The sequence below is a fragment of the Streptomyces sp. SID12488 genome, from assembly GCF_010548275.1.
GTDB lineage: Bacteria > Actinomycetota > Actinomycetes > Streptomycetales > Streptomycetaceae > Streptomyces.
Genome location: NZ_JAAGLT010000002.1, coordinates 171,175 through 227,553, shown reverse-complemented (window position 1 = coordinate 227,553; position 56,379 = coordinate 171,175). Strand labels below are relative to the sequence as shown.

The following is a 56,379-nucleotide window of genomic DNA, read 5'->3' as shown; positions in this document are numbered from 1 at the left end:
CGTGCCGTCGTCCTCGCGCTTCCACCCGATCTCGCCGCCGGGCTGCTGCAACCGGAGGACGAACTCGACGGCCGCGAAGACCGTCGGCCACATCCGGTCGAGGAAGGCGTCGTCGCCGGTGGAGAGGTAGTGGTGCCAGACGCCGACGGCTATGTAGGCGACGAAGTTGGTCTCCCGGCCCCGGTCGGTGACGGCGGCGGCGTCCCCGTCGGCGTACGCGGCGTACCAGGAGCCGTCCTGGACCTGGTGGGCTGCCAGCCACAGGTACGCCCGCTCGGCGGCCTCGTGCTCGCCTGCCGCGTCCAGGGCCATCGCGGACTCGGTGTGGTCCCACGGGTCGAGATGGTGCCCCCGGAACCACGGAATGGCCCCGTCCTCCCGCTGCTCCAGGAGGATCCCCTGGACGGTGACGGCGGCCTGCTCGGCGGTGAGGACCCCGGGCAGGACGAGGTGTTCTGTCCGGGGGGTCGTCACTTCGCGGCCACCTCGGCTTCGGACTCGGCATCGGACTTCGAAAGGCTCGGGAGGTGCGGCTTGGTCGCGTACGCCACGAAGCTCTTTCCGATCAGCGGGTTCAGCGCCTGCTCGGCGACCCGGGTGACCAGCGGCTTCTTCATGATGTCCCAGACCAGCAGCTGGTGGTAGGCGCGCACCGGCAGCACCTTGTCGTTGTCCACGCCGAACGCGCACTTAAGCCACCAGTACGGGGAGTGCAGGGCGTGGGCGTGGTGCGTGCCGTAGGGCTTCAGTCCCGCTTCCCTGATCTTCGCGAGGAGCTCGTCCGCCTTGTAGATGCGGATGTGGCCGCCCTCGACCTCGTGGTAGGCGTCGGAGAGGGACCAGCAGACCTTCTCGGGCCCGTAGCGCGGCACGGTGATCGCGATCCGGCCGCCGGGCTTCAACACCCGCACCATCTCCGCGAGTACGCCCTTGTCGTCCGGGATGTGCTCCATGACCTCGGAGATGATCACGACGTCGAAGGACTCGTCGGGGAACGGCAGCGCCAGGGCGTTGCCCTCCATGGCCGTCGCGGTCGCCCCCGCGGGTGCCTCGCCCGCCTCCTTCATCGCCGCGAACCACTTGGCGACCTCGCGGATCTCCTCACCGTTCTGGTCGAGCGCCACGACCTGGGCGCCGCGCCGGTAGCACTCGAACGCGTGCCGGCCGGCTCCGCAGCCGAGGTCCAGGACGCGGTCGCCCGGGGCGAGCGGGAACCGGGTGAAGTCGACGGTCAGCACGAAGTCCTGCTTTCGCGGTCGGGGGTCACGTTGGGGGCGGGCATCGACTTGGGCGCGGGTTTGGACTTGGGTGCGGAGCGGGCGATCGCCTCGCGGTAGTGGGCCGCCGTGCCCTGAGCGGCTCGGGCCCAGGTGAAGCGGTTCAGTACGCGGTCGCGGCCCGCCCGGCCGAGGCGAGCCCTCAGCTCCGGGTCGGCGAGGAGCGCGGCCAGGGCGGTGGCCAGGGCTCCCGGGTCGCCCGGCGGTACCGCCAGACAGGTCTCGCCGTCGGGGCCGGCCACCTCGGGGATCGCTCCGCCGGTGGTGGCGACCAGTGGCGTACCGGTGGCCATCGCCTCCGCCGCCGGGAGGGAGAAGCCCTCGTACAGGGACGGTACGCAGGCGATCTCCGCCGAGCGCACCAGATCGACGAGTTCCGCGTCCGAGATGCCCTTCACGAACTCGACGGCACCTTCGAGGCCGTACCGCTCGATGGCCTGGGCGACGGGCCCGTCCTCGGCACGCCTGCCGACGACCACGAGGTGGGCGGCGGGATGTTCCGTACGTACCTTCGCCAGCGCCTCGACGAGGAACACCAGCCCCTTGAGGGGAACGTCCGCGCTGGACGTGGTCACGATGCGGCCCGGTACCTGGCGGACCGCCGGGTCGGGTGAGAAGAGGTCGGTGTCCGCGCCGATGTGCACGACGTGGATGCGCTCGTCCCGTACGCCGAGATGGTCGACGATCTCCTGGCGCGACGTGCCCGAGACCGTGAGCACCGACGGCAGGCGGCGTGCCACCCGCTTCTGCATGCGCGTGAAGCCGTACCAGCGCCGTACGGACATCCGGCGGCGCGCGCCTTCGGCCGCGTCCAGTTCCAACTGCCGGTCCACGGTGATGGGGTGGTGGATGGTGGTGACGAGCGGGGCGCCGATGTCGCCCAACAGGCCGTACCCGAGGGTCTGATTGTCGTGCACGACGTCGAACTCGCCGCTCCTTGCTCGCAGTTGACGGCGGGCGCGGAGAGAGAAGGTGAGCGGTTCGGGGAAGCCGCCGGTCCACATGGTGGCGACTTCGAGCGCGTCGATCCAGTCGCGGTACTCGTCACGCGCCGGAGTACGGAAGGGGTCCGGGTGGCGGTACAGGTCGAGGCTGGGCAGCTCGGTGAGGAAGGGGTCGGGGCCAGAACCGGCTTCGGACCCGTCGCGGCCGTCGAGCACGTCCAGCACGGGGTACGGCTGGGAGCCGATGACCTCGACGCGGTGACCGAGCCGGGCGAGTTCGCGCGACAGATGGCGTACGTAGACGCCCTGGCCGCCGCAGAACGGGTTCCCCTTATAGGTCAGAAGTGCGATGTTGAGCGGTCGCTCGCCGTCCGCTGCAGGTTCCCCCGGAGGGCCTGCCTCGCTGGCCTCGGCCGTCACTCCTGGCCCCCTTCTCCCCACGGTTTCCCGCGAGACTACGACGGGACGCTAATCTAGAACAAGTTTCAGACTTGATCGTTCAGGAGGCTCCGAATCTACCGGCAGGTACCTCGGCTGTGAGCGGTGGATCAGGTGATTCGCGCCACGGCAGCCGCGCGACACCGACGTGCCATGCTGACTGTTCGCTGACATATGACTGCCAGATCGCTGACTGATCGCCACTCGATCGCCGCCCGATCGTCACACGATCACCGACTGTCACGGAACGGGACCCATGCCTGCCGACGCGAAGGTGGAAGCACATACGGCGCGACCGAGTTCGCCGTCCGGCTCGGCGTCCCGTCCGGCGTCCGGTTCACTGCCGTCCGCGTTGCCGCCGTCCGCTCCGCTCACCGAGCGGCAGCAGGCCCGGCGGCGCCGGATCCTGCACGCGAGCGCCCAGTTGGCGAGCCGGGGCGGTTTCGACGCGGTACAGATGCGGGAGGTCGCGGAGTCCTCGCAGGTCGCGCTCGGCACGCTCTACCGGTACTTCCCGTCCAAGGTCCATCTGCTGGTCGCCACCATGCAGGACCAGCTGGAACACATGCACGGCACGCTGCGCAAGAAGCCGCCGACGGGTGAGACGGCCGCGGAGCGGGTGGCGGAGACCCTGATGCGCGCCTTCCGTGCGCTCCAGCGAGAGCCGCATCTGGCGGACGCGATGGTGCGGGCGCTGACGTTCGCGGACCGCAGCGTTTCACCCGAGGTCGACCAGGTGTCCCGTCAGACGACGGCGATCATCCTGGACTCGATGGGGCTGGGTGACCCGGGCCAGGGACACCCGACGCCCGAGCAGCTCTCGGCGGTCCGCGTCATCGAGCACACCTGGCACTCGGCGCTGGTCACCTGGCTGTCGGGCCGGGCCTCGATCGCCCAGGTGAAGATCGACATCGAGACGGTGTGCCGGTTGATCGACCTGACGGATCCCTCCGGGGAGGACCGGTAGGTTTCCCGCCCCCGGCGCCCCTACCCGTCCCGTCCCTGGGGGCTGCGCCCCCAGACCCCGCTTTCGGCCCTGAAGGGGCCTCGTCCTCAAACGCCGGACGGGCTGGAGAGGCGGGCCGGAGCGGGAAGGGTCCGGGGCCGCGCGGGAGGGCCCCCGACGGTGCTGGAGGGGTGCCGGACGGCATCGAGTAGTTCAACGGCGCCCGGTAATCATGCCGAGACGGGCGGGTGGGTGGGAAACACGGCCTGGGCCGCACCCACCCCACCCGCACTACTCCTCCGGCGGAAACACCGCCTCCCCACCCCCCAGCAGCGTGATCATGATCGCCTCCACCGGGCAGTTCTCCGCCGCCGCCAACACCTTCTCGTTCGCGTCCGTGTCCGGTTCGACCGGGTGGGACTGCATCCCGGTGTCGAGGCGGAAACCGTCCGGTGCCCGGTGGACGCACTGGGCCGAGCCGATGCACAGCGAGCGGTCGACCTCCACGTGCCAGCGGTCGCCCATGGCCCCTACCCCTCCCAGCCGGCCGGGAGGTGGATCATCTTGTGCTCCAGGTACTCGCTGAACCCCTCGGGCCCGAACTCCCGGCCCAGCCCCGAGCTCTTGTAGCCGCCGAACGGGCCGAGCATGTCGAGGCTGAAGGTGTTCACCGAGTACGTGCCGGTACGGACCTGCCGGGCGACCTCGATGCCGCGCGCGACGTCGGCCGTCCACACGCTGCCGGAGAGCCCGTAGTCGGAGTCGTTCGCGATCTTCACCGCCTCGGACTCGTCGCCGTACGGGATCAGGCAGATGACCGGGCCGAAGATCTCCTCACGGGCGATGCGCATCGAGTTGTCGACGTCGCCGAAGAGGGTCGGTTCGACGTACCAGCCACGGTCGAGTCCCGGGGGGCGTCCGCCGCCGGTGAGGATCTTCGCGCCCTCCTCCTGGCCGATGCGGATGTAGTCGAGGTTGCGCTGCTGCTGCCGTTTGGCGACCAGCGGGCCGACCTGGGTCGCCGGGTCGAGCGGGTCGCCGACCACCAGCGCGCTCGCGGCCTGGGTGAAGGCGTCCGCGAACTCGTCGTAGCGGGAGCGCGGGAGGAGGATGCGGGTCTGGGCCACGCACGCCTGGCCGTTGTTCATCCAGGCGGCGGAGACGATGCCGGGCACGGCGGTGTCGAGGTCGGCGTCGGGCAGGACGACGGCCGCCGACTTCCCGCCCAACTCCAGTGTCACGCGGGTGAGGTGGCGGGACGCCACCTCCATCACGCGCTTGCCCGCGGCGACCGAGCCGGTGAAGGACACCTTGTCGATGCCGGGGTGTCCGACGAGGTACTCGCTGACCTCGCGGTCGGCCGGGAGGATGGAGAGAACGCCGGGCGGCAGTCCGGCCTCCTTCGCTATCTCCCCGAGGATGTACGAGTCGAGGGGCGACTCGGGCGACGGCTTCAGGACCACCGTGCAGCCGGCGAGCAGCGCGGGCGCGAGCTTGGCCGCCGCGACGAACTGCGGGACGTTCCAGGGGGCCACGGCGGCGACGACGCCCACCGGTTCGCGCCGGACGAGGATGCGGCCGAGGACTCCGTCGCGTGACTCCTCGTACGTGAAGCCGCGGGCGACCGTGATCGCCGCGTCCCACACCATCATCGCGCCGAGGGCCTGGGCGAGGACGCTCCAGGAGTACGGGGAGCCGTTCTCCGAGGAGATGACGCGGCCGATCTCCTCGTACCGTGCCGCGATCCCGTCCTTGATGCGGGTGACGACGGCGATCCGCTCGTCGAGGGTCAGCCGCGGCCAGGGCCCCTCGTCGAAGGCCGTGCGCGCGACGGCGACGGCCCGGTCGACGTCGGCCGTCGAGGCGTGCGGCACGCGGCCGATGACCTCTTCGGTGTGCGGGGAGATGACCTCGATGACGTCCTTGCCGAGGGGGTCGGTCAACTCCCCGCCGATGAACAGCTGTCCGTGTTCCACGAGCTCGGTCATGGCCGACTGCCTCTCGCCGACTGCCTTTCCGGGTACCGTCTCTGACGGATCGTCAGATAGATACGGAGACAGTTACCAGTTCCCCACCGAGGAGTCCACAGCTCGCGCACCACCAGGAGGTAAGTGACTTGGGCTCCCATTGGAACCAGTTCTAGTTATAGTTGCTGGCAGCCCAGCCGCAGGGGAGCCCATGACACAGGTGTCGACGCAGGTGACCGATCATGGCGGGGGCGTACGGTCCCTCCGGGTCCCCATTCCGAACAACCCCCTCGGATACACACTGGTGTATGTCGTGGACACCGACAGCGGGCCGGTGCTCATCGACACGGGTTGGGACGACCCGCTGTCCTGGGACGCGCTCACCGAGGGCCTGTTGGCGTGCGGCACGTCGGCCGGCGAGATCCACGGCATGGTGATCACCCACCACCACCCGGACCACCACGGCCTGTCGGGCCAGGTCCGTGAGGTGTCCGGGGCGTGGATCGCGATGCACGAGGCGGACATCTCCCTGGTACGGCGGACGCGCGACAACCGTGCCGACCGCTGGTTCACCTACATGACGGCGAAGCTGGCTGCGGCCGGCGCACCCGCCGACCACGTGGCGACCCTGAGCAGGATCCCCCTCGGTACCCTGCCCGGCTTCTCTCCGGCGCTCCCCGACCGCGAGATCGTCCCCGGCGAACTCCTCGATCTCCCCGGCCGCCGCCTGCGCGCGATCTGGACGCCGGGCCACACCCCGGGCCACGTCTGCCTCCACCTGGAGGAGGCCCACCCGGCCCAACTTCCGGGCAACGGCCGCCTGTTCTCGGGCGACCACCTGCTCCCGGGGATCACCCCGCACATCGGCCTGTACGAGGACCCGGACGACACGACGGTCGCCGACCCCCTCGGCGACTATCTCGACTCCCTGGAGCGCATCGGCCGCCTGACCCCGGCGGAGGTCCTCCCGGCCCACCGCCACGCCTTCCCCGATGCGACCGTCCGCGTACAGGAACTCCTCGACCACCACGACGACCGCCTCACCGGCCTCCGCACCCTCCTCACCACCCCCCTCACCGCCTGGCAACTGGCGGAACGCATGGAGTGGAACCGCCCCTGGTCCGAAATCCCCCCGGGCTCACGGAACATCGCGGTCTCGGAGGCGGAGGCCCACGTACGCCGCCTGGTCAAACTCGGCCAGGCGGAAGCGGTGACGGGAAGCGATCCGGTGACGTACGTGGCGGTGTGACGCGCGGCCCGGATCGTCCCGCCGAGCGGGCTTCACGGCAGCAGCGTACGGATCAATTCCTCTGCTGCTCCCAACAGTTCGACCTCACTCCGACTCATCGTCGGGTTCGCCGCCCGCCGCCTGCGCGCCTCCGGCAGCCCCTCCGCCGTCCGGCCCGCCTCCGGCACGGCGGACGGCGCTGTCAGCAGAGCGGTCAGCATCGCGCGGGCCGGTTCGGCCAAGGGGTCGGCGGATACCGCGACTTGGGCCAGGATCACGGCGGACATGGCCCGGTCCAGGCCCGGCGGCCCCTCCTCCGCGTTGGCCCAGTCGATGACCCGGGGGCCGTCGGGAGTGAGCATTACGTTCTCCGGATGCAGGTCGAGGTGGAGAACGCGGGTCCCGGGTTCGGTGGCCGGGTCCCGGGGCGGGACGGCGTGCAGGCCGTGCAGGAGCGCCGACAGCATTTCGCCGCTCGCTCGCGCATCCAGCAGCCCCGCCGCGAACGCCTCCAGCATCGTCGGTCCGGACAGCCGCTCCAGGACCAGGTCGGTCCGGGTCGCCGCGCGCACCTCGGGCACGGGGTATCCGTGACCTCGTACGTGCTCCATGACGGCCGCCTCCGCCGCCGCATCCCCGTATCCGTCCCGGTAGCGGCGCAGCACCCACGCCGGCTCGTCGAGTTCGTACACGTCAGCCGTGCGCCCTGAGCCGAGCACTCTTCCCGTCAACATGCGGTGAACCTATCTCCGTCCACAGGGGCCCCTCAGCCGTTCGCCGCCGGGCCGCCTTCGAGAGCCAGGTCACTTTCGACGCGCCCGGCGCGTGAAGCGGCCCACAGGACGCAGATCACCTACGAGGCGGATTAGTAGACCGAAGTGCATGTCATGCCCACATAGAAACCGCCTCTGACCTGCACATTGAGAGCCACGTCACAAAGTGCGCTGAACACCCATATACGAACACAACTAGCAAAAGGGGTGATTGCAGACGGCCGCCGGATTTGTTTCTGTGGAGCAGTCGCACGGCGCCGACGAACCCTCACGGGTCGCGGCGCCGCCGCATGTCACCGCCACACACGCAACAGACGCAGTACGTGGCACCGGCCTGCCCGCGACGGCCCTGACCCCGAGGAAAAGGTTCTCCGTGTTCGTCTCCCGTATCGCCCGCACCATCGCCTCCCCCAAGAAGGCCCTCACCACCGCCGCCGTGGCCGCCGCCACCGCCGGTATGGTGCTGGCCGCGGCTCCCGCCCAGGCGGCGACCACCGCCTCCGCGTCCGACGCCAAGGCGATCGCGCAGAAGCTGATCCCGAACGACGCGCAGTACAACGCCTTCAGCAAGATCGTCGAGCACGAGAGCGGCTGGGACGTCGACGCCACCAACGCCTCCTCCGGCGCGTACGGCCTGGTCCAGGCCCTCCCCGGCTCGAAGATGTCCTCCGCCGGCTCCGACTGGAAGACCAGCGCGGCCACCCAGATCAAGTGGGGCCTGGACTACATGAACGACCGCTACGGCAGCCCGGTCGGTGCCTGGAACTTCTGGCAGGCCCACCACTGGTACTGAGCCGACCCAGCAGGACACGGGTAGTACCAAGGCGCCGGCCCCCGATCACTTCGGGGGCCGGCGCCTTCGTGGTCCCGCAGCGTCCCGCCCTGTCCCTCCGTATTTCCCCGTGGTGGACTGATCCGATGAGCACAGAGGCAACCGAGCCGGCCAAGCCGTCGCCGTCATCGCCGTCGCCGTCGCACGATCCCGAGTCGCGCGGTCTGCGGCTGGTGGCCGTGCTGCTGGTGCTGACGGTGGTCAGCGGGCTGATCGACGCCGTCAGCTATCTCGGGCTCGGCCATGTGTTCACCGCCAACATGACCGGAAACGTCGTCGTGCTGGGCTTCGCCGCCGCCGGGGCGCCCGGGTTCTCCGTACCGCACACTCTGGTGTCGCTGAGTTCGTTCCTGGTGGGCGCTGTGGCCGGCGGGCGCGTCGCGGGGCGGCTGGGCGGCGGCTCGCGCCGGCGGTGGGCCCGCATCACCCTCGCCGTCGAGGCGGTGTTCCTGGGCGCGTCCGCGGCGGTCGCCTTCGCGGCACCGGACGCGACGGCCACCGTCTACACCCTGATCGCGGTCACGGCCTTCGCGATGGGCCTGCGCAACGCCACCGTACGCAGGCTGGGCGTCCCCGATCTGACGACCACCGTCCTGACGATGACCCTCACCGGTCTCGCCGCCGACTCCCGCGCGGCCGGCGGTACGGGCAGGCACTCTCCGCGCCGCTCGGCGTCGGTGGCGGCGATGGCGGTGGGCGCGCTGCTCGGCGCGTGGCTGGTGATCCATCACGGCCTGGGAATTCCGCTCCTCGTCGCGGCCGTCGTGGTGGCCGTGTTGGCGTTGAGTACGTCGGGGCGGGAGTGATCGGGGCTCGCGGCATGCCGTTCGAGGTGGCGAAAGTGGCTACCGATTCATAACTCTTCGCGATCATGCTGTGCACGGCCAGGCCGTCCCACGGGCCTCCGAAGGGGCTCGCATCGGCCCTCCATACCCCGCGTGACCTGCACGATCCATGTCGGCGAGCGGGCCTTCCCCCGTCCCCGCGCGCGTATACGCGGACCGGGCGCGAGTGTGGCCCGCGAGAGTCGGGGGTACCCACCGGGCCCACGACGGGCCCGCGCGGAGCATACTGGAGTCAATGACAAAGACAGCGGTAACGCGGGCCCATCTGGCCACCAGCCCCTTCAAAGCCCCTGTGGCACCTCCTACCAAGCTGTTCGCGGTAGGCGACCGAGTCACTCACGACGTCTTCGGCCTCGGCCGAGTGACCACTGTTGAGGACGGCATCGCAGTACTCGTCGACTTCGGCGGGCGTCAGGAACGGATCATCAGTCCCTACGCCAAGCTGACTGTTCTCTGAGTTCCGCACTGCCGTCTCGAGGATCAGGAGACCTTCCATCGAGCTGACTTCTCTGTTCTCCGCGCCGGAACCGACAAAGTTCCACGCGAGGACCGATTCGCCGACCCCGGATATCGACCCCTTCCAGGCGCCGGCCTTCCGGGAGGGCACTCCCGGCGCCTCCGCCACCCTGGCCGAGGACCCCGGCGGCTGGGAGCAGCTCTGAGCCGCCCCACCACGTCCGTGTGACCGCCGACCGAATCGCCCAGTAACGGGTCGCGGGCTCCCGGGTGCCTTCAGGACCGAGGCATCGGAAGCGCGTACACCTTGTCGAAGTGCTGGGCGATCAGCGGATGATCCGTGCCGCCGTCGGCGTCACAGGACAGCTGCCAGTCGTTGATGCCCGTGTCCCGGCCGTCGGTGAAGTTCCACAGCAGCTCGCCCCGCCGGGCGTCGATCGCGTAGAAGCCGTCCTTGTTGGCCTCGGCCGTGACGAACACCGCGTCGCCGCCCGCGACGAGCGGGTTCCGCAGGTCCAGCCGGGGGGTTTCGCAGAACCAGCGCCGGGAGCCGTCGGTGGCGTCGAACGCCTCGACGCCGTGCGGGTTGCTCGTCGTGCAGTAGACCGTGCTGTCCGCCACCGCGACGGAGGCGAAGCCGCCCTTCTCCTCCCGCACCCGCCAGCGCAGCTTCCCGGTCTCCAGGTCCACGGCCACGAGTTCGCTGTCCACGGCGAACACGGTCCCGTCCAGCACCACCGGGGCCGACCGGGCCTCCGAGTCGGACTCCATGGGCTGGCTCCACAGCACACTGCCCCGCGCGTCGCCGCCCCGGGCCGTGAGACGGTGCAGCCCGTCCAGGTAGACGAAGCGGTCGGAATCGATGAACGGTTTCAGCTCGAGGCCGATGTCCTCCGGGCTGATGGGGATGACCTGGGCCACGCGCGCCCGCAGATCCGTACCGAGGACGACGTTCGTCGAGGTGGCCGACCCCCGTGACCCGTCCGCGTTGTCCTGGCGGTCGAAGCGGAGTCCGACGATGGTGACCGCGCCGGCGGCCCCACCGAGCAGCGTGTCGAACCGGAAGTCCTCCCCGAAGTCCAGCGAGTAGCGCTCCGCGCCCGTGACCGGGTCGACGCCGATCACGGTCGCGCCGGTGCCGAGGGCGACGACGACGTCCGCGACGATCAGGGGCGGGGTCGGCGACTGGCTGATGCCCCGGTAGGTCCACCGGGGGCTGGCGCCGTCGGCGAGGCCGAGGCAGAACAGGGTGCCGGACTGGGTCTTCAGCAGGGTCGTGCCGCTGTAGAAGACCGCCGGGGCCTGGACGAGCGGGTCGCTGCGGTACGTCCACAGCGGTTCCGGCGCCGGACCGGCCGGCTTGGCCGCACCGCTCGACACGTCATCCTTCGATCCGTGGAGCAGCGCGGTGACGCCGGTACCCAGGGCGAGCGCGGCAACCGCGAGGATCCCCCGGCGGGAGGGGCCGGACGGACGCGCCGAGCGCGGGGCACGGTGGGTGCCCCGGTCGGGAGACGGCTCGGGCGGCGGCTGCTGCGGGGACCGCTCACGCGTCGGGCCGGGCTCCGGCCGGTCGGGCAGTGCGTCGGGCCCGTGGAGTCCACCGGATTCATCGGATTCGTCGGATTCGGGGCGTTCCGGGAAGACGACGCGGCGGGGGCTGCTCGGGCGTCCCGTGATCAGTCGTCGAGTGGCTGCCAGGCGCGGGTCGACCCGCAGGCCGCCGGAGCCGGGGGCGGCTGCCACAGCGGCAGGGGCGGACCCCCGCCGGAGGGCGTTCGCCTTCGCCTTCACGTCGAGGCCGAGGTCCAGATCCATGAGGTCCGCGGCCTGGCGTCTTATCGCGGAGAGAACGGCTTCGGGCAGCCAGCCGTCCCAGTCCAGCGCGTCGGCGCCCCCGGGCGCGCACGCCGCCGACACCCGGTCCGGGCTGGGCCGGGCCGCCGGGAACTTCTCGAGACACAACCGCATGATCGTGTCCAGCGGTTCCTGGACGCCGGTCAGGTCCGGCGTGCCGTGCACCACCTGGTACAGCAGGGTGGCCGCCGACGCGCCGTCGAAGGGCGCCTTCCCGGTGGCCGCGTAGGCCAGGACCGAGCCGAGGCAGAACACGTCGCCCGCCGGGCCCATCGGGTCCCCGGTGGCGTGCTCCGGGCACATGTACCGCGGGGAGCCCAACAGCACGCCGGACAGGGTGAGTTCGTAGCCGTCGGTGGCGCGGACGATGCCGAAGTCGATGACGCGCGGGCCCTCGGCGGAGAGCAGCACGTTGGAGGGTTTGAGGTCGCGGTGCACCAGCCCCGCGGAGTGCACGGCGATCAGCGCCTCGGCGAGTCCGGCGCCGAGGGCCAGTACGGATCTCGGCGGCAGCGGCCCGTACGTCTCGATCGCGTCGGCGAGCGTCGGACCGATGATGTGCGTGGTGGCCAGCCAGGGGACGGGACCGTCCGGGTCGGCGTCCACGACGGACGCCGTGTAGGTGCCGCTCACCGCCCTCGCCGCGTCCACCTCACGACGGAACCGGTCGCGGAACGCCTTGCCCGAGGCGAGCTCGGGACGGATGACCTTGACGGCCACGGTCCGTTGCAGGTCGTCCTTGGCGAGGAAGACCTCGCCCATCCCTCCGGCTCCGAGTCGCGCGACAGGACGGTACGGCCCCAGCCGGTCCGGATCCGTGGGACGAAGTGGCTCCATGGTCCTCAGCTCGCCTGTTCTCCGTCTGTCCCCCGTCGAATGGTTTTGGAGGGAGATTAGGTGCTGGAGGGACGGGTGGCGCACACAATCGAGCAACTTGTGGCCAATACTTGAGACTTCACGCAGGGATGGTCCGGACGTTACTCGTGACGGCAGGGCGAACCGGACACGTTTACAACCCTCAGCTCGTTGTCGCGTACACGATGAGGTTGTCGACCGGGTGCCCCTGCGCGTCGAAGTCGCCGTCGCACGTGATGAGCCGTAGAGCACGTTCCTGGGTCGGCCCGTAGACCTTCTCCGTCGGGAAGGCGTTCTTGCTGACGCTCTCCGTGGCCTTGACGGTGAAGTGGAGGGCTTTTCCCGTCGCGTCGGTGACGGTTATGTCCGCACCCACCTTGATCTTCTTCAGGTCGTGGAAGACGGCCCTGCCGAGGTGGGTGTCGTTGTGGCCGATGATGACGGCCGCGCCGACCGCACCTGGCACGGCGCCGCCCGTGTACCAGCCCGCGGTCATCCCCTTCTCGGCCGGCGGGACCTCGACCGTCCCGTCCGTGTTGAGGCCCAGCTCCATCAGCGAACTGGTGATCCCCACGGAGGGGACGGCGACCTCGGCCGGGGCAGCCGGAGCCGCCGGAGCGTCAGGAGCCGCGGGCTGCTCGGACTTCGCAGCGCCGGGTGCGGAGGCGGAGGCGGTGGGGGCGACCCGCACTGTCGGGTCGGGGCCGGCCGAGCAGCCGGTGAGCACGCTGACGAGGGTCAGCAGGGTGAGGGTCGCGAGGCGGGCCCGGGACAGGGCCGGACGGTGTGCAGAGGGCAACGCGGGCTCCAGAACAGGGTGCGGGGATTCACCGGAACGCGCGGTGGCGCCGCCTGGTGAAGGGCGGCGCCACCGTTTCGTACGAGAGGTAGTTACGAGAGGCAGTGCTGCCGGGTCAGCCTTCGCGGCGGGCCGTGGTGCGGCGGCGCAGTACGTAGGTGCCGGCGCCCGCGAGCAGCAGCGCGCCCGTGGCCGAGCCGATGAGCGTGCCGGTGTTGTCGTCCTTGGCGGGGGCCTCGCCCGCGGCGACACCGCCACGCGGGTAGCCTCCGCGCTTCTGGGCTTCCATGGCCTTCCGGGCCTCGGCCTCCTTGAGCGTCCTGGCGTCCTCGGCCTTCTTCTTCGCCAGGGCCTCCTTGTCGGCCGAGGTCGAGTCGGTCGCGCCCGGCGTCGGAGTCGGGTCGGTGGCGAAGGCCGCGGTGGCCGGGACGAGCAGCGCGCCGGCCGCGACGCCGGTCAGGACGGCGATGCGAAGAGTGCTCAGCGGGCGCAGGGTGAGACGGCGGGACATGTAAGGGCTCCAGTTCCAGCCCGGCTTGGTCGTTCCTGGTTGCCGATCCGCACCAGGTTCCGGGCATGACCCCACCCTGACGGCCACTTGTGAGGAAACTGTCAGAGCGCTGTCGTCATCCCATCAGGGCCGGTGGCGGACCCCACCGGCAACCGCAGGGTGAAGGTTGCCCCCTCACCCTCCGTGCTCGCCACGTCCACCGTGCCGCCGTGGGCCTCGGCGAGCTTGAGGACGATCGCCAGGCCGAGGCCGCTGCCGCCGGTGCTGCGGTTGCGGGACTTCTCCGCCCGCCAGAAACGGTCGAACACATACGGGAGATCGCCCGCCGGGATGCCGCAGCCCGTGTCGGACACCTCGACGGCGAGCTCGTCCCCCGCGTCGGTGACGTACCGGCGCAGGGTCACCGTGCCGCCGGCCGGTGTGTGCCGTACAGCGTTGGAGAGCAGGTTGCTGACGGTCTGGCGCAGCCGTACGGGGTCGGCGTCGAGGAGCGGTGGGCGAGGGGTGCCGGGCGGGGCCGGCAGGAGGGTGAGGGTGACGCCCGCCGGCTCGGCCAACCCCTGGTGCGCGGAGGCGACCTGGCCGAGCAGCTCGTCGATCCGTACCGGCTTGCGGTGCAGCCGGAGGGCGCCCGCGTCGGCCGCGCCGAGGTCCTGGAGGTCGTTGATGAGGTGCTGGAGCTGCACCGCCTCCTCCAGGAGCGAGGAGACGAACGCCGGGTCCGGCACGGCCAGTCCGTCGTGGGCCGCCTCCAGCCAGCCCCGGATGTTGCTCAGCGGCGTCCGCAGTTCATGGGCGACATCGCTGACCATCACCTTGCGCTGCTCCTCCAGGCGGGCCCGGTGCGCGGCCATGTCGTTGAAGGCCGCCGTCAGCCGCCCGATCTCGTTGTCCGAGACGACGGGCACGGGCACCGGAGTCGCGTCCAGGCCCTCCCGCATCCGCTGGGCGGCGCCGGTGAGCGCGTGCAGCGGGCGTACGAGCCTGGCTCCCGCGAGTACCGAGGCACCGACAGTGAGGGCGAGGACCAGGGCGGTGACACCGGCGATGCGTGCGGTGTTGGCCCGGGAGAGGTCGAAGCCGGGCACGCCGGCGGCTCCTGGGCCGTCGATGAACAGCAGTGCGGGATCGGCGACATAGCCCGTGAGCTGTTCCCGGCGGGCGCTGTCGACACAGTCGGCCACGGCCCGGTCGTACGCGCTGTCGCGGATCTCGCCGGGGGCGTAGTCGAGTGCGCCGCCGGATGCCGCCTCGCGTTGGGCCGTCGCGGCGTCCTCCGCCTTCTTGGCGGCCAGGGCCTTCGCCTCCCGATCGCTGAGGCCGTCCTCGGCGACGGGGGCCGCGTCGTCCCGTCCGTACCCGTAACTCCGGTCCCAGGACAGGTCCAGGTTCAGTTTCACGGCGGTGCGGCCCTGTCGTTTCAGGCAGGCGTCGGCCAGTTGGTTGAGGGCGCTCAGGGCCTTCCGCTCGGTCGCGGTGGGACCGACCGGGTAGGACGACAGACACTTCGCTGCCATGTCACGGTCGGTCACGCTGTCGGTCCCGCCCTCGGTCTCGTCGCTCACGAACTGGACGCGGGGCCGTCCGCCCGGGTTCTCGACGACGTCGGCGGCGATACCCATCTGGCTGAGGCACTCCACCCTCCGGACGGAGGCCTTCCGCAGTGCGTCGCGTTCCTTCGCGGGCAGCCGGAAGGGCCCCACGGCCCGTGGATCGACGCGGTTGGCGCCGGCCCCGGCGGCGTCGGGCACGAGCACGGGGTCGACGGCGCGGGGGTCCACGACCGCCGAGGGCTGCGATGCGAGCGGAGCCGAGGTGGAACTGCCGCCAGCAGAGCGCGAGTCGGCCGAGACCGCCGAGTCCACGAACGGGCGTCGGTTCTCCGCGGTCAGCACGATCCGGCGCCCGGACTCACCGGCCAGCTCTCGCACGGTGGTGTCGACGCCCCTCCAGTCGGGGTGGGTGGCCGCGTAGCCGAGGAGGGTGTTGTAGATCTTCGCGTCGGACTTGAGGGTCTGCCCCTGCTCCTGGCGGATCGCGACGGAGGTCGTCTGCACGGCCAGCCAGGCGGTCCCGGCGACCGAGCACGAGGCCACCAGCGCCGACACGGTCAACAGCCGCCCCGCCAGGCTCTTGCGGAGCGGCAGCCGGGCAGCCCCCGCCGCACCTCCCTTGTCAGGACGACGCATGGCGCACGTTCTTCGCGGGGTCCGTCAGTTTGTAGCCGACGCCGAAGACGGTGACGAGGCGGGCCGGCCGCCGTGGGGCGCGCTCGATCTTCTTGCGCAGGTTCATGACGTGCACGTCGACGGTCCGGCCGCTGATGTACTTGTCGAAGCCGTGCAGTTCGTCCAGGAGCCGCGCCCTGGTGAAGACCCGGCCGGGCTCGGCCGCCATCGCCGCGAGGATACGGAACTCACCGGGCGTGCACTCGACGGTCGTGCCGGATACCGACACCTCGTGCCGCACGGGATCGACCCTGAGCGCGCCGACCGCCAACACCTTCTCGTCCGAGGTCGCTTCGGGCTCCGGGGCGGGAGCGGGGCCGGGGCCGGGGACAGGGACGGGCAGGGATCCGGTCGCGGGAGCCGGGTCGGTGCCGCGCCGGTTGCGGCGCAGCAACGTCCTTACCCGGGCCGTCAGTTCGCGTGGGCTGAACGGCTTGGTCATGTAGTCGTCGGCGCCGAGGTCGAGGCCGAGCAGCAGGTCGTCCTCGGTGCTGCGGGCCGTCAGCATCAGCACCGGCACCTCCCGGCCTTCGGCGCGCAGGATCCGTACGACGTCGAGGCCGTCGGCTCTCGGCATCATCACGTCGAGGACGACCAGGTCGGGTTCCTGGTACCGGACCGTCTCCAGAGCCGCCCGGCCGTCCACGACGACCGTGACGGTGTGACCCTCGTGCTCCAGATAGCGGCGCACCAGTTCGGCCTGTTTCGCGTCGTCTTCGGCGACCACAATGTTTGCGCACACGCCGCAGATCGTAGCGACCGCCGCCGCCGGGAGAGCTGAAGTGTCCTTATCGTGAGGGCCGTTCGGTGGTGGACAGGCTCGGGTGCAGGCGCGCCGTCGAGCGTCCCGTGAGGTCGAGGAGCAGCTCGGCGAAGAGTGCGTCGCCCCAGCCGAACCAGGGGCGCGTGAAGTTCGCGGGGTCGTCGACGTGGAAGCTCTCGTGCACGGACCCGGTGCCCCCGTCGGTGCGCAGCAGCAGCTCGGCGAGACGGACCCGCTCGGACTCGTCGTCGCTGGTCAGCGCCTGCATGGTGAGGGAGAGCGGCCAGACGTGGTCGGGCGGGGTGTGCGGGCTGCCGATTCCGGCGGCCGAACCGCCCGCGTAGTAGAAGGGGTTGGCGTCGCTGAGGACGAACTCGCGGGTGCGCAGGTAGAGCTGGTCGCCCGGGTCGCACCAGCCCAGGTAGGGCAGCGAGAGCAGGCTCGGGATGTTGGCGTCGTCCATCAGCGACTGCCCGCCGAGACCGTCGACCTCGTACGCGTACACCCGAGGGTCTGCCCCTGCGGTCACCCCGTGGGTACGTACGCCGGTGGCGATCTCGCCGGACAGCGCGGTGGCGTCGGCGACCAGTTCGGTGTCGCCGATCGCCGCCGCCAGTTCGGCGAGGCCGGCGAGGGCGACGGCCGCCATGGCGTTGGCCGGGACGAGATAGCCGTACTCGCAGCGGTCGTCGCTGGGGCGGAAGCCGGACCAGGTCATGCCGGTGGGCGCGGTCGGTCCGCCCCGGCCGCCGCGCGGCAGCGTGTCGTACTCGTAGTCGCCGAGGCGCCGGAACTCGTACGGCGAGCGGTTCTCGTGGTCCTGCTCGACCCGCCACAGGGCGATGATCCGGTGGGCGGCGCGGACGAAGCGGTCGTCGGAGGTGAGGTGGCTGAGGCTGCCGGTGGCCCGCCAGATGCCGTAGGCGAGCTGGAGCGGGGCGCAGAGCGAGTCGACCTCGTACTTCTGCTCCCAGACCAGCGGGTCGGGCGTCGGCTCGTCGATGTGGCCGGCTCCGGAGCCGTCGGGCGCGGCATTGAAGGCGTTGGCGTACGGGTCGGCGAGGACGTATCGCAGCTGGCGGCGCAGGACGCCGGTGAGCGCGGCGGCGACGGCGGGGTCGTCGGCGGCGAGAAGGTACGGGCGGACCTGGGCGGTGCTGTCGCGCAGCCACATCGCGGGGATGTCGCCGGTGAGGACGAAGACCTCGCCGTCGGGGAGCGGGCGCATCGCCCCGCCCCAGGTGCCGGTCAGCAGCCGGGTGAAGCGGTCGGCGGCGCGCGGGTCGAGGGAGCGCAGCTCGCGGTGCACGTCGGCGCGCAGGGCGCGGAGGCCTTCCGGCAGCCCGTCCTCCGGGTCACTGACAGCCAGCATGATCGTCCTCTCGCACACTTCTCACAGCACTTCTCATCCACTGAGACAACGTTGTTTTGAAACAACGTTGTCAGACCATACAAACCGGGCCCCGCAATCCGCAAGGCATGCAAAATCCCTGTTCCAATCCATTGACAACGTTGTTTCACGGAGGTTTGCTGTGCGGCACACAGCGACACCCAAGTGACCCTTTTCGGAGTGATGCCGGACATGCGAACGCCCACCATGCGGGAGGTCGCCGCCCTTGCCGGGGTGTCGATCAAGACCGTCTCCCGGTTCGTCAACGGTGACGAGACGGTCTCCCCCGCGATCGCGGAGCGGGTGCGCGCTGCCATAGACGAGACCGGCTACCGCCGTAACGACCTCGCCCGGAGCCTGCGCCCCGGCCAGCGCAGCACCACGCTCGCGCTGCTGGTCGGCGACCTGACCAACCCCTTCTACGGCTCGATCGCCAACGGCGTCATGGGCGTGGCCCGCGCCCACGGCCACAACGTGGTGCTGGCCAGCTCCGACGAGGACCCCGAGGCCGAGCGCCGGGGCATCGACGACCTGCTCGGGCAGCGCGTCGCCGGGCTGCTGATCGTGCCGGGGGCGATGGACTACGGCTATCTCGGCCGCGAGGTCGCCCAGGGCACCCCGGTGGTCTTCCTGGACCGGCCCGCGCTGGGCCTGGACGCGGACACCGTGCTGCTGGACAACCACGGGGGCGCCCGCAAGGCCACCGAGCATCTGATCGCCGCCGGTCACCGGCGGATCGGCGTCCTGGTAGCGGCCAGCTACTACACCACGGGCCGCCGTCTCGACGGCTACCTGGACGCCGTACGCGGCGCCTTCGGCGAGGTCGACGAGGCTCTGGTCGCGAGGCTCGAGCACGGCACCCGGGCCGAGGCCGAGCAGGCCGCCGCCGAACTGCTGGCGCTGCCCCCGGACCGGCGTCCCACGGCGCTGTTCACCACCACCAACTTCCTGACCCACGGCGCCCTGCGCGCCATGGGCCCGGAGCAGGGCCTGGCCCTGGTCGGCTTCGACGACTTCCCGTTCGCCGACCTGCTGCCGACCCCCGTGACGGTCGTGTCCGGGGACGCCTACGAGATGGGCCGCGAGGCCGCCCGACTGCTGCTGGCCCGGATCGCGGGCGAGAGCGGACCACCCCGCCGGGTCGAGCTCGGCACCGTCCTGACCCCCCGTGGAAGCGGAGAGCAGAAGCCATGAGCACCCCCACTCCGGCCACCCCGACCCCGGGGTACGCCGGCCCGACACCGCACGGGGCCACCGCCGCCGCCACGCCGGTCCTCGAACTGTCCGGCATCGTCAAGAGCTACGGCCAGGTCCAGGCGCTGCGCGGTGCCGCGCTCACCGTCTACCCGGGCGAGGTGGTCGCGCTGGTCGGCGACAACGGCGCCGGCAAGAGCACCACGATCAAGGTCATCTCCGGGGTGATCCAGCCCGACGCGGGTGAGATCAGGGTCGACGGCAAGCCGGTGAGCATCCCGGACCCGATCGCCGCCCGCCGCCTGGGCATCGAGACCGTCTACCAGGACCTGGCCCTCGCGCCCGACCTGGACCCCGCCGAGAACCTGTTCCTGGGCCGCGAGATCATGCGCCCCGGTCTGCTCGGCAAGCTCGGCTTCCTGGACCGGAAGGCCATGCGGACCAAGGCCGACGAGGCGTTCGGCTCACTCGGGGTCGGCATCCAGGACACCGCCGCGCAGGTCGTCACGATGTCCGGCGGTCAGCGCCAGGGCATCGCGGTCGGCCGGGCGGTGAACTGGGCGGACCGGGTGCTGCTGATGGACGAACCGACGGCGGCACTGGGCGTCGTACAGACGGAACGGGTCGGACAGCTGATCCAGCGGGTCCGGGCGTCGGGCGTGGCGGTGGTCCTGATCAGCCACAACCTGCCGTTCGTCTTCGAGTACGCGGACCGTATCGAGGTGCTGCGGCTCGGCCAGCGGGTGGCCCGGTTGTCGGGCGCGACGGCCACCAGCGAGAACGTCCTCGGCGCCATGACGGGCGCGCTCGCCTTCGAGGACGCCTCGGATCCCGCCTTCGGCCCCGCCCTCGATCCGGCAGACAGCGAGGACCAGTCATGACTCCCACAACCGAGGTGAAGTCCGCCGCCGGACCGGACAAGGAGACCCCCCGCTCCCTGCGCTCGGCGGCCCTCGCCGCCGCCTGGCGCAACATGAAGGGCACCCGGAGCCTGGCCCTGGTCGTCCTGCTGGTGCTGCTGGCGGTGTTCGGCACGGCCTACCCCGACAACTTCCTCACCGCGTACAACCTGCGCAGTGTCGCCATCGAGGCCGCCTCCTACTGTGTGCTGGCCATCGGGATGACGTTCGTGATGACCACCGGGGGCATCGACCTGTCGGTCGGCTCGGTGCTGATCTTCTCCGGGGTCGTGGGCGTGAAGGTGATGTCGGCAGTGGGCGGCGAAGGCCCGCTGACCCTGCTGGCCGGCCTGGTGACAACGATGGCGACGGGCCTCGCCTGGGGCGTCCTGAACGGCCTCCTGGTCACGAAGGCGAAACTCCCGCCGCTGATCGCCACGCTGGCCACCCTCTCGGCGGCGGGTGGCGGCGCCCTGGTCCTCACCAACGGCCTGGACCTGCGCGGAGTCCCCGACTCCCTGGTCAGCGGCCTCGGCTTCGGCCGCTTCCTGGGCATCCCGTACACGGTCTGGCTGGCCATCGGCCTGACCATCGGCGGCGCGATCGTGCTCGGCCTGACCCGCTTCGGCACCTACACCCGCACGATCGGCTCCAACGTCGAGGCCGCCCGCCGCGCCGGAGTCGCCGTCGACCGCCACCTCATCAAGGTGTACGCGCTCTGCGGGCTCCTCGCCGGAATCGCCGCGTACGTCAACCTGGCCCGCTTCTCCACCACCACCGTCGGCGGCCACACCGGGGACAACCTCCAGGCGATCGTCGCCACCGTGCTCGGCGGCACCAGCCTCTTCGGCGGTGTGGGCAGCGTCCTGGGCACCGCCTTCGGCTCCCTCATCCCGGCCGTGCTGAGCAACGGCCTCGTCATCATCGGCCTCCAGCCGTTCTGGCAGCAGGTCGCGGTCGGCGCGGTCCTGGCGGGGGTCGTGTACGTCGACCACGTCAACCGGCGCCGCCGCACGCTCCGTTAGGACCGCCGACGCCCTCCCGATCGCCCCCGCTCGACGCCCCTCGCTCAACGTCCCGTCGCACCAATGGAGTTGCACCATGAACACCGCCCACCTCACCCTCAGAGGCGCTGCCCTCGCCACCGTCATCGTCCTCGGGGCCACCGCCTGCGGGTCCGGCGATTCCTCCTCCACCTCGAACCCCAAGGTGACCGTCATCCTCGGCACCGCGTCCGACTCCTTCTACAACACCCTCGGCTGCGGGGCGAAGGCCGAAGGCAAGAAACTCGGCGCCACCGTGGACGTCCAGGGTGCGACGACCTTCGACCCGGCCACCCAGACGCCGATCCTGACCAGCACGGTGGCCAAGAAGCCGAACGCCATCGTCATCGCGCCGACGGACTCGAAGGCGCTGGGTACGCCGCTGAAGCAGGCCAACGAGGCCGGCATCAAGATCGTGACGGCGGACACGGGCCTCGACGACACGAGCTTCATCTCCTCCGCCGTCTCCTCCAACAACGTGGAGGGCGGCGCCGAGGCGGCCCGCACGCTGGCCAAGCTCGTCGGCGAGAAGGGCAAGGTCGTCATCATCGGCGGCACCCCTGGTGTCACCACGGCCGACCAGCGGATCAAGGGCTTCGAGGACGAGATCAAGAAGTACCCGAACATCTCCTTTGTCGGCGTCCAGCCCTCCACGCCCAGCGGAGGCGTCGTCGAGGCCGCCCGCCTCACCGCCGCGTCCCTCTCCAAGGACCCCGACCTGGCGGGCATCTTCTCCATCAGCACCCCGGCCAGCGACGGCGCCAACAACGCCATCAAGGACGCGGGCAAGGTCGGCAAGGTCAAGGTCGTCGGCTTCGACGCGGGCCCCGCGCAGGTCGAGCAGCTGAAGAAGGGCACGGTCCAGGCACTCATCGCCCAGAAGGCGGAGGAGATCGGCGCACAGGCTGTGCAGCAGGCGGTGAACGCGATCCAGGGGAAGAAGGTGACGAAGTCGATCGGCACGTCGTTCGTATCGATCACGGCGGCCAACCTGGGCGACGCGAACGTGAGCAAGTACGTTTACCGGTCGACCTGCTGACGTCCCGTCAGGTTCGTTCTTGCTCTGTTCCGGTGCCAACCGCCGGGTGACTCCGTCCCGTTACCGGGGCGGAGTCACTTCGACGCCCGCAGGTTGTCCCAGGTCGCGCGCTTCACGATGCCGTTGACGGCAAGCCCCTTGTCCACCTGGAAGTTCTTCATCGCGGCCTCCAGACCCTCCCCGAACACGCCGTCCACGCCGGTGCCGCCGATGTTGTAGCCGCGCAGCGTGAGGATGCACTGGACCTGCATGACTCGCTTCCCGGTGTCGCCGATGGCCGTGCGGACCTTGCCCGCGTAGTACGTGCAGTCGGTGACCCAGGGCGCCGAGGCGGGCTCAGCCGTGGAGGTGACCGGGGACGGCGTGGGGGTGGGAGTGGTGCCGGTACCGGTGCCGCCGTCCGTTCCGGGATCGGGGTCGGTGCCCGTACCCGTACCTGCGGTCGTGTCCGTGCCCGCAGGAGTGTCTGGGTCCGTGGGGTCGTTTCCGGCGTTGCCGTCGCCGCCACCGTCGTCGTCAGTGCCGTCGGCGACCTGTGAGGGGTCGGCGGGGCCGTCGGCGGTCTCGGTGCCGTTGCCGGAGGTGCTCGGGACCGACTTCCCGTTCGAGGTGCCCGGCTTCGGCAGGGCGTTGCCCGCTTCGGCGGCGGTGTCGGCGGAGGCCGTCGGGCCGGGCCCGGGCGGTGAGGCGGTCGCCCGGTCCTCCGGGCTGGCGAGTACGAAGGCAAGCGCGGCCAGACCACAGAGGGCGAGGGCCGCCGCCGCGGCCGGTACGGGCCTTCTGCGCGCCCAGGCGACAGCTCCCTTCGGGTGCTGCTGCCCCGGGGACGTCTCGTCGGACGCCACCGCCGGGACGGCCGCGTCAGCTGCCGGAACAGGCGCCGCGCCCTTCGCCGGCACCGGTAGCGCCGGCGCCGGGTTCGGACGGTGGCCCTGGAGGCGCAGCTCCGCCGCCCGCGCGACGGGGACGCCATACAGGACGTCGTACGCCCGCTGCCGCTCCAGCACCCTGCCGAGCAGCGGTTCCGGCCACCTGGACGCCTCCGCGGACTCGCCTGCACACTCACGCGCCGCCTGGACCAGCTCCCTCGGCGTCGGGCGCAGCTCGGGTTCCTTGGAGAGGCAGGCGGCCAGGAGCGCGCCCAGCGCCGGGTCGATGGCCGTGATCTCGCCGATCACCTCGGCGTCGGGCTCCTCGAAGGCGACCCGGTGCATCACGTCGACGCCGGTGCCGTCACCGAAGGGGGCCCGGCCGACCGCCGCGTAGATCAGTGTCCCGGCGAGCGAGAACACGTCGGACGTCGCGTCGCAGTGGCCGGTCCGCAGATACTCCGGGGACATGTAGGCGGGGGTTCCGACCCGGTTGCCGGTGCCGGTGATCGCGCTCGCGTCGGCGGCCTTGGAGATGCCGAAGTCGATGACGTGGGCGCCCCGGAGCGACAGCAGCACGTTGGACGGCTTCAGGTCCCGGTGCACGATCCCCGTGGCGGCGAGGTCGGCGAGCGCCTGCCCCAGCTCCGCCACCAACCGCCAGATGGCGCCCGGCCCCAGGGCACCGTCCTCCCGCACGGCTTCCGTGAGGTCGAGCGCGGCGAGGTAATCCGTGGCCATCCACAGCAACTCGTCCTGGAACCCCGTACCGCACAGCCTCGGCGCGCGCGGCGAACGGACCCTGCCGTGCACCAACGCCTCCTGCTCGAAGCGGCGCCGGAACGTCGGGTCCTCGGCGTACTCCGGGCGGATCACCTTGACCGCGTACAGGCCGGGACCGTCGTCCGACGGGCGCGCCAGATAGACCCGCCCCATGCCACCGCTGCCGAGCAACGCCAACGGCACGTAGGGGCCGATGCGTTCAGGGTCGGCGGGACGCAGGGGGGCCGCGCCGGCCTGCCGCAGCGCGGCAGCTTCGACTGTCACAAAACCCCCGAAATGATTTTCTACATACGCCAGTTCGCCTCACTGGCACAACGAGGCTAACTCAGGTCGCGCGTACGCACACGGTTTCGATCAGTTCCGCAGGGTAGTGACGAAGGCTGCCCAGGCGTCGACGGGGAACACGAGGGCGTGACCGTGGGGGTTCCTGGAGTCACGGACGGGCACGACGGAGAGGTCGGCGGGGAGGTTGTCGGCGACTTCAAGGCACGCGCCGCCGCCAGGATTGCTGCCCTGCCCTGCGCAGGGCAGGGCAGGGCAGGGCAGGGCAAACACCGGACGGCCCCCTGCAGGAGTGAGCCGTGCCACCACCGCACCCCCGCTCGCACCCGCCCCCGCCCTCACAACCGCTGGATGATCGTCCCCGTCGCCAGCGCCCCGCCCGCACACATGGTGATCAGCGCGAACTCCTTGTCCGCGCGCTCCAGTTCGTGCAGCGCCGTGGCGATCAAGCGCGCCCCGGTCGCGCCCACCGGATGTCCGAGGGCGATGGCCCCGCCGTTCACGTTCACCTTGTCCAGGTCCTGCTCGAAGACCTGCGACCAGCTCAACACCACGGAGGCGAACGCCTCGTTGATCTCGATCAGGTCGATGTCCTTCAGCGTCATGCCCGCCTTGCCGAGCACCGCCCGGGTCGCGTCGATGGGACCGTCGAGGTGGAAGTGCGGGTCGGAGCCCACCAGCGCCTGGGCCACGATCCGCGCCCTCGGGCGCAGCTTCAGCGCCCGTGCCATCCGCTTCGACGCCCACAGCAGCGCCGACGAACCGTCGCTGATCTGGGACGAGTTGCCCGCCGTATGGACAGCGGCCGGCATGATCGGCTTCAGGGAGGCCAGCGCGTCCATGGACGTGTCCCGCAGCCCCTCGTCCCGGTCGACGAGGCGCCACATGCCCTGCCCGGCGCCCTGCTCCTCCTCCGTCGTGGGTACCTGGACGGCGAACGTCTCCCGCTTGAACCGCTCCTCCGCCCAGGCGACCGCCGCCCGCTCCTGCGAGAGAAGACCCAGCGTGTCCACGTTCTCCCGGGTCAGCCCGCGCCGCCGGGCGATCCGCTCCGCCGCCTCGAACTGGTTGGGCAGATCGACGTTCCACTCCTCGGGGAACGGCTTCCCGGGTCCGTGCTTGGACGCCGCGCCCAGCGGCACACGCGACATGACCTCGACCCCGCAGCTGATGCCGACGTCGATGACACCCGCCGAGATCATGTTGGCGACCATGTGCGAGGCCTGCTGGGAGGAGCCGCACTGGGCGTTGACGGTGGTCGCCGCGGTCTCGTACGGCAGGCCCATGGTCAGCCAGGCGGTACGGGCGGGGTTGGCGGACTGTTCGCCGGCCTGGGTGACCGCGCCGCCGACGATCTGCTCGACGCAGTCGGCGGGGATGCCGGTGCGGCCCAGCAGTTCTCGGTAGGTCTCGCCCAGCAGGTAGGCGGGGTGCAGGTTGGCGAGAGCGCCACCGCGCCTGCCGATGGGGGTGCGTACGGCTTCGACGATCACGGGTTCCGCGGCCATGATGGGGAGTTCCTCTCCTCAGGTCACCCGCGCGGCGCGGGCGTCCCGGCCACCCGCCACGCAGAACTAGTACGCGTTCTAGTTCTGCTTGCAGTCTGCTGACGGCCCGTCCGACACCGCAACCCCCTTGCAGCGCCCGATAGCACAAGAGGTGCCCGGAATTGGTGGCGTCGCACCCCTTGCCTCTTCTAGAACCCGTTACTACCTTCGCGACACCCACCCATTCCTGATGGACCGTCAGATACTGGTCAGATGACGGGAGTTTCCGATGGCGTCCTGTCCCGCGCTGCCTGAAGGGTTCGACTTCACCGACCCCGACCTGCTCCAAGACCGCGTACCTCTCCCGGAGTTCGCCGAGCTGCGCGCCACCGAGCCGGTCCACTGGGTGCCCCAGCACCCCGGCATCGCGGGCTTCGCCGACGAGGGCTACTGGGCCGTCGCCCGGCACGCGGACGTCAAGTACGTGTCCACGCACCCGGAGTTGTTCTCGTCCACCACCAACACGGCGATCATCCGCTTCAACGAGCACATCGAGCGCGACGCGATCGACGCCCAGCGGCTGTTCATGCTCAACATGGACCCGCCCGAGCACACCCGCGTCCGCCAGATCGTGCAGCGCGGCTTCACCCCGCGCGCGATCCGCGGCCTGGAGGACAACCTGCGCCGCCGCGCGCTCGCCATCGCCGCGAACGCCGCCGCCCGTAGCGGCTCCTTCGACTTCGTCACGGAGGTCGCCTGCGAACTGCCTCTCCAGGCCATCGCGGAGCTGATCGGCATCCCCCAGGAGGACCGCCTCAGGATCTTCGAGTGGTCCAACAGGATGATCTCGTACGACGATCCGGAGTTCGCGATCACCGCGGAGGTCGGCCAGCAGTCGGCGATGGAACTCATCGCGTACGCCATGAACATGTCCGCCGAACGCAAGCAGTGCCCGGCGAAGGACATCGTCACCACGCTGGTGGCCGCCACGGACGAGGGCAACCTCGCCTCGGACGAGTTCGGCTTCTTCGTGCTGATGCTGGCCGTGGCGGGCAACGAGACGACCCGCAACGCCATCACCCACGGCATGCACGCCTTCCTCACCCATCCCGACCAGTGGGAGCTGTACAAGCGCGAACGCCCGGAAACCACCGCCGAGGAGATCGTGCGCTGGGCCACGCCGATCATGTCCTTCCAGCGAACGGCCACCCAGGACACCGAGTTGGGCGGCCAGAAGATCAAAGAGGGCGACCGCGTCGGCATGTTCTACTCCTCCGCCAACCGCGACCCCGAGGTCTTCGACTCCCCGAACGTGTTCGACATCACCCGCGACCCCAATCCGCACCTCGGCTTCGGCGGCGGCGGCCCGCACTTCTGCCTCGGCAAGTCCCTGGCCGTCATGGAGATCAACCTGATCTTCAACGCCCTCGCCGATGCCATGCCGGGCCTCACCCTGGCCGGAGACCCGCGCCGACTGCGCTCGGCCTGGGTCAACGGCGTCAAGGAACTCCAGGTGAGCGCGGGCTAGGGCCTGTCGTTCGGATCACGCGCGAGCAGGCCGCGAGACTCGGGCCGGCGGCCTCCCGGCGTCGCCGGCCCGTCCCGGCGTGAGGCAGGGGCACATCCCACGCCCCGCCCCTGCCTCCGCCCACCACCGGTCGTAGACTGCGACGACAAACGCAACTACGACGGTGAGGCGTGCCGGTGCGATCCTGGCAACGTTGTCTGGACGCGGCGGGAGTGACCAGCGGCAGTGACCGCGCCGCCTACCTGAAGGCCAAACAGTTCATGCAGAGCCGGGAACCCGCCGGCCACGTGGCGGTGCGGCTGCTGATGCCCGCCCGTCTCCAGCCCCACACCCTGGCCGGATACGCGTTCGCGTCGTTCACCGACGACCTCTGCGACCGGGGCACCGTGGAGGAGCGGACGCGCCGCTACGAGAGCTGGGCCGGGCAGGTGCGCACGGCACTGGACACCGGGACCGCCCGCCATCCCCTGCTGCGGGCCTTCCTGCACACCGCCGAGGCACGTGAACTGCCGCGCTCCTGGGTGGACTCGTATCTCATCGGGGCCGAAATCGACCTGGACTTCGGCGGGTTCACGACCGAGGACGACTACCAGGCGTACATCGACAAGCTCACCTGGCCGTTCCTCATGATCACCTCGGGCCTTTCGATGCCGGGCGGCGGCAGCCGGGCCTACGCGGACAGCTGCCGGCTGCTCGCCGACGCCTGTCAGCGCACCGACTTCCTCACCGACCTGGCCGAGGACCTGCGCGACGGACGCCTCTACCTCCCCACCGACGACCTGGAGAAACACGGCGTCGTACGGTCCGACCTGGAGCAGGGCCGGGACCTCCCCGGTGTCCGTTCCCTGCTCTCCGCCACGGCGGCGACGGCCCACGCCACGCTCCGCGAGGCCACCCGGATCGTCGCCGAACTCCCGGTGGAACAGCGCACGTTGACCCGTTTCGTCATCCTCCTGCACGACCAGCGCCTGCGCCGGGCGGCCACCATGGGCGCCGCGGTCACCCGCCGCCCCGTCCGCGACAACCCGGCCGTCTGCCTCGGCCTGCTGGCCCGCTCACACCGCCCGGACCTCGACCTGCCCGCGCTGTACGCCGGTTCCTAGTACCTCTCGCCGAGCACGAGCACCGAGCATCAACTCCGGGCAGACGCGCCGTCCGCACCGAGTGAGTCTGGATGGTTTGTGTCGTGCCCCGTTCCTCGGCTGTGGGGTTGCTTCCCAGCGGGGAACTGGCGTTCTCGTGTCGAATGCGTGACCTTCGCGAGTGGTGCTCGTTTGCCATGGCGACGGAATCTTCGGGTGGGGACGGGCGGGGGTGACGGGGTGGGCGAGCTGAGGAGTCTGGCGGCGCCGTTCGTCGCGTCGGGTCCGTCTGGTGTGGCCGTGCGGACCCGTCTCAAGCAGCTGACGCCGGGCGATGAGGAGGTGTTGCGTCTGGTGGGTGCGCATCTGGGGTCGCTGGCCTCGAAAGACCTCAAGACGCGCTGCCGGGACGGCCTGGAGCACTCCGGGGAGGCGTGGGCGGTGCGTAAGCATGAGCTGACGCCGCTCTCGTCGTCTCGGTGGGCTGGCAGTGTCACCAAGGCGTCGCATGATCAGTGGGGGCTGGCCCGGCGCTGCCAGCTGGCGCACCTCCAGAACCTGGAAGCGGGCGTCCGCACCATCGAGCAGCGGCTGTCGCTGCCGGTCGGGCGGAAGGGGACGAAAAAGTCACCCGGGGGTTATCGGTCGCGGCGGGAGTGGCATGCGAAGTCGCGGCGGCTGCGGGTGCTTGAGGACCGCCTGGCTGCCGTGCGGGCGGACCGTGAGGCCGGCATCGTGCACGTTGTGCGCGGCGGCAAGCAGCTGGCCCGTACCCGGCAGCATCTGGAGGCGGCTCAGCTGACGGAGTCCGCAGGAACGGCTGGCCCGGCCGCGCTCCCGGTGACCATGCCGAGCGAGGCAGTTGGTCAGGCGCGGGTTTTCGCCGCCCAGGCCGGCCGCGGCCGACCGTCGTCGTCATCGTCCGCCGCTGCCGCCACGACCGTACGGGCACGCGGCCCCATGAACACGTACGACAGTCCGAACCCGGCGAGGACCACCGCCGCCCCGCCCACCGCGTCCAGCACCCAGTGGTTGCCGGTCGCGACGATCGCGGAGACGGTGAAGAACGGATGCAGCATCCCCAGCGCCTTCATCCACCACTTCGGGGCGACGATCGCGATGACGAGCCCGCACCACAGCGACCACCCGAAGTGCAGCGAGGGCATCGCCGCGTACTGGTTGGTCAGGGCCGTGAGCGTGCCGTAGTCCGGCTTGGAGAAGTCCTGGACGCCGTGCACGGTGTCGATGATGCCGAGGCCCGGCATCAGGCGGGGCGGGGCCAGCGGGTAGAGCCAGAAGCCGACGAGGGCGAGCAGGGTGGCGAAGCCGAGGGAGGCGCGGGCCCAGCGGTAGTCGACCGGGCGGCGCCAGTAGAGGACGCCGAGGACGGTCAGGGGCACGAAGAAGTGGAACGACGTGTAGTAGAAGTCGAAGAAGTCCCGCATCCAGCCGATCTTCACGACCGTGTGGTTGACCCAGTGCTCGATGTCGATGTGCAGGAACTTCTCGATGTCGTGGATCTGGTGGCCGTGCGCCTCGGCGGTGGACCGGCCGCCCGTGGTCGTCCCGCCCGTCGCGGCCAGCCGGACCTTCTGGTACGCGGCGTACGTGACCCGGATCAGCAGCAGTTCGAGGAGCAGGTTCGGGCGGGTGAGCACCCGGCGCAGGAAGGGGAGGAGAGGGACGCGTCCGAAGCGGGCGGGGACCGGCGGTGCGAAGTCCGTGGGGATCGGTGAGCGGTAGTGCTCCGAGGTCCGGGACAGGAAGGGCACGACGGTGGCGGCGGCGATCGCGGCCAGCAGCACGATGTTGTCGCGGACCGGGTAGAGGGCGCCCATGTTCGGGATGACCATCTTGGCGGGCAGTGTCATCACGATGACGACGGCGACGGGCCACATGTAGCGGTCGGAGGCGCGCCTGCCGACCCGGCCGACGACCGCGAGCAGCACCCACAGCAACTGGTGCTGCCAGGTCGTGGGAGACACGGCGATGGCGGCGCAGCCGGTGATCGCGACCGCCAGCAGCAACTGGCCGTCCCGGGCGTAGCGCACCGCCCGGCGCAGGCCGAGGGCGGCGACGCCCGCGCCGAGCACCAGGAACAGCGTGATCTCGACGGGCCCCTCGAAGCCCAGCCGGAGCAGGGCGCCGTGCAGGGACTGGTTGGCGAGGTCGTCGGCGGCGCCACCGAGCCCGACCCCGCCCATGTGGTGGACCCAGTAGGTGTACGAGTCGTCGGCCATCGCGACCCACGCGAGCGCGGTGCACGCGGCGAAGGCGATCCCGGCGGAGACGGCGGCCCGACGCCGGCCGGTGAACCAGAGCAGCGGGGCGAACAGCAGCACGGTCGGCTGGAGGGCCGCGGCGAGGCCGATGAGGGCGCCGGCGGCCCGTTCCTCGCGTGCGACGAAGCAGCCGAGCAGGACCAGCAGGACGGGGATGATGCTGGTCTGGCCGAGGTAGAGGGTGTTGCGCACGGGCAGCGACAACATCAGCAGGCTGATCGCGACGGGCGCGGCGAGCAACGAGGTGCGGCGGCTCACGGGCGTCGGGAGGGCGCGGGCGGCGACCACGCCGAGCGCGACGACCAGCAGCAGCGTGCCGAAGGTCCAGCCCCAGCCGAGGGCCTGCTCGGCGGCCCGGGTGAGCGGCTTGAGGACGAGTCCGCCGACGGGCGTGCCGGTGAACTGCGTCGAGTCGTAGAGCGAGCCCTTCACATGCAGGACGCCGTCGGGGCCGACCCAGGTCTCCAGATCGGTCAGCCGGTCCGCCTTCGGGGTGCCGAGGACGACGGCCACCTGTCTGACCGCGAGGACGGCGACGACGAGCCAGAGGGCCGCACGGGCCAGTTTCAGCCGTGCCTGCGCCGTTCCGGCGGGGCCCGATCCGAAGGCACCTCCCACTCCACCACCGTGCTCTGCGTTCGCCACGCCGTGCAGGCCTCCTGCCCTGTCTGCCCCGTATGCACTATGAACACCTTGGGCACCATTTGCCCCATGCGTATCATCCTGTACGAATCCCCCAGGGATCGCACCGCCCCTGTTGTGGGACGCGGGAAACCCCCGCTTCACCTGAGGGACCCCGGCCATTCGTCCGGTCTTTCGTTCGGTCGACGATAGTCGGCCCGAGGTACGGTTCCGGTCCCCGGTCGCGGCGCGGACCGCGCGGCGGCGGTGAACCGGCCGCTTTCCGGCCGGATCGGACAATGTCCGCCCGAAAGCGACCGTGGCCTGTCGTGGCCCGGAGTAGCGTCGCCGGGATGCGGATACTCCATCTCTCCGACATCCACATCAACCACGCCGGCGCGCCCAACCGCCACGGCGTCGACACCACCGGGTCACTGCGCGGGATGCTCGCCGACGTCCGGGGTCTCATGGGCCTCGGGGCCGTCGTCGCCAGCGGGGACCTCGCGGACAGCGGGGCGCCCGAGGAGTACGCGGTCGTACGGGACCTCGTGGGCACGTTCGCCCGGGAGCGGGGCATCCCGGTGTTCTGCACGACCGGCAACCACGACGAGCGCGGAGCCTTCGCGAAGGCACTGGGCAGCGGTCATCTGGACCCGGCGGGCGGGGACCGCGCCGACTCCCGGCTCACTTCCGCCGAGGGCGAGTTGGCGGCGTCGAGCACGGTGGACGGGCATCGGATCGTCACGCTCGACTCGCTCGTCCCGGGCAAGGTGTACGGATACCTCGGCGCCGCCCAACTCGACTGGCTGCGCGAGCTGTTGCGCACCCCGACGCCGCACGGCACGACTGTCGTCCTGCACCATCCGCCGGTCACCCTCGACAACGCGCTCCAGCGGGCGCTGGGGCTGGCCAACCCGGCGGACCTGGCCGACGCGGTCCGGGGCAGCGACGTACGGCTGATCCTGTGCGGCCACTTCCACCTCCAGATCATGGGGTATCTGGAGTCGGTGCCGGTGTGGGTGACGCCGGGAGTGTTCAACCGGATCGACCTGACCGGCCCGGCGGGCACGGAGCGGGCGGTGCGCGGGGCCTCGGCCACGCTCGTCGACCTGGGCTCGCCGCACGGCCCGCTGTTCCATACGCTGCACGCCCGCGATCCCCGGGCCGGTGAGACGGTCTACGAGATCGACGCGGCGCGGATCACCGACGTCGTCGCCCGTGAGGGCTACAAATAGCCGCGCCACAGCCCACGGGGCTACGAAAGACTCGGCACGCACTTCGCACCTCACACCCCGGTCACGAACGGAAGGTACGGCTCACATGAGCGAGTCCCAGCGCTGGGAAGACGTCGACGACTACTTCACCGACCTCCTGGCCCCGGCCGACGAGGCCCTGGAGGCGGCCCTGCGCGACAGCGACGCGGAGGGGCTGCCGCACATCAACGTCGCCCCGAATCAGGGCAAGCTGCTCCAGCTCCTCGCCCAGATCCAGGGCGCCCGCCGCATCCTGGAGATCGGCACGCTCGGCGGCTACAGCACCATCTGGCTGGCCCGCGCGCTCCCGGCCGACGGCAGGCTGATCACCCTGGAGTACGACGCGAAGCACGCCGACGTCGCCCGCCGCAACCTCGCCCGGGCCGGCCTCGACGGCATCACCGAGGTGCGGACGGGCCCCGCCCTGGAGACGCTGCCCAAGCTGGCCGACGAGAACCCCGGGCCGTTCGACCTGGTCTTCATCGACGCAGACAAGGCCAACAACCCGCACTACGTGGAGTGGGCCCTGCGGCTGACCACCACGGGCAGCCTGATCATCGTCGACAACGTGGTGCGCGGCGGCGCGGTGACCGAAGCGGACTCCGCCGACCCGGGCATCCGGGGCACCCGCGCCGCCCTCCGGCTCATCGCCGAGCACCCGAGGCTGAGCGGGACGGCGGTGCAGACGGTGGGCAGCAAGGGGTACGACGGCTTCGCGCTGGCGAGGGTCGTGGCGTAGCCGGGGCCCTCACCTGGCTTCAACCCTCGGGGACCTCAACCCTCGTGATAGAAGCCCACGTTGACGCTGCGCGGCCCGGTGCGGTCCTGGACGATGATCTCGCCGGAGCCGCCCCGGGGCAGCGCCACGCTTCCTCCGTACGGCACGGTCTGGGCGTACTCGCCCACCACCAGCCGGACTTCGGAGGACGGGTCGGGCTGGGAGCCCTGCAGCCAGGAGAGATGCCAGGTGCCGTCGGGGCCGCAGAGGAACTCCAGGTGGACCCGTGAGACGAACAGCCAGTCGTCGGGGGTCACGAGACGGCACACTGCCTTGTCCCGGCCCACCCGCATCATGGCCCCCGGTTCGCTGGGCGCCTCGGCCATGAGCATGCCGGCCGTGGCGCCGGCGTCCGTCCCGGAGACGGTGGCCATGGTGAGTTCGAGCACGTGCGCTCCTTCTGAACGGTCACCGAGGGTGACCCGACCGGTCCTCGCGGAACAGCCGTTGCTGAACAGTCCCTGTACGGCAGCCATGTTGCCGTACGACGCCGCATGATAAATCGCCCGATCGTCGGGGTGGGCAAGGTCCGGCACAATGGACACATGACCGAACGCAAGCCGCCCGGTGTGAGTTTCGAGTCCTGGATCGACCGGCAGATCCGCGAGGCGGAGGCGCGCGGGGAGTTCGCCGGGCTTCCCGGTGCGGGCAAGCCGCTGTCCGACGGTCCTGACACGTCGTACGACGAACTGTGGTGGATCAAGCAGAAGATGGCCCGCGAGGGGCTGTCGTTCCTGCCGCCGACGCTGGCCCTGCGCAAGGAGGCGGAGGACGCGCTGGCGGCGGCGCGCAAGGCCCCCTCCGAGGGGGCGGTCCGCCGGATCGTGACGGAGATCAACGTCAAGATCCGCGACATGATGTTCAGGCCGCCGCCCGGCCCCCCGCTGGGTCTCAAGCCGTACGACGTCGACGACGTCGTACGGGAGTGGCGGGAGGCGCGGGCGGATCAGGCGGAGTAGCCGGGCGGTGCGCAGCCCTCAGCCGTGTGCCGGGGCCTCAGCGGTGTCGCGGGGCCTCAGCTGCGCAGCAGCCGGTCCGCCAGTTCGCGGTAGTCCCGCATGGCGAGACGGAGCCGCTCGGTTTCGCCGCCGGTGTCGTTGGCGCCGGTGGACTGCAGGGTCGCGCGCACGGTACGGCGGCTGCGTGCCACCGCCTCCGTGAAGCGCTCGGTGATCTCCTCCAGTACGCGGTCGGCCTCCTCGACGGACTCCTGGGGGCCGTCCACGAAGCCGGTGACGGCGTGCTGGAGCCGCAGCGTGAGCTTGTCCCGCTCGTCCTGCGCGAGCAGCGCGACCCCGTGGGACGACTGCCCCTCGTGGGAACGGGTGGGAACGGGCGCGGAGCCGGGCGGCCGAACGGCGGCACCATCGACCGGATTCCTGCCGTCCGACCTCTCGACGGCCGCCCGTTCACCGGCCGACTTCCTGACATCGGACCGTTCGGCGCCCGACCTCTCGGTGGCCGACCGATCGCCGGCCAGCCCCTCGCGGCTCGCCCTCTCACCGGTCAGCCTGCCGCCGTTCGACTTCTCGGCGGCCGACCGCTCGCCGGTCAGCCGTTCACCGGTCGCACTCGTGGTGCCCGACTTCCCGGCAGCCGACCTGTCGCCGGGCATGCCTTCACCGGTCAGCCGCTCGCCGCCCGGCCGCTCGCCGACGGCCTTCTCGCCGGACAGGCTTCCGTCGGCCGCACTCGTGGTGCCCGGCCTCTCGGTGGCCGACCGTTCGCCGACCTGCCTCTCGGCGCCCGACCTCTCGCCGACGGCCCGCTCGGTGCCCGCCCTGTCGGCGCCGGACCGGTCGGTGGTCGCCTTCCCATCTGTCGCCCGCTCGGCGGCCGACCTCTCCGCGGCCAACTTCTCCGGATCCAGCCTCGTGGTCTCCGGCTTCGTCGTGTCCCGGTTGCTGTTGTCCGTCATGTCCGTCAACTTCCCTTCAGCTGAAGCTTGTTGAGTCGCGACTTCGACTTCGGCCGAGGCCGCTCCCCTTCGTCGACCAGGTCGTCGAAGAAGGCGCGGGCCTCGATCATCGCCGTGCGCATGTCCTCCGTATCGGCCCGCTCCTCGTGGGCCGCGCTGTGCACGCGCCGGTAGCCGTGCACAAGTTCGGCGTGATGCACCGAGAGCGCGGCGAACTGCTCCTCGTACTCGCCGCCGACGGGGAAGCCACGGGCACCGGCCAGCTCACTGAGGAGCAGGTCGGCATCGGCGACCGCCTGGTGCGGCGACTCGACGAACTGTTCCTGGGCGGCCGCCCAGCGGGCCGTGAACCGTTCGCGCTCGGCGGGCTCCAGCGGCTGTTCCCGCAGGTCACCGTGGCGTTCGAGGCGCTCGGCGAGTTCGTTGTCGGCTGCCTTGGTGTCGCCGCCGTGACGGGAGAGGACCCGGTCGTACTCGGGTCCGAAGTGCCGTTTCAGGTTGCGTGGGCCGTGCGCGCCGGCGGCCCGCCGGTTCAGGGCGACCGCGCCTATGACGACGGCCGCGACAATGAGCAGGATCAGAACGATGAGCACTCCTGTGGACATGAACGCCTTCCGGATTTCTCGACCGACTTGTCGACCGACCCGACCGACGGTCCGAACAGGGCGGTCACAGTCCCGAGTTGCCCCGAAGTCGCTCCCCAAACAGCCCGGGGCGGGACTCGCAGGTCACGCATATCCGGTTGCGCACCCACCGGGGCCGCTCCCGAGAATGCGGGTCATGACCTGGATCATCACCCCGGAACCCTTCGACTCCCCTGTCGCCGCCGCGCTCTGGCGGGCGTACTACACGGAGGTCAGCGACCGCTGGTACCTCCTGCACCAGGGCCGGCGTACGGACCCCGATGAGCTGGAAGGCGGGGTCGCGGCCGACTCGGGCGCCGAACTGGCGCCGCCGGACGGCCAGTTGCTCGTCGCCCGGTACGACGGTGAGCCGGCCGGCAGCGCGGGCGTACGGCTCCTCGACGCCACGACCGGTGAACTGACCCGGGTCTTCGTGTACGAGGGGATGCGGGGGAAGGGCGGCGCCGCGCTCCTCGTGGCCGCGGCGGAGGACGCTGCACGGGCCCTCGGCGCCCGCCACCTGGTCCTCGACACCCGCTCCGACCTGGTCGAGGCACGCGCCCTGTACGCACGCCTGGGCTACACGGAGACCGAGCCCCACAACGACGACACCTACGCCGAGCACTGGTTTCGCAGGAGCCTGGACGACGACCAGAAGAAAGACGATCAGAAGAAGGACGGGCGGGAGAGGGACGATCAGGGCAGGCCGGAACGCGTCAACTGAGCCTGTCCGCCGAGCCGTTGTGCGGCTGTTCCGCGTCCGAGCCGCACAGCTCCTCGTTCAGCAGTTTCACCAGCTGGACCAGGTCGGTGGGCCGGTCCGGGCCCCACCAGTCGCCCAGCAGCTCGGCCAGGGACTCCTCACGGGCCCGCGCCAGCCGTTCGGCGGCCTCGCGGCCCTCGTCGGTGAGGATCATGTCGAGGCCCTCGCGTACGGCGAGCCGACGTTCCTCGATCTGCCGGGCAGCCTTGATGATCACGACCGGCGGTACGAGAGTGCGCTCGGCCAGCACCGCGGGCTCCGCCCAGCCGTACCGCCGGATGCGCAGCAGCAGCCAGCTCGCCGCCGGGTACAGGTCGAGGCCGGCCCGTACGGTGATCGTCCGGTAGATCTCGCGACGCCCCTCGCGGGTGCCGAGCACGGACAGCGCGCGGCACACCTCGTCGTACGACGACCGCTGGACCGGGTTGCTGGCCAGGGTCTCCGTGACGTCGGGCGCGGTCACCGAGCCGCGCAGCCGGTCCTCGCGCAGGAACCAGGCGAGGACGAAGCCGAGAAGGGCGACGGGGGCGGCGTACAGGAAGACGTCGGTGATGGCGGACGCGTAAGCGTGCAGCGCGGGCGGGCGCAGGGCCTCGGGGAGGGCGGCGATGCCGCGCGGGTCGGACTCCAGCGCGTCCGCCGAGACCCCGGCGGGCAGTTGGACGCCCCGGAAGGCGTCCGTGAGCTTGTCGCCGAGGCGGCCGGCGAAGACCGTACCGAAGACGGCCACGCCGAAGGATGCGCCGATGGAACGGAAGAAGGTGGCGCCGGAGGTGGCGACGCCCAGATCCTCGTACGAGACGGCGTTCTGCACGATCAGCACCAGGACCTGCATGACCAGGCCGAGGCCCATACCGAAGACGAGGAAGTAGGCGCTCATCTCGGCGGTGGAACTGTGCTCGTCGAGCCGGTGGAGCAGGAGGAGGCCGAGGGCGGTGACGCCGGTGCCCGCGATGGGGAACACCTTCCAGCGGCCCGTGCGGCTGACGATCTGGCCGGAGACGGTGGAGGCGAGAAGCAGGCCGAACACCATCGGCAGCATGTGCACGCCCGACATGGTCGGCGAGACGCCCTGGACGACCTGGAGGAACGTCGGCAGATAGGTCATCGCGCCGAACATGGCGAAGCCGACGATGAAGCTGATGACGGCGCTGAGGGTGAAGGTGCGCAGCCGGAAGAGTTTCAGCGGGAGGACGGGTTCGGCGGCCCGTCGCTCGACGGCGACGAAGGCGAAGGCGAGGACGACCCCCAGCACGGCGAGGCCCACGATCCGCGCCGAGCCCCAGCCCCAGGAGGCGCCGAGGGAGGTGACGAGGATCAGACAGGTGGCGACGGAGGCGATGAGCAGGGTGCCCAGGTAGTCGATGACGTGCCGTGCGGACCGGCGCGGGATGCGCAGGACGGTCGCGATCACGGCGAGGGCGACGGCTCCGACGGGGAGGTTGACGTAGAACACCCAGCGCCAGCTGAGGTGTTCGGTGAAGAGCCCGCCGAGCAGCGGCCCGAGCACACTGGTCGCGCCGAAGACGGCACCGAACAGGCCCTGGTAGCGGCCTCGTTCACGCGGCGGGACCAGATCCCCCACGATCGCCATCGACAGCACCATCAGCCCGCCGCCGCCGAGCCCCTGCAACGCCCGGAATCCGATCAGCTGGGGCATGTTCTGCGCCATTCCGCACAGCGCGGAGCCGATCAGGAAGATCACGATCGCGGCCTGGAACAGGCGCTTACGACCGTACTGGTCGCCGAGTTTGCCCCAGAGGGGGGTCGCCGCGGTCGACGCGAGCAGATAGGCGGTGACCACCCATGACAGGTGATCCATTCCGCCCAGATCGCTGACGATGGTCGGCAGCGCGGTCGACACGATGGTCTGGTCGAGGGCCGCGAGCAGCATGCCGAGCAGCAGGGCACCAATGGAGACGAGGACGTTCCCGGGCACGTGTTCGGGCCCGGGAGCCGCCGGTCGCCCGTCCGCGACATCCCCCGTCCTGCCGTGCGCTTCCCCGGCCATGAAGCCCTCCCGTGAAGTCCTTCTGTGACTCTTGTGACACCCCCATCGTGGTCGGTGTGACCGGTTATGGCCTGTCGAATCCTCACGAGATTCGACGGAAGCCCGGATTCCGGGGGCTTCCGGGAGAAGGTGTGAAGAGGCTTTGGATAACCTCTGAGATTCGTACGGGGGTTCGTACGCGGAAGGAACCGACGCGCAGTGAACGATCCAAAGGGGCACGTGTGTCCGGAGTGCGGCGCGCCCCGGGGAGCCGACAACACGCCCTCCTGCGCCTGCACCGAACGCGCCGCCGACGCCCACCTCGAAGCACGCACGGCGGAGGCCGCGGCGGCGGAGGACTTCGACCCCCTGCGCATACGCCCGTACGTGGAACTGACGCCGGAAACCTCCGCGTCGCCCGAGCATCCGGCCCCTGACCAGGCAGCCGGGGCCACGATGCCGATACCGGCGGTCCAGGAGACCGGCTGGGGGGCGGACGAGGCCGCGACCACCGCGATACCGGCGATTTGGCACCCCTCGGACGACCCCACCCACCCCGGCGACCCCGCCGACCCGGCCGACCCCACCCACCCGGCCGATGACGAGCTGCCGAGCGTTTCGGGCCGCCGCCCCCGGGTCCTTCTCCTCGGTGCCGCCGGAGCGGTCGTCGTCGTACTGGCGGCGGGCGGACTCGTGGGCGGGATGTTCACGTACGACAAACCGGACCGGAACAACACGGCCGCCCAGGAAGTCCGGGAGAGCGTGCCGGCGGCGACGACCAGCGCGGCGTCCCCGACACCGTCCAGCAGTCCTACGCCGTCGGCGTCACCGTCACCCACTCCCACCCCCACCCCGTCCCGCAGCGCGACCCCGACCCTCTCGCCCACACCGGCGGCCCCTTCCGCGGCCCCGTCCAGGTCGGCCACCCCGACCCAGGCAGCGTCGACCGCCCAGGCCACCGGCACGATCACCCCGGCTCCCGGCGGCGACGACAAGGAAACCGCCCCTGTCCTGCGCCTCGGGGACCGCGGCGACGAGGTCCTCGAACTCCAGCTGCGGCTACGCCAGTTGGCCATCTACCTCAACGACACGGACGGCGTCTACGACGACAACGTCGTGACCGCGGTGACCACGTACCAGACGACGCGGCGCATCAACGCGGAGGAACCGGGCGTGTACGACCGGACAACGCGGGAGCGGTTGGAGTCGGAGACGACGGAACCGTAGGGCTGCGCAGGCTCGGCGGGGCATCCGGCACCGGTGTCGGCGTGAACGTCACTGAGGGCTGCGCCCCCAGACCCCGCTGTCGGCCCTGAACGGGCCTCGTCCTCAAACTCCCCCAGAGGGGGGACCCCCAGACGGGCTGGAAATGCGGGCCGGCGCTGAAGCGGTGCTGACCGGACCGCAGAAGCAGCACGGGCAAGGGAGCGGGCGAGTGCCTTAACTACCGCCCGGCACCAAGCAGTTCAACGCCGCCTGGCAATCACGCCGAGACGGGTGGGTGGGTGGGTGGGTGGGAAACAAGGCCCGAGCTCAAACCCCGCCCGGGCCGAAACCCACCCGCAGCTCCCCGCCCCCCACGGAAGTGACCCGCACCCCCACCAGATCAGGTACCAACACATCCGGCCGGTGCCAGTGGGCCCGCGGCCCAACCCCCACCACACGCATCCCCGCCGCACGCCCCGCCGAGATCCCGGCCCCGGAGTCCTCGAAGACGACACAGTCGGCGGGGTCGACCCCCAACTCGGCCGCACCCTTCAGAAACCCCTCGGGATCCGGCTTGCTCGCGCCGACGGACTCCGCGGTGACGCGAACGTCGGGCAGCCCCAGCCCCGCCGCACCCATCCGCGCGGTCGACAGCGCGACGTCGGCGGAGGTCACCAGCGCGTGCGGAAGCCCGTGCAGGGACGCCAGGAACCCGACGGCACCCGGTATCGCGACGACACCGTCCAGGTCGGCCGTCTCCTCGGCGAGCAACCGCGCGTTGTCGGCGTAGTTCTGCTCCACAGGCCGGCCAGGCAGCAGCACCGCCATGGAGGCGTACCCCTGCCGTCCATGCACCACCTTCATGACCTCGTCGCCGTCCAGCCCGTGCCGGTCCGCCCACCGCCGCCAGACGCGCTCGACGACGGCATCCGAGTTGACGAGGGTGCCGTCCATGTCGAGAAGAAGGGCGCGGGCGGTGAGCACGGTGGTGGCCGTCATCGGCAGGCTCCAAGGAACAGGTACGGGACCAAGGCGGCCCCGCCCGCCGGTCAGGGAAAACGGGCGGGAGCCACTTTGTTCCTACACGGTACAAAAGAAACCGCGCCTCCCGCCACCGCCTTGGCCAATCGTTCACCGACCGGCCACTTCCCAGGCGGCCCCACCCACACCACCACCTACCCGGTCACCGCCTCCCAGAGACTCCACACCCCGAGCCCCAGCATCAGCATCGCCGCGACCTTGGTGATCAGCTCCAGCGGCACCCGCTTCATCAGCGCCCGGCCCCCCACGATCCCGAGCCCCGCGACCGCCCACAACGCGAGCACCGCACCGAGGCCGACCGAGAGCGGATCGTCGTAGCGGGCGGCGAGGTTGGCCGTCATGATCTGCGTGAGATCGCCGAACTCGGCGACGAGGATGAGCATGAAACCCGCCCCGGAGACCTTCCAGAAGGACTGGTCCTCGGGCCGCCGCACCTCCCCCTCGTCCTCGCCCTTCTTCAGCAGCAGCACGGCGGCCCCGCCCAGGAAGAGCACACCGGTCAGCGCGTGGAGAAGCTGCTGCGGCAGCAGCGTGAGAACGCTGCCCGCCGCGACGGCCAGCGCGACATGGACGGCGAAGGCCGCGGCGACGCCCGCGAAGACGTACGAGGCGCGGTAGCGGGTGCCGAGGACGAGCCCGGCGAGGGCGGTCTTGTCCGGGAGTTCGGCCAGGAAGACGACGCCGAAGACGAGCGCCATGACACTGAAGCTGATCAAGGTTCCTCAATCGGTCGGGGCTGCCCCACCGAGAGTGCGACGACTGCACGTCTACCGCGCTGCGACACCTCGGCACGGCAGCACACGTGACACGTAAACACGTATGTGCTGCTCTGCCGAAGGTCTCGCTGGCCGATCCCCGCACAGCCTGTGCGGGACCTGCCTCCGGGCGCCGGCTCAGACGAGCTGAGCAGTATGTCGACGGTCCGGCGAAGAGCTACTCCCCTTCTGCACCGACCACAATAACCGACCCGCAGGGTTGTTATGTCATGCACACGTCACTAGCTTCTTACCGATCGCACATCTCACGGCAATGAAGCGACGCGACGATTCACTCGCTCGCGCTCAACACCCCCATCCCCCGAGGGAGTTCGCATGCCGAAGTTCTACGCGCGTCGACGGCTCAGCATACTCGCGGCGCTCACCGGACTCATAGCCTCGGTCGGACTTTTCAACGGTCCGACCGCCTCCGCCGCTCTCCCCACCCCGGTCAGCGCCGCCACCGCGCGCACCTACCTCGCCTCGCTCACCGTGGCCACCGAGGTCCGGACCGGCTACGACCGTGACCTGTTCCCCACCTGGATCACCATCAGCGGCACCTGCAACACCCGTGAGTACGTCCTCAAGCGGGACGGTACGAACGTCGTCACCAGCTCCGCCTGCGCCGCCACCAGCGGCAGCTGGTACTCCGTCTACGACGGTGCCACCTGGACCGCCGCCTCCGACCTGGACATCGACCACCTCGTCCCGCTCGCCGAGGCCTGGGACTCCGGCGCCCGCAACTGGACCACCGCCCAGCGCCAGGCCTTCGCCAACGACGTCACCCGGCCCCAGCTCATCGCCGTCACGGACAACGTGAACCAGCAGAAGAGCGACCAGGACCCGGCCGAGTGGATGCCCCCGGTCAGCTCGTACGCCTGCACGTACGTCCGCGCCTGGGTCCAGGTGAAGTACTACTACGACCTCTCGATCGACTCCGCCGAGAAGACCAAGCTGAGCTCGGTCCTCAGCGGCTGCTGATTAACTGCACCATGCACGGAACCTCCCCGCCCTCCTTCGTCGTTCCGTACCGTACGGGGCGACGTCGGAGGGCGAGCCGAAGTGGCGCGCCCTACCATGAAAATGGAAAGGGTCGGGAGATCACGTGGCGACACTTCGCCTGGGACCGCTACTGAGGTACGCCGACAGTTCGTCCGCGACCGTCTGGGTCGAGGCGAGCCGTCCTTGCACCGCCGAGGCGCGCTGCGCGGACGGCGTCGGCGGTGAGACCCGCACCTTCCAGGTCGCGGGGCACCACTACGCGCTGATCCCGGTGACCGGCCTCACCCCGGGCACGACGACCCCGTACGAGGTGCTGCTGGACGGCGTCCGTGTGTGGCCGCTGCCCGACTCGCCCTTCCCGCCCTCCGTCATCCGCACCCCCGAGGTCAGAGCGGGCGAGGGAACCGGCGAAGGAGCGAGTGAAGGAGAGGGCGACGCGTTCCGGGTCGCCTTCGGGTCCTGCCGCTGGGCGGCGCCGGCCGCCGACGAAAAGGACCCGGTGGGCGCGGACGCCCTGGACACCCTGGCGGCGCGTATCGCGGCCGACCCCACGGCCGAACGCCCGGACGTCCTCCTCCTGTTGGGCGACCAGGTGTACGCCGACGAGGTGTCCGACGCGACCCGCGACTGGCTGGCCTCCCGCCGCGACCTGTCCGAACCGCCGGGCGCCGAGGTCGCGGACTACGAGGAGTACACGCACCTCTACTACGAGTCCTGGCTCGACCCCGAGATCCGCTGGCTCCTCTCCACCGTCCCCAGCTGCATGATCTTCGACGATCACGACGTCATCGACGACTGGAACACCAGCGCCGCCTGGCTGGCCGACATGCGGGAGACGCCGTGGTGGCGGGAGCGGCTGCTGAGTGGCCTGATGTCGTACTGGGTGCACCAGCACCTGGGCAACCTCGCCCCGGCCGAGCTCGCCGCCGACCCGCTCTACGCGGCCGTACGCGAGAGTGCCGACGGTACGGACGCCGTGCGCGCCTTCGCCTCCCGGGCGGACGCCGACCCGGCCTCGGTCCGCTGGAGCTACCGGCGCGACTTCGGCCGTACACGGCTGCTGATGGTGGACAGCAGGGCGGCCCGGGTCCTCGACGAGGACGAGCGCGCGATGCTGGACCCGGGCGAGGAGGCCTGGGTGCGGGAACAGGCGCTGGCCGATCCCGGCAGTTACGACCACCTCCTCATCGGTACCTCGCTCCCCTGGCTGCTGCCGCACCTCGTGCACGACGCCGAGGCGTGGGACGAGGCCCTGTGCCGGGGCGAACGGGGCGCGCGCTGGGCCCGGTTCGGGGAGAAGCTGCGCCGCGGGGCCGACCTCGAACACTGGGCGGCCTTCAGCACCTCGTTCACCGCCCTGGCCGACCTGATCGCGGAGGCCGGCTCGGGCCCCGGGGCGCCGGCGACGGTGCTGGTCCTGTCGGGAGACGTCCACCACGCGTACGCGGCCGAGCCCACCTGGCCCGAGGCAGCCCGCCCGGACGCCCGCGTCTTCCAGCTGACCTGCTCCCCCGTCCACAACGCCATCCCCCTCTACATCAAGGTCGGCTTCCGCCTGGGCTGGAGCGGCCTGGGCCGCGCCCTGGGCCGCCGCCTCGCCCGGCACGGCCGGGTCCCGCGGCCACCGGTCACCTGGCGCAAGACGGACGGCGGCCCCTGGTTCGGCAACATGCTGATGACCCTGACCCTGCACGGCCGTTCGGCCCGGCTGCGGCTGGAACGGGCGCAGGGGCAGAAGGACGGCGCCCGGCTGGAGACGGTCATGGAGTCGCAGCTGAGCGGGTGAGGCATCCCACACCGGCGGCGAGCCTCGTTGCCGGTGTTCGGTTCGTGTGGGAGCCGACGGCATGATGAGACGGACCGTCCGCTTCCGGTTGACGGTTCGCTGCCAACGCGCCCCACACGCACGGGAGTTCCCCCACCATGTCGCCAACGCCCGTCGAGCCGTCCAGGACCGCCTCCGGGATCACGCCCGGACCCCTCTCCGTGTCCGTGGCCCTGGTCGGTGCCGGGCCGCGCGGCACCAGCGTGCTGGAACGCCTCTGCGCCTCCGCTCCCGAACTCCTGCCGCCCAGGGCCCGGTTGACCGTCCACGTCGTGGATCCGGCGCCGCCGGGCGCCGGGCAGGTCTGGCGCACCTCGCAGTCGCCCCGGCTGCTGATGAACACCGTGGCCTCCCAGGTGACCCTCTTCACCGACGACAGCGTGGACTGCTCGGGCCCGATCCGGCCGGGCCCGAGCCTGTACGAGTGGGCGCACAACTCAGCTGGCACAGAGGGCAAGCTGGGTCCGGACGACTATCCGACCCGCGCCCACTACGGACGTTACCTGGAGTGGGTGTTCGCGAAGGTCGTGCGTGAGGCACCGCCCGCCGTGAGCGTCCGGACCCACCGGGCACGCGCGACCCGCCTCGACGACGCCCCCGACGGCAGCCAGATCCTCACCCTCACGGACGGCCGCACCCTGTCCGCCCTGTCCGCCGTCGTCCTCGCCCAGGGCCACCTCCCTCTCGTCCCGGACGACGAGCAGCGACGCCTCGCCTCGTACGCCGGTCGGCGCGGCCTGTGCCACATCCCGCCCGCCAACCCGGCCGACGTCGACCTCTCCCCGCTGGCCCCCGGCGAACCGGTCCTGCTGCGCGGCCTCGGCCTCAACTTCTTCGACCACCTGACCCTCCTGACGACGGGCCGCGGCGGCCGTTTCGTGCGGAACGCGCCCAACTCCGCTGCGGGCGCGCTGCGTTATCTGCCCTCAGGACGTGAGCCGCGGCTCTACGCGGGTTCGCGGCGCGGTATCCCCCACCAGGCGCGCGGCGACAACGCGAAGGGCCCGTACGGCAGGCACACCCCGCTCGTCCTCACCGACGAGGCGATCGCCTGCTTCCGCAAACGCGCCGACTCCGGCGAGGCACCCGACTTCCGCACGGAGGTATGGCCGCTGGTGGCGAAGGAGGTCGAGACGGTCTACTACGAAACCCTGCTGCGGACGCGGGAGTTGACGGACCGCCCGCTCGACGGTTTCCGGGACCGCTTCCTCGCCACCCCGCACCGCGACCCTCAGGAGACGGCCGTACTCGACGAGTTCGGGGTGCCGGAGGCCGACCGCTGGTCCTGGGAGCGGATGTCACAGCCGTACACCGGGCAGGTCTTCCCCGACGCCGCGGCCTGGCGGACCTGGTTGCTCGCCCACCTCCACGAGGACGCCGCCCAGGCCGCATTGGGCAATGTCGACGGGCCCGTGAAGGCGGCCCAGGACGTACTGCGCGACCTGCGCAACGAGTTGAGGCTGGTCGTCGATCACGCCGGGCTGCCGGGCGGCTCGCGCCGGGACCACCTGGACCGCTGGTACACCCCGCTGAACGCCTTCCTGTCCATCGGGCCGCCCCGGCGCCGCGTCGAGGAACTGGCGGCGCTGGTGACGGCCGGAGTGGTGGAGATACTCGGGCCCCGGCTGGAGGTACGGGCCGAGGACGGGGCCTGGGTGGCGCACTCCCCCGACGTGCCGGGCTCCGCCGTACGCGTGACCTCACTCATAGAGGCACGGCTGCCGGAGGCGGACCTCCGCCGCACGGCCGACCCGCTCCTCGCCCGACTGCTGAGGACGGGCGAGGCGCGGCCCCACGTGATCGACGGCTACGAAACCGGCGGGCTGGACGTGACACCGCGTCCGTATTTCCTGATGAACCGTCAAGGACGGCCTCACGCAAGGAGGTTGGCGTTCGGTGTGCCCACGGAGGGCGTGCACTGGGTGACGGCGGCCGGGGCCCGCCCAGGCGTGGACTCGGTCACATTTTCGGACGCGGATGCGGTCGCGCGGACGGTGCTACGGATGACCCCAACAGCCTCTCCACGTGCGGAAATCGGCGAATCGGAACGGCAAGCGGAGGCTCATCGGCAGGCAGAGCAGTGGCCAAATGTTGAACTTGCAAGCGTTGATTAAGCGACCCTACGGTGGGTTACCCGCTCGGTTCCGCCCCCGGACCGATCCGTCCGCAGTTCCCGAAAATTTTCGGACGGAACGATCCCGACCGAAGGAGACACCCCCACATGTCCGCTCGCCTCAACAACGCTCAGCCCTACGCCATCGGCCTCTTCAGGATCGTGGTCGGCCTGCTCTTCGCCTGCCACGGCGCCCGTTCGCTCTTCGGCGTCCTCGGCGACGAGCCGGCCGTGGCGGCCGGCACCTGGCCCGGCTGGTACGCGGCCGTGATCGAACTGGTCGGCGGCACCCTGGTCATGCTGGGCCTCGGTACCCGCGCCGCCTCGTTCATCGCCTCGGGCGCTATGGCGTACGCGTACTTCGACGTGCACCAGCCGAGCGCCCTCATGCCGATCGAGAACCAGGGTGAACTGGCCGCCGCGTTCTGCTGGGCGTTCTTCCTGCTCATCTTCACCGGCTCGGGCGCCTTCGGCCTGGACCGGTTGTTCGCGAAGCGCTCGTCGGGCGCGGCGAAGGAGTCGCGGGAGAAGACCCCGGTAGCCGCCTGATCCAGCCGAACCGGCTGATCCGGCTGATCCGTCGCTCGTTCGTACGCCGGTGCCCATCCCCGCATCCCGGGGGTGGGCACCGGCGTACGTCAGGGTGAACATCGTGTGCCGAACACCTGCGCCCCAGTGGATCTCCTGTCAGACCCCCCGCGTACGCTGTATGGCTGTCACACGCCGCCCGCCGCTCCCCCGCGAGGTAGCGGCACGGATCGGGCCGACGGGGGAGTTTCGGGGAGTCTGCGGTGCTTGAGAGTGTGGGGTCCCTGACCGGGACTCCGTGGATCTACGCCCTGGTGGGTGTGTCCGTCCTGTTCGACGTCCTGGTGCCGGTGCTGCCGAGCGGCGTCCTGGTCATCACGGCCGCCACGGCAGCCGCCGCCGGTTCGGGCGCGGCCACCGGACAGGTACCGCAGGAGGTCCCCGACATCCTCGCGCTCACCCTGTGCGCGGCGACCGCATCGGTCCTCGGCGACCTGGTGGCGTACCGGCTGGCCTGGCACGGCGGGGCCCGGCTGGACCGCGCCATCGCCCGCTCCCGGCGCCTGACCAGCGCGCAGGAACGTCTCGGCCAGGCCCTCGCGCACAGCGGCGGCATCCTGGTCGTCGTCGCCCGCTTCGCCCCGGCCGGCCGCTCGGTCGTCTCCCTCGGCGCGGGCGCCGCCCACCGCCGGGTCGGCGAGTTCCTCCCCTGGTCCATCGTGGCCGGCCTGGCCTGGGCCGCGTACAGCGTCGCCCTCGGCTACTTCGGCGGCCAGTGGCTGGGCGCGACCTGGCTGGCAACGGGCGTATCGGTGGCGGCCCTCTTCGGAGCGGGCGCGGGCGCGGCCTTCCTGATGCGTCGGCCTCGGGTGACGGGCGCGCCCGGATAGGCGGCGCCGTACGCAAGGGCACCTGTTATCGGGGGCCGAGGAGTCGCGCCCCGACAGGGGCGCGGGGCTGTGTCATTTTGCGGCTCCGCCGCGGGGCGCGACAAGCCACAGCGAGCGGGCACCCGCCACCGATCAGCACCCCCCGAGCTCACAGGCGCCCCAACCCCCGCCCGAAATCCCCCGGTTGGGAAAACCCCTTCTGTCACATCCGTTGACTTAACCCTCCCGTCGCTCTAATTTCAGCCCGCCCCCTCGTTCGGTTCGCCGATCGCGGTTCGAAATATCGACCAACTCTCCGGGAATCGCAACGCCGCGCCCCGGAAAGGAGCCGCATGTACCCCCCGCCGCGCTCATCCCTCTTCAGGCGCACCGCCATCCGCGCCCCCGCCCTGGCCACCGCGGCGACCGCCGCCCTCCTCTTCGCCCAGCCACAGGCCGAAGAAACCGGAGCGACCCCCCTCGACAACACCGCCCCCGTCGCCGCCTCCACGCGCCAGATACCGGTCCCCACCGCCCCCATGGGCTGGGCCTCCTGGAACAGCTTCGCGGCGGTCATCGACTACAGCGTGATCAAGGGCCAGGTCGACGCGTTCGTCGCCTCCGGGCTGCCCGAGGCGGGCTACAAGTACATCAACATCGACGAGGGCTGGTGGCAGGGCACCCGGGACAGTGCCGGCAACATCACGGTCGACGAGTCCGAGTGGCCCGGCGGCATGAAGGCCATCGCCGACTACATCCACAGCAAGGGCCTCAAGGCCGGCATCTACACCGACGCGGGCAAGGACGGCTGCGGCTACTACTTCCCGACGGGCCGCCCCGCCGCCCCGGGCAGCGGCAGCGAGGGCCACTACGCGCAGGACATGCTCCAGTTCTCCACGTGGGGCTTCGACTTCGTCAAGGTCGACTGGTGCGGCGGTGACGTCGAAGGGCTCGACGCGGCGACCACGTACAAGTCGATCAGCGACGCGGTGGCGACCGCGTCCGCCACCACCGGGCGCCCGCTCACCCTCTCCATCTGCAACTGGGGCTACCAGAACACCTGGAACTGGGCCCCGGGCCTCGCCCCGCTGTTCCGGACCAGCACCGACATCGTCTACTGGGGCAACAACCCCTCGATGACGAACATGCTGTCCAACTACGACCAGGGCCTGCACCCCACCGCCCAGCACACCGGCTACTACAACGACCCGGACATGCTGATGGTCGGCATGACCGGCCTCACCGCCGCCCAGAACCGCACCCATATGGGTCTGTGGGCCATCTCCGGCGCCCCGTTGCTCGCCGGCAACAACCTCTCGACGATGACCGCCGAGTCCGCCGCGATCCTCAAGAACCCCGAGGTCATCGCCGTGGACCAGGACCCGCGCGGCCTCCAGGGCGTCAAGGTCGCCGAGGACACCACGGGCGCGCAGGTCTACGGGAAGGTGCTGGCCGGCACCGGCAAGCGTGCCGCCGTGCTCCTCAACCGCACCTCCTCCGCCCAGAACATCACCGTCCGCTGGGCCGACCTCGGCCTGACGAACGCGTCCGCGACCGTCCGCGACCTGTGGAGCCGCACGAACATCGGCTCGTACGCCACCGGCTACACCACCAGCGTCCCGGCCGGCGGCTCGGTCATGCTGACGATCACCGGCGGCACGGAGGCCGCGAGCAGCGCGTACGAGCCCGCCTCAGCCGGCAGCTACACCGCCGTGAGTGCGGCGAACACGGGTGTCGCGGTCGCCGACTTCACGTACACGAACGACACGAGCACCGCCCGTACGGCGACCCTCAAGGTCAACGGCCAGACGGCGACCACGGTGTCGTTCCCGCCGACCGGCTCGACCCCGGGCACGATCTCCGTCCAGGTCGCCCTGTCCAAGGGCGCCGCCAACACGCTCGCGGTCACCAACGGCCCGACCCTGGGCACGCTGACCGTCCAGCCGGTCCCCGGCACGAACGGCAACCTGATCGTCGGCAAGCAGTCCGGGCGCTGTGTGGACCTCTTCAACAGCACGATCACCAACGGCACCCAGGCCGAGCTGTGGGACTGCAACGGCGGCTCCAACCAGGCGTGGACGTACACCTCCCGCAAGGAACTCGTGGTGTACGGCGACAAGTGCCTGGACGCCTACGACAGTGGCAAGACCAACGGCACGAAGGTCGTCATCTGGGACTGCCACGGCGGAAACAACCAGAAGTGGAACGTCAACACCGACGGCACGATCACGAACGTCAACGCGGGCATCTGCCTGGACGCGTACGGCGCGGCCACGGCCAACGGCACACAGCTGGTGCTGTGGGCCTGCGGCACGGGCGACAACCAGAAGTGGACGGTCGGATAGAGGTTCACTGGCTCAGTGACCTAGAGGTTCATAGGCTCAGTGACCTAGAGGTCCAGAGGGTCGGTGGCTCAGTGGCTCAGTGACCTAGAGGGTCGGTGGCTCAGCCAATCACCTCGCAGCCCAGCCCAGCCCAGCCGGGCGCGCGTTCTCAGGACGCGTGCCGGGCTGTCGTCGTACCACCGCCTCCGCCCCCGCCTCCGCCACGCACCTCGATGCCGGCGAGCAGTTCGGCCGTGGCCGCCGCGATGACATCGACGGCGTGTTCGAAAACCTCGCGGTTGTGGGCGGCCGGTGCCCGGAAGCCGGAGACCTTGCGGACGTACTGAAGGGCGGCGGCCCGGACCTCCTCCTCGGTGGCCTCTTCGGGGAGTACGGGCGGACGAAGGGTCTTGATGCTTCGGCACATGACTCCAGTCTCGCGCGTACCCGGCGATCCGCGCCGCCCGCATGCTGAATACCGAATGGGGAGTGCCCTACGTCCGTACCGGCTGCGATCATGCTCAGCGAAGCGGCCACCTGTCAGGGGCCGACCGACGAGAGGTTCGATCAGCCATGCACACGAACACACCCGCGGGCGTACGCCAGGACACGCTCACCTTTGCCGTACTCGGTCCCGGAGGCGTCGGCGGCCTCCTCGCCGCCCTGCTCTCCCGGGCCGGCCACCGCGTGCTCTGCCTCGCCGGGGACGACACCGCGCGGACGCTGCGCGAGGGCGGAATCCGCGTCCGCAGCGGCCTGTTCGGCGAGTTCACGGCGAAGGTGGACGCGGTGCCCGCGCTGCCGGAGGAGGCATCGGGCCCCCTCGGCGGAGTCGACGCCGTACTCGTCACCGTCAAGCACACGAACCTCGACGCGGCCCTGTCCCGCGTCCCGGCGAAGGCGCTGGGCGACGCCCTGGTCGTACCGTTCCTGAACGGCGTCGAACACCCGGCCGCACTGCGCGCCCGCTACGGCGACGACCGTGTCGCCCCGGCCGTGATCCGCGTCGAGTCGACCCGTACGGCACCCGGCGTGATCGAACACGCGAGCCCCTTCGCGGAGATCGACCTGGCCGGCGACCCGGTACCGCGTGAGCGTCTCGCCGCACTGGCCGCCGCCTTCACGGCCGCCGGACCGGCCACCCGCGTCCTGCCCGACGAGGCGGCGGCACTGTGGGCGAAGATGTCGTTCCTCGCCCCCTTCGCCCTGCTGACCACGCTGTACGGGCTCCCGCTGGGCGACGTCCGCATCCGCCACCGCGACGAGCTGACCGCCCTGGTCGAGGAGACGGCGGCGGTGAGCCTGGCCTGCGGCGGCCCGGCGGACCCCGCCCAGGCCCTGGCCCGCTACGACGCCTTCCCCCCGGCCACCAGGTCGTCGATGCAGCGCGACGCCGAGGCGGGCCGCCCGCTGGAGCTGGACGCGATCGGCGGAGCGCTGCTGCGCGCGGCCGAACGGCACGGTGTGGACGTACCGGTGGCCACACGGGTGGTACGGGAGCTGGCGGCCGGGGACCGCTGACCGTTCCCCCCGACACAGCCCGGCTCAGCCCGGCTCGGTTCGACACAGTTCGCCACGGTCACTCGTTCGCGTGAAGACAGGGAGGAAGTCCCCTGAGGAACTCGCATCTCAAATTCGAACAGGCGTACCATTAGCGCGTGGCGACGACCTATGACTTCCCGAGTGACCTCCTGGCCGGTCAGGAGGAGCTGCATCAGGTCCGGGCCGAGCTGTCCGCCCTCCTGAAGCGGCTCCCCTGGTCGGTCGAGCCGCTGGACGGTTTCAGTGACACCGGCGGCTGGCGCAAGGTGGAGCGCCCCGCGTCGCCGGGCTGGTCGGCCGACGAACAGGCCGAGGTGGAGAAGCTGCGGCGGCGGGAGCACGAGCTCGCGGTGTTCGTGAGCGGCCACCGCTTCTGGGCCGAGGTCACGGGAGCGGACCGGGTGGACGCACGTACGCGGCTCAAACACGCGCATGAAGCCACGGAGGACAAGGCCTGAGGCCTGCCGCCTGGGGCCTGCGCGGCCCGGCCTCAGGAAGTCGGGGCGGACGCGGACGTGACGCGGAAACCTTCCCGCACCCGGTCGAAGACCGGCCGGTAGACGTCCCAGTCCTTCTCGGGCGCCGAGACGTAGATGTCGTACTCCCGGCCGCCCCCCTGCCCGAAACCGAGGTTGATGGCGTGGAAGACGCGCGCCCGGCCCTCGATGGTGAACTCCCAGATGGCGGCTTTCTGGCCCCGGTACGTCGTGCGCTGCATGTAGAGCTTGCGGTACCTGCCCCCGGGGTAGTTGAGCTTCGTGTTCGCCTCGATGTCCTTGAAGTGCGCCAAGGTGTCACCGGCCGGGTCCACCATGCCGATGTTAAGGCTGACCAGGCGGGTCTCGTCGATGTAGACGACCCCGTCGGACTTCCGCTTGTCGAGCGTCCAGCCGTCCGGCACCGGGAAGGCGACGCCGAGCGCCTTCTCCGTGACCAGGTGGTAGCCGTCGGGGACGGGTGAGGGCGCGTAGGTCGTCGGGGTGTGGCTCGTCGCCGAACCCGCGCTCTGCGTGTCCTTGCCGGACGAGTTCACGTAGTAGATGCCGCCCGCCGTGCCCCCGGCGATCAGGATCACCGCGACCGCGCTCCAGAGGACGGTACGGCGGCCATGCCCACCCCGAGACGGTCCGGGAGCCGCCTTCTCCGTGCCGGTCCTCCTCCGCGTGCCGCCGGTGCGGTCGGGATCCGGGAGCCGCCCCGGTGTCGATGACGCAACGGACGCCGTCCACGCGCGCGGCACCGTGTCCTCGGTCACCGACCGCAGCGCCAGTTCTGTCTCCTCCGCCGAGGGCCGCTCGGCCGGGTCCTTGGCCAGCAGCGCCGTGATCAGCGGCTCCAGCGGGCCGGCCTGCTTCATCGGTTCAAGGGGTGCGGTGACGATGGAATACGCCGTCTCGACCGGCGTGAGCCGGCGGAACGGCGGCTGCCCCTCCACCGCCTGGTAGAGGGTCGCGCCGAGCGCCCAGAGGTCGGAGGCGGGGCCGGGGGTGTCGCCCTGGATGCGCTCCGGTGCCATGAAGTCGATGGAGCCGACGATCTCGCCGGTCCGGGTGAGGGTGCTGGTGCCGGTCGCCGTGGCGATGCCGAAGTCGGTGAGGACGACCCGGCCGCCCTCGGTGAGCAGGACGTTGCCCGGCTTGATGTCACGGTGCAGTACGCCGGCCTCGTGGGCGGCCCGCAGCGCGGCGACCATGCCCCGGCCGACGCGGGCGGCCTCCTCGGGAGAAACGGTTCCGCCGCTCTTGAGCAGGGCGCCCAGCGTGGTGGAGGGCACGTACTCCATGACGATGCACGGCAGCCCGTCGTCCTCGACGACGTCATGGACGACGACCACGTTCGGGTGTGCGATCCGGGCCGCGCTCTGCGCCTCGCGGCGGGTGCGCTCGTACATCAGGGCCAGTTCGTCGTCGTCGAACCGCGAGTCCTCGTGCAGACGCTTGAGCGCGACCCGGCGGTTGAGCATCTCGTCGGCGGCCAGCCAGACCGTGCCCATGCCGCCCCGGCCGATCTGCTCGGTCAGCCGGTACCGCCCGGCAATGAGCCGTCCCTCGTCCGACACGTCCGACACCGCAAACCTCTCCATCACACCGGCAAGCTGTGGCTCACGATATCCGGCGCACATGTGGGGCCGAGCCGAAGGTCGCGCTCACCACACCTCGTCACTCGAAGTGGCCCCTCGGCGAAACCGCCGGGGGCCGCTCGTCCGGTCCTGCGGTGTCCTATCGAACAGGCCGTTCGGGGAGCGTCGGAAGAACCTTCTCGGCGATGTCCCGGAGAGCGCTGTCGTCCGGGAGGGCTCCGGTGTCGCTCCACACGGTGATGTCGTAGTAGCCGCCCCGGTCGGCGCGGTCGAGAGCCACGGTCAGCGTCCTGGCCAAGGGGCCGTTCTCGACCGGTCTGGCGGAGTTGCCGCCCCCGAAGTTGATCTCGATCTTCATCGTGTGATCCGAGTAGAGGACAGCGGGCCGACCGAGAACCGTGAGGGTCTCGATGTCCTGCTCACTCCCGTACTTCATCAGCTTCACGTACTGGTCGGTCGTCATGTCGTTGTACGTGGCCAGGAGATTCACGCTGTACGTATCGAACGCGACCTGGGCCTCCGGCGCGGCTACCTTCTCATCCGTCAAGGGAGCGGTGTTGTTGCTGCCGGAAGCCGTGGTCACGGTCTCCTCGGGGGTTCCGAGGAGCGTGGCCAGGTCCGGCCGGTTGAGCGCCTCGCACAGCTCCTCGCCGGTCGCGGGCCGGGGCGTCTCCTCGTAGACCTTCGGCAGCTCCTCGCGTTCTTCGTCCGAACACGAGGCGGGCTGTGCGGTGTTGTTGGCGTTGTCGGACGGCAGAACGTGGGGGCTCACCCACACTACGGCTGCGATCACCCCGAACACGGCCACGGCTGCGACGGCCTGACCCCACTCACTGGGCTCCTTCTCCGGAGTGCCCGGACCGGGAGACAGCCCGGCCGGGGCCTGGGACGGAGCGGAGGCCGGGACCGGGACGGAGGCCGGGACCGGGGCCGGGACGGGAGCAGAGGCCGAGACCGGAGCCGAGGCCTGGACCTGGGCGACGGCAGCGACCACCGTCCCGGGCACGGAGACCGCCGGACTCGGGTTGCGGCGTGCGCGCAGGGCCCTGACCACCCTGTAGACGCTGATCGCGGCGACCAGGAGGAACACCGCGCCGATACCGGCCGCGGCCAGATCCTGATCACGGACAGCCATATACATGATGCGCACGCCAAAGACGAACCCGATCACGACGAGCAGGGGCTCGCGGACCCAGAAGGGCAGGCGACGGATGAGGAAACCAAGCATCCCGTGATCACACCATGACAAGTGCGCATTGACCATGTGGAAGCCACGGTTCCGTGGGGTGGTCGTGCGACCGGCCCCGGACGCGTAGTCCGGGGCCGGTCGAGGCAGGAAGCCGAGGCTTCGACTGCCGGCCAGATGTTCTGGCCATCCTGGTGGGCGCGGACGGTTTCGAACCGCCGACATCCGCCTTGTAAGGGCGGCGCTCTACCACTGAGCTACGCGCCCAGGACGAGTGGTCAGCCTACATTGCCCGGGGTGCTGCCTAGCAAACCCGTATCCGCCCCGGAGATCGCCGGCTGCGGATTCGGGGGTTTTCCCCACCTCGGATCAGGGAGCGTCCCGGATGCCCCGCCGGGCGGCGGCTCCGTACGGTCGAAGAGTGTCGCAGGGCCGTCTCCACCGATCGCCGATCACCGGTCCCGTGTTCGCCTCAGGGGGAGTAGGACCATGGCCCGTTCAGCATTTCCGCGCACCCGTAGCGGCTCTCGTGCCCGTGTCATCGCCGTCACCGGCGCGGTGGTCGCGCTCGTCGCCACCGCGTCGGCCTGCTCCTCCGCGGGGGACGACAAGGATCCGGAGCACCGTTCCTTCGCCCTGCAGGGGCGCACACTCACCGTCGACTCGAACGACTCCGGGCTCGACATCGTCGCCGTGGACTCCACCAAGTCGGGCCGGATCGAGGTCACCCGCTGGTTCCAGGGCTCCGTCACCATGGGCAAGGATCCCAAAGTGACCTGGTCCATGGAGGACGACCGGCTCGAGCTGCGCGTGAAGTGCTCGGGTGTGGTCGCCGACTGCTCGGCCAAGCACCGGATCGAGGTGCCGCGCGGTGTCTCCGTCGTCGTGCGGAACGGGGACGGGAGCGTCAGCGCGCGGGGCTTCGACCAGGCCCTCGACATCCGTTCCGGGGACGGCTCCGTCACCGTCAAGAACTCCACCGGCCCGCTGAAGCTGTACACAGACGACGGTTCGATCCGTGCCCTCGGGGTGCGCTCCCCGCAGGTGCGGGCGCACTCCGAGGACGGCTCGGTGCGGCTCGAACTCGCCTCCGTGCCGGACCTGGTCGAGTCGAGCAGCGACGACGGCTCGCTCACGATCGAGCTGCCCCGGGAGACGTACCGCGTGACGGCGGACTCGGACGACGGCTCCGTGAAGGTGTCCGTGCCGCGCGCCGAGCGCAGTACGCATGTGGTGTCGGCGAAGACGCAGGACGGGAGCATACGGGTGCGGGTCGCCGGGGAGTGAGCCTCGCGATGGCCCGGTGTGCGGCCCGGTAGGAGACCGGGTACGCGCAGCGCGAACCGACCGGGCCGTGTGTTCGTC

General features: G+C 70.8%; 50 protein-coding genes, 1 tRNA gene and 1 pseudogene (1 of these 52 only partly in view). 26 read left to right on the top strand and 26 right to left on the bottom strand.

The features are described 5' to 3' along the window. The 3 genes in view from G3I56_RS05185 to G3I56_RS05175 are tightly spaced (each overlapping or abutting the next) and all read right to left on the bottom strand, a layout consistent with a single transcriptional unit that may run on beyond the window. Positions 1-474, bottom strand: partial view of a prenyltransferase gene (locus G3I56_RS05185; protein ID WP_164407552.1) — the start only. Its footprint begins 597 nt before the window's first position; 474 of the gene's 1,071 nt are visible here — the first part of the coding sequence; the start codon lies at positions 472-474; the stop codon falls past the left edge of the window. Next, a complete protein-coding gene (locus G3I56_RS05180) occupies positions 471-1,238 on the bottom strand; it encodes a class I SAM-dependent methyltransferase (RefSeq protein WP_164407550.1) in 768 nt (255 codons plus the stop codon). The genes G3I56_RS05185 and G3I56_RS05180 overlap by 4 nt, the downstream gene beginning before the upstream one ends. Then, positions 1,232-2,641, bottom strand: a complete 1,410-nt coding sequence (locus G3I56_RS05175; protein WP_164407549.1) for a glycosyltransferase family 4 protein — start codon at positions 2,639-2,641, stop codon at positions 1,232-1,234. The genes G3I56_RS05180 and G3I56_RS05175 overlap by 7 nt, the downstream gene beginning before the upstream one ends. A 274-nt stretch (positions 2,642-2,915) precedes the next feature. On the opposite strand from G3I56_RS05175, the gene G3I56_RS05170 reads away from it, so the two are divergent. After that, positions 2,916-3,626, top strand: a complete 711-nt coding sequence (locus G3I56_RS05170) for a TetR family transcriptional regulator (protein ID WP_203689217.1) — start codon at positions 2,916-2,918, stop codon at positions 3,624-3,626. A 270-nt stretch (positions 3,627-3,896) separates the two neighbouring features. Here the strand turns inward: G3I56_RS05170 and G3I56_RS05165 are convergent, their stop codons facing one another. Both G3I56_RS05165 and G3I56_RS05160 read right to left on the bottom strand, forming a co-directional pair. Beyond that, positions 3,897-4,130, bottom strand: a complete 234-nt coding sequence (locus G3I56_RS05165; RefSeq protein ID WP_164407547.1) for a ferredoxin — start codon at positions 4,128-4,130, stop codon at positions 3,897-3,899. A 5-nt stretch (positions 4,131-4,135) separates the two neighbouring features. Then, positions 4,136-5,593 (bottom strand): aldehyde dehydrogenase, encoded by a 1,458-nt coding sequence (locus G3I56_RS05160; protein ID WP_164407545.1) that lies wholly within the window; start codon positions 5,591-5,593, stop codon positions 4,136-4,138. Positions 5,594-5,783: 190 nt separating this feature from the next. Here G3I56_RS05160 and G3I56_RS05155 point away from each other — a divergent pair, with 190 nt between their 5' ends. After that, positions 5,784-6,821 (top strand): MBL fold metallo-hydrolase, encoded by a 1,038-nt coding sequence (locus G3I56_RS05155; RefSeq protein ID WP_164407543.1) that lies wholly within the window; start codon positions 5,784-5,786, stop codon positions 6,819-6,821. A gap of 32 nt (positions 6,822-6,853) precedes the next feature. Here the strand turns inward: G3I56_RS05155 and G3I56_RS05150 are convergent, their stop codons facing one another. Next, entirely contained in the window at positions 6,854-7,534 is a 681-nt protein-coding gene (locus G3I56_RS05150) for a phosphotransferase (protein WP_164407541.1), read from the bottom strand. Positions 7,535-7,946: 412 nt separating this feature from the next. On the opposite strand from G3I56_RS05150, the gene G3I56_RS05145 reads away from it, so the two are divergent. The 3 genes from G3I56_RS05145 (at position 7,947) to G3I56_RS05135 (ending at position 9,707) form a co-directional block, all read left to right on the top strand. Continuing rightward, the gene (locus G3I56_RS05145) at positions 7,947-8,366 is read left to right on the top strand and encodes a transglycosylase SLT domain-containing protein (protein WP_164407539.1); all 420 of its coding nucleotides are present in this window, start codon (positions 7,947-7,949) and stop codon (positions 8,364-8,366) included. A 125-nt stretch (positions 8,367-8,491) separates the two neighbouring features. After that, positions 8,492-9,211: a YoaK family protein gene (locus tag G3I56_RS05140; protein ID WP_164407537.1), complete on the top strand. Its 720-nt coding sequence runs from the start codon at positions 8,492-8,494 to the stop codon at positions 9,209-9,211. A 274-nt stretch (positions 9,212-9,485) separates the two neighbouring features. Beyond that, the gene (locus tag G3I56_RS05135) at positions 9,486-9,707 is read left to right on the top strand and encodes a hypothetical protein (protein WP_044473203.1); all 222 of its coding nucleotides are present in this window, start codon (positions 9,486-9,488) and stop codon (positions 9,705-9,707) included. Between the two features lie 275 nt (positions 9,708-9,982). On the opposite strand, the gene G3I56_RS05130 is transcribed toward G3I56_RS05135, so the two are convergent. The 6 genes from G3I56_RS05130 to G3I56_RS05105 all read right to left on the bottom strand — a co-directional run bounded on the left by G3I56_RS05130 (position 9,983) and on the right by G3I56_RS05105 (position 18,091). Next, positions 9,983-12,400, bottom strand: coding sequence for a PQQ-binding-like beta-propeller repeat protein (locus G3I56_RS05130; RefSeq protein ID WP_275406632.1), 2,418 nt, complete (start codon positions 12,398-12,400; stop codon positions 9,983-9,985). Positions 12,401-12,581: 181 nt separating this feature from the next. After that, positions 12,582-13,217, bottom strand: a complete 636-nt coding sequence (locus tag G3I56_RS05125; protein WP_203689215.1) for a class F sortase — start codon at positions 13,215-13,217, stop codon at positions 12,582-12,584. Positions 13,218-13,332: 115 nt separating this feature from the next. Beyond that, positions 13,333-13,728, bottom strand: coding sequence for a hypothetical protein (locus G3I56_RS05120; protein ID WP_164407534.1), 396 nt, complete (start codon positions 13,726-13,728; stop codon positions 13,333-13,335). Between the two features lie 101 nt (positions 13,729-13,829). After that, on the bottom strand, positions 13,830-15,917 hold the full coding sequence (locus G3I56_RS05115; protein ID WP_164407532.1) for a HAMP domain-containing sensor histidine kinase: 2,088 nt from the start codon (positions 15,915-15,917) through the stop codon (positions 13,830-13,832). Next, on the bottom strand, positions 15,904-16,683 hold the full coding sequence (locus G3I56_RS05110; protein WP_343239877.1) for a response regulator transcription factor: 780 nt from the start codon (positions 16,681-16,683) through the stop codon (positions 15,904-15,906). The genes G3I56_RS05115 and G3I56_RS05110 overlap by 14 nt, the downstream gene beginning before the upstream one ends. 61 nt (positions 16,684-16,744) lie before the next feature. Continuing rightward, entirely contained in the window at positions 16,745-18,091 is a 1,347-nt protein-coding gene (locus G3I56_RS05105) for a glycoside hydrolase family 125 protein (protein WP_164407530.1), read from the bottom strand. A 210-nt stretch (positions 18,092-18,301) separates the two neighbouring features. On the opposite strand from G3I56_RS05105, the gene G3I56_RS05100 reads away from it, so the two are divergent. From G3I56_RS05100 to G3I56_RS05085, 4 genes are all read left to right on the top strand, one after another. Next, positions 18,302-19,303 (top strand): LacI family DNA-binding transcriptional regulator, encoded by a 1,002-nt coding sequence (locus tag G3I56_RS05100; protein WP_239134716.1) that lies wholly within the window; start codon positions 18,302-18,304, stop codon positions 19,301-19,303. After that, a complete protein-coding gene (locus G3I56_RS05095) occupies positions 19,300-20,184 on the top strand; it encodes an ATP-binding cassette domain-containing protein (RefSeq protein ID WP_239134715.1) in 885 nt (294 codons plus the stop codon). The genes G3I56_RS05100 and G3I56_RS05095 overlap by 4 nt, the downstream gene beginning before the upstream one ends. Continuing rightward, positions 20,181-21,227, top strand: coding sequence for an ABC transporter permease (locus G3I56_RS05090; protein ID WP_164407526.1), 1,047 nt, complete (start codon positions 20,181-20,183; stop codon positions 21,225-21,227). Before G3I56_RS05095 ends, G3I56_RS05090 begins: the two co-directional genes overlap by 4 nt. A gap of 76 nt (positions 21,228-21,303) precedes the next feature. Beyond that, positions 21,304-22,284, top strand: a complete 981-nt coding sequence (locus tag G3I56_RS05085) for an ABC transporter substrate-binding protein (RefSeq protein WP_164407524.1) — start codon at positions 21,304-21,306, stop codon at positions 22,282-22,284. Positions 22,285-22,358: 74 nt separating this feature from the next. Here G3I56_RS05085 and G3I56_RS05080 read toward each other — a convergent pair whose 3' ends face one another. The 3 genes from G3I56_RS05080 to G3I56_RS05070 all read right to left on the bottom strand — a co-directional run bounded on the left by G3I56_RS05080 (position 22,359) and on the right by G3I56_RS05070 (position 25,726). Beyond that, positions 22,359-24,200 carry a serine/threonine-protein kinase gene (locus G3I56_RS05080; RefSeq protein ID WP_164407522.1) on the bottom strand — a complete coding sequence of 614 codons (1,842 nt, stop codon included), beginning with the start codon at positions 24,198-24,200 and terminating at the stop codon, positions 22,359-22,361. A 90-nt stretch (positions 24,201-24,290) separates the two neighbouring features. Beyond that, the gene (locus G3I56_RS05075) at positions 24,291-24,491 is read right to left on the bottom strand and encodes a DUF397 domain-containing protein (protein WP_164407520.1); all 201 of its coding nucleotides are present in this window, start codon (positions 24,489-24,491) and stop codon (positions 24,291-24,293) included. Between the two features lie 65 nt (positions 24,492-24,556). Then, positions 24,557-25,726, bottom strand: coding sequence for a steroid 3-ketoacyl-CoA thiolase (locus G3I56_RS05070; RefSeq protein WP_164407518.1), 1,170 nt, complete (start codon positions 25,724-25,726; stop codon positions 24,557-24,559). 268 nt (positions 25,727-25,994) lie between these two features. On the opposite strand from G3I56_RS05070, the gene G3I56_RS05065 reads away from it, so the two are divergent. The 3 genes and pseudogenes from G3I56_RS05065 to G3I56_RS43605 form a co-directional block, all read left to right on the top strand. Further along, positions 25,995-27,233 carry a cytochrome P450 gene (locus tag G3I56_RS05065; RefSeq protein ID WP_164407516.1) on the top strand — a complete coding sequence of 413 codons (1,239 nt, stop codon included), beginning with the start codon at positions 25,995-25,997 and terminating at the stop codon, positions 27,231-27,233. A 212-nt stretch (positions 27,234-27,445) separates the two neighbouring features. Further along, positions 27,446-28,336 carry a squalene/phytoene synthase family protein gene (locus tag G3I56_RS05060; protein WP_203689213.1) on the top strand — a complete coding sequence of 297 codons (891 nt, stop codon included), beginning with the start codon at positions 27,446-27,448 and terminating at the stop codon, positions 28,334-28,336. Between the two features lie 219 nt (positions 28,337-28,555). Beyond that, positions 28,556-29,125, top strand: a pseudogene (locus G3I56_RS43605) (IS200/IS605 family accessory protein TnpB-related protein); the annotation flags it as partial. A 56-nt stretch (positions 29,126-29,181) separates the two neighbouring features. Here G3I56_RS43605 and G3I56_RS05055 read toward each other — a convergent pair. After that, on the bottom strand, positions 29,182-31,242 hold the full coding sequence (locus G3I56_RS05055) for a bifunctional glycosyltransferase 87/phosphatase PAP2 family protein (RefSeq protein ID WP_164407513.1): 2,061 nt from the start codon (positions 31,240-31,242) through the stop codon (positions 29,182-29,184). Positions 31,243-31,571: 329 nt separating this feature from the next. On the opposite strand from G3I56_RS05055, the gene G3I56_RS05050 reads away from it, so the two are divergent. Beyond that, positions 31,572-32,453, top strand: coding sequence for a metallophosphoesterase (locus tag G3I56_RS05050; RefSeq protein WP_164407511.1), 882 nt, complete (start codon positions 31,572-31,574; stop codon positions 32,451-32,453). An 85-nt stretch (positions 32,454-32,538) separates the two neighbouring features. Then, positions 32,539-33,210: an O-methyltransferase gene (locus G3I56_RS05045; protein WP_164407509.1), complete on the top strand. Its 672-nt coding sequence runs from the start codon at positions 32,539-32,541 to the stop codon at positions 33,208-33,210. Between the two features lie 35 nt (positions 33,211-33,245). On the opposite strand, the gene G3I56_RS05040 is transcribed toward G3I56_RS05045, so the two are convergent. Then, positions 33,246-33,638, bottom strand: coding sequence for an FHA domain-containing protein (locus G3I56_RS05040; RefSeq protein WP_164407507.1), 393 nt, complete (start codon positions 33,636-33,638; stop codon positions 33,246-33,248). Positions 33,639-33,794: 156 nt separating this feature from the next. Here G3I56_RS05040 and G3I56_RS05035 point away from each other — a divergent pair, with 156 nt between their 5' ends. Continuing rightward, positions 33,795-34,208 (top strand): DUF1992 domain-containing protein, encoded by a 414-nt coding sequence (locus G3I56_RS05035; RefSeq protein ID WP_164407505.1) that lies wholly within the window; start codon positions 33,795-33,797, stop codon positions 34,206-34,208. Between the two features lie 56 nt (positions 34,209-34,264). Here the strand turns inward: G3I56_RS05035 and G3I56_RS43600 are convergent, their stop codons facing one another. Then, positions 34,265-35,167 carry a hypothetical protein gene (locus G3I56_RS43600; RefSeq protein WP_239134713.1) on the bottom strand — a complete coding sequence of 301 codons (903 nt, stop codon included), beginning with the start codon at positions 35,165-35,167 and terminating at the stop codon, positions 34,265-34,267. 5 nt (positions 35,168-35,172) lie between these two features. After that, entirely contained in the window at positions 35,173-35,772 is a 600-nt protein-coding gene (locus G3I56_RS05025) for a hypothetical protein (RefSeq protein ID WP_239134712.1), read from the bottom strand. Between the two features lie 166 nt (positions 35,773-35,938). On the opposite strand from G3I56_RS05025, the gene G3I56_RS05020 reads away from it, so the two are divergent. Continuing rightward, positions 35,939-36,514: a GNAT family N-acetyltransferase gene (locus tag G3I56_RS05020; RefSeq protein WP_164407502.1), complete on the top strand. Its 576-nt coding sequence runs from the start codon at positions 35,939-35,941 to the stop codon at positions 36,512-36,514. On the opposite strand, the gene G3I56_RS05015 is transcribed toward G3I56_RS05020, so the two are convergent. Next, the gene (locus G3I56_RS05015; protein WP_164407500.1) at positions 36,507-38,564 is read right to left on the bottom strand and encodes an MFS transporter; all 2,058 of its coding nucleotides are present in this window, start codon (positions 38,562-38,564) and stop codon (positions 36,507-36,509) included. The two genes, G3I56_RS05020 and G3I56_RS05015, sit on opposite strands and share 8 nt — an antisense overlap. Before the next feature lie 198 nt (positions 38,565-38,762). Between G3I56_RS05015 and G3I56_RS05010 the strand changes: the two genes are divergently transcribed. Continuing rightward, entirely contained in the window at positions 38,763-39,770 is a 1,008-nt protein-coding gene (locus tag G3I56_RS05010) for a peptidoglycan-binding protein (protein WP_164407498.1), read from the top strand. A 306-nt stretch (positions 39,771-40,076) separates the two neighbouring features. On the opposite strand, the gene G3I56_RS05005 is transcribed toward G3I56_RS05010, so the two are convergent. Continuing rightward, complete coding sequence (locus G3I56_RS05005) at positions 40,077-40,748, bottom strand: HAD family hydrolase (RefSeq protein ID WP_203689211.1); 672 nt, start codon at positions 40,746-40,748, stop codon at positions 40,077-40,079. Positions 40,749-40,924: 176 nt separating this feature from the next. Further along, positions 40,925-41,506, bottom strand: a complete 582-nt coding sequence (locus G3I56_RS05000; protein ID WP_164407496.1) for a TMEM165/GDT1 family protein — start codon at positions 41,504-41,506, stop codon at positions 40,925-40,927. 375 nt (positions 41,507-41,881) lie between these two features. On the opposite strand from G3I56_RS05000, the gene G3I56_RS04995 reads away from it, so the two are divergent. The 6 genes from G3I56_RS04995 (at position 41,882) to G3I56_RS04970 (ending at position 50,227) form a co-directional block, all read left to right on the top strand. Then, a complete protein-coding gene (locus G3I56_RS04995) occupies positions 41,882-42,526 on the top strand; it encodes an HNH endonuclease family protein (RefSeq protein ID WP_164407494.1) in 645 nt (214 codons plus the stop codon). Between the two features lie 124 nt (positions 42,527-42,650). Continuing rightward, positions 42,651-44,333 carry an alkaline phosphatase D family protein gene (locus G3I56_RS04990; RefSeq protein WP_164407493.1) on the top strand — a complete coding sequence of 561 codons (1,683 nt, stop codon included), beginning with the start codon at positions 42,651-42,653 and terminating at the stop codon, positions 44,331-44,333. Positions 44,334-44,470: 137 nt separating this feature from the next. Continuing rightward, positions 44,471-46,486: an FAD/NAD(P)-binding protein gene (locus G3I56_RS04985; protein ID WP_164407491.1), complete on the top strand. Its 2,016-nt coding sequence runs from the start codon at positions 44,471-44,473 to the stop codon at positions 46,484-46,486. Positions 46,487-46,593: 107 nt separating this feature from the next. Continuing rightward, positions 46,594-47,034, top strand: coding sequence for a DoxX family protein (locus G3I56_RS04980; RefSeq protein WP_164407489.1), 441 nt, complete (start codon positions 46,594-46,596; stop codon positions 47,032-47,034). Positions 47,035-47,276: 242 nt separating this feature from the next. Beyond that, positions 47,277-47,903: a VTT domain-containing protein gene (locus G3I56_RS04975; RefSeq protein ID WP_164407487.1), complete on the top strand. Its 627-nt coding sequence runs from the start codon at positions 47,277-47,279 to the stop codon at positions 47,901-47,903. Positions 47,904-48,235: 332 nt separating this feature from the next. Then, the gene (locus G3I56_RS04970; RefSeq protein WP_164407485.1) at positions 48,236-50,227 is read left to right on the top strand and encodes a ricin-type beta-trefoil lectin domain protein; all 1,992 of its coding nucleotides are present in this window, start codon (positions 48,236-48,238) and stop codon (positions 50,225-50,227) included. 148 nt (positions 50,228-50,375) lie between these two features. Here the strand turns inward: G3I56_RS04970 and G3I56_RS04965 are convergent, their stop codons facing one another. Next, positions 50,376-50,633 carry a DUF2277 domain-containing protein gene (locus tag G3I56_RS04965; RefSeq protein ID WP_164407483.1) on the bottom strand — a complete coding sequence of 86 codons (258 nt, stop codon included), beginning with the start codon at positions 50,631-50,633 and terminating at the stop codon, positions 50,376-50,378. 146 nt (positions 50,634-50,779) lie between these two features. Between G3I56_RS04965 and G3I56_RS04960 the strand changes: the two genes are divergently transcribed. Next, entirely contained in the window at positions 50,780-51,727 is a 948-nt protein-coding gene (locus G3I56_RS04960) for a 2-dehydropantoate 2-reductase (RefSeq protein ID WP_164407481.1), read from the top strand. Between the two features lie 137 nt (positions 51,728-51,864). Then, positions 51,865-52,206, top strand: a complete 342-nt coding sequence (locus tag G3I56_RS04955; protein ID WP_164407479.1) for a hypothetical protein — start codon at positions 51,865-51,867, stop codon at positions 52,204-52,206. 32 nt (positions 52,207-52,238) lie between these two features. Here the strand turns inward: G3I56_RS04955 and G3I56_RS04950 are convergent, their stop codons facing one another. From G3I56_RS04950 to G3I56_RS04940, 3 genes are all read right to left on the bottom strand, one after another. Beyond that, the gene (locus tag G3I56_RS04950; protein ID WP_164407831.1) at positions 52,239-53,831 is read right to left on the bottom strand and encodes a serine/threonine-protein kinase; all 1,593 of its coding nucleotides are present in this window, start codon (positions 53,829-53,831) and stop codon (positions 52,239-52,241) included. A gap of 136 nt (positions 53,832-53,967) precedes the next feature. Beyond that, entirely contained in the window at positions 53,968-55,056 is a 1,089-nt protein-coding gene (locus G3I56_RS04945; protein ID WP_164407477.1) for a DUF6215 domain-containing protein, read from the bottom strand. Positions 55,057-55,206: 150 nt separating this feature from the next. Further along, positions 55,207-55,281: transfer RNA gene (locus tag G3I56_RS04940), tRNA-Val, on the bottom strand. A 222-nt stretch (positions 55,282-55,503) separates the two neighbouring features. Here G3I56_RS04940 and G3I56_RS04935 point away from each other — a divergent pair. Beyond that, positions 55,504-56,301 (top strand): DUF4097 family beta strand repeat-containing protein, encoded by a 798-nt coding sequence (locus tag G3I56_RS04935; RefSeq protein ID WP_164407475.1) that lies wholly within the window; start codon positions 55,504-55,506, stop codon positions 56,299-56,301. The last annotated feature ends 78 nt before the right edge of the window (positions 56,302-56,379 follow it).

What these genes read in the sequence shown, in the direction of transcription:
- G3I56_RS05170 (WP_203689217.1), top strand. Translation starts at nt 2,916, where the DNA reads ATGCCTGCCGACGCGAAGGTGGAAGCACATACGGCGCGACCGAGTTCG.
- G3I56_RS05165 (WP_164407547.1), bottom strand. Translation starts at nt 4,130, where the DNA reads ATGGGCGACCGCTGGCACGTGGAGGTCGACCGCTCGCTGTGCATCGGC.
- G3I56_RS05160 (WP_164407545.1), bottom strand. Translation starts at nt 5,593, where the DNA reads ATGACCGAGCTCGTGGAACACGGACAGCTGTTCATCGGCGGGGAGTTG.
- G3I56_RS05155 (WP_164407543.1), top strand. Translation starts at nt 5,784, where the DNA reads ATGACACAGGTGTCGACGCAGGTGACCGATCATGGCGGGGGCGTACGG.
- G3I56_RS05150 (WP_164407541.1), bottom strand. Translation starts at nt 7,534, where the DNA reads ATGTTGACGGGAAGAGTGCTCGGCTCAGGGCGCACGGCTGACGTGTAC.
- G3I56_RS05140 (WP_164407537.1), top strand. Translation starts at nt 8,492, where the DNA reads ATGAGCACAGAGGCAACCGAGCCGGCCAAGCCGTCGCCGTCATCGCCG.
- G3I56_RS05135 (WP_044473203.1), top strand. Translation starts at nt 9,486, where the DNA reads ATGACAAAGACAGCGGTAACGCGGGCCCATCTGGCCACCAGCCCCTTC.
- G3I56_RS05130 (WP_275406632.1), bottom strand. Translation starts at nt 12,400, where the DNA reads ATGGAGCCACTTCGTCCCACGGATCCGGACCGGCTGGGGCCGTACCGT.
- G3I56_RS05120 (WP_164407534.1), bottom strand. Translation starts at nt 13,728, where the DNA reads ATGTCCCGCCGTCTCACCCTGCGCCCGCTGAGCACTCTTCGCATCGCC.
- G3I56_RS05115 (WP_164407532.1), bottom strand. Translation starts at nt 15,917, where the DNA reads ATGCGTCGTCCTGACAAGGGAGGTGCGGCGGGGGCTGCCCGGCTGCCG.
- G3I56_RS05105 (WP_164407530.1), bottom strand. Translation starts at nt 18,091, where the DNA reads ATGCTGGCTGTCAGTGACCCGGAGGACGGGCTGCCGGAAGGCCTCCGC.
- G3I56_RS05100 (WP_239134716.1), top strand. Translation starts at nt 18,302, where the DNA reads ATGCGAACGCCCACCATGCGGGAGGTCGCCGCCCTTGCCGGGGTGTCG.
- G3I56_RS05095 (WP_239134715.1), top strand. Translation starts at nt 19,300, where the DNA reads ATGAGCACCCCCACTCCGGCCACCCCGACCCCGGGGTACGCCGGCCCG.
- G3I56_RS05090 (WP_164407526.1), top strand. Translation starts at nt 20,181, where the DNA reads ATGACTCCCACAACCGAGGTGAAGTCCGCCGCCGGACCGGACAAGGAG.
- G3I56_RS05085 (WP_164407524.1), top strand. Translation starts at nt 21,304, where the DNA reads ATGAACACCGCCCACCTCACCCTCAGAGGCGCTGCCCTCGCCACCGTC.
- G3I56_RS05070 (WP_164407518.1), bottom strand. Translation starts at nt 25,726, where the DNA reads ATGGCCGCGGAACCCGTGATCGTCGAAGCCGTACGCACCCCCATCGGC.
- G3I56_RS05065 (WP_164407516.1), top strand. Translation starts at nt 25,995, where the DNA reads ATGGCGTCCTGTCCCGCGCTGCCTGAAGGGTTCGACTTCACCGACCCC.
- G3I56_RS05050 (WP_164407511.1), top strand. Translation starts at nt 31,572, where the DNA reads ATGCGGATACTCCATCTCTCCGACATCCACATCAACCACGCCGGCGCG.
- G3I56_RS05045 (WP_164407509.1), top strand. Translation starts at nt 32,539, where the DNA reads ATGAGCGAGTCCCAGCGCTGGGAAGACGTCGACGACTACTTCACCGAC.
- G3I56_RS05035 (WP_164407505.1), top strand. Translation starts at nt 33,795, where the DNA reads ATGACCGAACGCAAGCCGCCCGGTGTGAGTTTCGAGTCCTGGATCGAC.
- G3I56_RS43600 (WP_239134713.1), bottom strand. Translation starts at nt 35,167, where the DNA reads ATGACGGACAACAGCAACCGGGACACGACGAAGCCGGAGACCACGAGG.
- G3I56_RS05025 (WP_239134712.1), bottom strand. Translation starts at nt 35,772, where the DNA reads ATGTCCACAGGAGTGCTCATCGTTCTGATCCTGCTCATTGTCGCGGCC.
- G3I56_RS05020 (WP_164407502.1), top strand. Translation starts at nt 35,939, where the DNA reads ATGCGGGTCATGACCTGGATCATCACCCCGGAACCCTTCGACTCCCCT.
- G3I56_RS05015 (WP_164407500.1), bottom strand. Translation starts at nt 38,564, where the DNA reads ATGGCCGGGGAAGCGCACGGCAGGACGGGGGATGTCGCGGACGGGCGA.
- G3I56_RS05005 (WP_203689211.1), bottom strand. Translation starts at nt 40,748, where the DNA reads ATGACGGCCACCACCGTGCTCACCGCCCGCGCCCTTCTTCTCGACATG.
- G3I56_RS04995 (WP_164407494.1), top strand. Translation starts at nt 41,882, where the DNA reads ATGCCGAAGTTCTACGCGCGTCGACGGCTCAGCATACTCGCGGCGCTC.
- G3I56_RS04985 (WP_164407491.1), top strand. Translation starts at nt 44,471, where the DNA reads ATGTCGCCAACGCCCGTCGAGCCGTCCAGGACCGCCTCCGGGATCACG.
- G3I56_RS04980 (WP_164407489.1), top strand. Translation starts at nt 46,594, where the DNA reads ATGTCCGCTCGCCTCAACAACGCTCAGCCCTACGCCATCGGCCTCTTC.
- G3I56_RS04970 (WP_164407485.1), top strand. Translation starts at nt 48,236, where the DNA reads ATGTACCCCCCGCCGCGCTCATCCCTCTTCAGGCGCACCGCCATCCGC.
- G3I56_RS04965 (WP_164407483.1), bottom strand. Translation starts at nt 50,633, where the DNA reads ATGTGCCGAAGCATCAAGACCCTTCGTCCGCCCGTACTCCCCGAAGAG.
- G3I56_RS04960 (WP_164407481.1), top strand. Translation starts at nt 50,780, where the DNA reads ATGCACACGAACACACCCGCGGGCGTACGCCAGGACACGCTCACCTTT.
- G3I56_RS04950 (WP_164407831.1), bottom strand. Translation starts at nt 53,831, where the DNA reads ATGGAGAGGTTTGCGGTGTCGGACGTGTCGGACGAGGGACGGCTCATT.
- G3I56_RS04945 (WP_164407477.1), bottom strand. Translation starts at nt 55,056, where the DNA reads ATGCTTGGTTTCCTCATCCGTCGCCTGCCCTTCTGGGTCCGCGAGCCC.
- G3I56_RS04935 (WP_164407475.1), top strand. Translation starts at nt 55,504, where the DNA reads ATGGCCCGTTCAGCATTTCCGCGCACCCGTAGCGGCTCTCGTGCCCGT.